At 72.0% G+C, this 56742-nt stretch carries 49 protein-coding genes and 1 pseudogene (2 of these 50 running past the window's edge); 16 read left to right on the forward strand and 34 right to left on the reverse strand.

The window, feature by feature from the left end; all coding sequences use genetic code 11:
- Positions 1 to 270: the beginning of an NAD(P)H-dependent oxidoreductase gene (locus ACFYMO_RS29715; RefSeq protein ID WP_366771224.1), read on the reverse strand. The gene continues 501 nt to the left of window position 1, outside the view; the window shows 270 of its 771 coding nt (coding positions 1–270); its start codon is at positions 268 to 270; its stop codon lies beyond the left edge, outside the window.
- A 306-nt stretch (positions 271 to 576) separates the two neighbouring features.
- On the opposite strand from ACFYMO_RS29715, the gene ACFYMO_RS29720 reads away from it, so the two are divergent.
- Complete coding sequence (locus tag ACFYMO_RS29720) at positions 577 to 1605, forward strand: helix-turn-helix domain-containing protein (protein WP_366771226.1); 1029 nt, start codon at positions 577 to 579, stop codon at positions 1603 to 1605.
- Positions 1606 to 1988: 383 nt separating this feature from the next.
- Here the strand turns inward: ACFYMO_RS29720 and ACFYMO_RS29725 are convergent, their stop codons facing one another.
- Positions 1989 to 2552 carry an ATP-binding protein gene (locus ACFYMO_RS29725; RefSeq protein ID WP_388550267.1) on the reverse strand — a complete coding sequence of 188 codons (564 nt, stop codon included), beginning with the start codon at positions 2550 to 2552 and terminating at the stop codon, positions 1989 to 1991.
- 688 nt (positions 2553 to 3240) lie between these two features.
- The gene (locus ACFYMO_RS29730) at positions 3241 to 3621 is read right to left on the reverse strand and encodes an STAS domain-containing protein (RefSeq protein WP_019359510.1); all 381 of its coding nucleotides are present in this window, start codon (positions 3619 to 3621) and stop codon (positions 3241 to 3243) included.
- Between the two features lie 402 nt (positions 3622 to 4023).
- Between ACFYMO_RS29730 and ACFYMO_RS29735 the strand changes: the two genes are divergently transcribed.
- Both ACFYMO_RS29735 and ACFYMO_RS29740 read left to right on the forward strand, forming a co-directional pair.
- Positions 4024 to 4593, forward strand: coding sequence for a sigma-70 family RNA polymerase sigma factor (locus ACFYMO_RS29735; RefSeq protein WP_366771125.1), 570 nt, complete (start codon positions 4024 to 4026; stop codon positions 4591 to 4593).
- Positions 4590 to 5834 carry a zf-HC2 domain-containing protein gene (locus ACFYMO_RS29740; RefSeq protein WP_366771126.1) on the forward strand — a complete coding sequence of 415 codons (1245 nt, stop codon included), beginning with the start codon at positions 4590 to 4592 and terminating at the stop codon, positions 5832 to 5834. Before ACFYMO_RS29735 ends, ACFYMO_RS29740 begins: the two co-directional genes overlap by 4 nt.
- Before the next feature lie 53 nt (positions 5835 to 5887).
- Here the strand turns inward: ACFYMO_RS29740 and purU are convergent, their stop codons facing one another.
- From purU to ACFYMO_RS29760, 4 genes are all read right to left on the reverse strand, one after another.
- Positions 5888 to 6805: a formyltetrahydrofolate deformylase gene (purU, locus tag ACFYMO_RS29745; RefSeq protein ID WP_366771127.1), complete on the reverse strand. Its 918-nt coding sequence runs from the start codon at positions 6803 to 6805 to the stop codon at positions 5888 to 5890.
- 110 nt (positions 6806 to 6915) lie between these two features.
- Complete coding sequence (locus ACFYMO_RS29750; protein ID WP_388550272.1) at positions 6916 to 7416, reverse strand: hypothetical protein; 501 nt, start codon at positions 7414 to 7416, stop codon at positions 6916 to 6918.
- A gap of 79 nt (positions 7417 to 7495) precedes the next feature.
- Positions 7496 to 9421, reverse strand: coding sequence for a hypothetical protein (locus tag ACFYMO_RS29755; protein WP_388550275.1), 1926 nt, complete (start codon positions 9419 to 9421; stop codon positions 7496 to 7498).
- A 251-nt stretch (positions 9422 to 9672) separates the two neighbouring features.
- On the reverse strand, positions 9673 to 11064 hold the full coding sequence (locus tag ACFYMO_RS29760; RefSeq protein ID WP_366771130.1) for a transcriptional regulator: 1392 nt from the start codon (positions 11062 to 11064) through the stop codon (positions 9673 to 9675).
- A gap of 296 nt (positions 11065 to 11360) precedes the next feature.
- Here ACFYMO_RS29760 and ACFYMO_RS29765 point away from each other — a divergent pair.
- Positions 11361 to 12068, forward strand: a pseudogene (locus ACFYMO_RS29765) (bifunctional DNA primase/polymerase); the annotation flags it as partial.
- A gap of 407 nt (positions 12069 to 12475) precedes the next feature.
- Here ACFYMO_RS29765 and ACFYMO_RS29770 read toward each other — a convergent pair.
- Both ACFYMO_RS29770 and ACFYMO_RS29775 read right to left on the reverse strand, forming a co-directional pair.
- Positions 12476 to 13417 carry an alpha/beta hydrolase gene (locus tag ACFYMO_RS29770; protein ID WP_366771131.1) on the reverse strand — a complete coding sequence of 314 codons (942 nt, stop codon included), beginning with the start codon at positions 13415 to 13417 and terminating at the stop codon, positions 12476 to 12478.
- Positions 13418 to 14099: 682 nt separating this feature from the next.
- The gene (locus ACFYMO_RS29775) at positions 14100 to 14795 is read right to left on the reverse strand and encodes a metal-dependent transcriptional regulator (protein ID WP_360291841.1); all 696 of its coding nucleotides are present in this window, start codon (positions 14793 to 14795) and stop codon (positions 14100 to 14102) included.
- 258 nt (positions 14796 to 15053) lie between these two features.
- Here ACFYMO_RS29775 and ACFYMO_RS29780 point away from each other — a divergent pair, with 258 nt between their 5' ends.
- Entirely contained in the window at positions 15054 to 15833 is a 780-nt protein-coding gene (locus ACFYMO_RS29780) for an SIS domain-containing protein (protein WP_366771132.1), read from the forward strand.
- A gap of 16 nt (positions 15834 to 15849) precedes the next feature.
- Here ACFYMO_RS29780 and ACFYMO_RS29785 read toward each other — a convergent pair whose 3' ends face one another.
- Together ACFYMO_RS29785 and pdxH are read right to left on the reverse strand one after the other, a co-directional pair.
- Positions 15850 to 17433, reverse strand: a complete 1584-nt coding sequence (locus ACFYMO_RS29785) for a PAS domain-containing protein (RefSeq protein ID WP_366771133.1) — start codon at positions 17431 to 17433, stop codon at positions 15850 to 15852.
- A gap of 556 nt (positions 17434 to 17989) precedes the next feature.
- Entirely contained in the window at positions 17990 to 18616 is a 627-nt protein-coding gene (gene pdxH / locus ACFYMO_RS29790; RefSeq protein ID WP_388550375.1) for a pyridoxamine 5'-phosphate oxidase, read from the reverse strand.
- A gap of 550 nt (positions 18617 to 19166) precedes the next feature.
- Here pdxH and ACFYMO_RS29795 point away from each other — a divergent pair.
- Positions 19167 to 20258: a citrate synthase 2 gene (locus ACFYMO_RS29795; protein WP_366771134.1), complete on the forward strand. Its 1092-nt coding sequence runs from the start codon at positions 19167 to 19169 to the stop codon at positions 20256 to 20258.
- A 221-nt stretch (positions 20259 to 20479) separates the two neighbouring features.
- Here ACFYMO_RS29795 and ACFYMO_RS29800 read toward each other — a convergent pair whose 3' ends face one another.
- From ACFYMO_RS29800 to ACFYMO_RS29845, 10 genes are all read right to left on the reverse strand, one after another.
- Positions 20480 to 20956 carry a hypothetical protein gene (locus tag ACFYMO_RS29800; RefSeq protein WP_366771135.1) on the reverse strand — a complete coding sequence of 159 codons (477 nt, stop codon included), beginning with the start codon at positions 20954 to 20956 and terminating at the stop codon, positions 20480 to 20482.
- 761 nt (positions 20957 to 21717) lie between these two features.
- Positions 21718 to 22128, reverse strand: a complete 411-nt coding sequence (locus ACFYMO_RS29805; RefSeq protein WP_366771136.1) for a hypothetical protein — start codon at positions 22126 to 22128, stop codon at positions 21718 to 21720.
- Entirely contained in the window at positions 22125 to 26336 is a 4212-nt protein-coding gene (locus ACFYMO_RS29810) for a DUF6531 domain-containing protein (protein ID WP_388550281.1), read from the reverse strand. The genes ACFYMO_RS29805 and ACFYMO_RS29810 overlap by 4 nt, the downstream gene beginning before the upstream one ends.
- Positions 26337 to 26360: 24 nt before the next feature.
- A complete protein-coding gene (locus tag ACFYMO_RS29815; protein ID WP_388550377.1) occupies positions 26361 to 26759 on the reverse strand; it encodes a hypothetical protein in 399 nt (132 codons plus the stop codon).
- 69 nt (positions 26760 to 26828) lie between these two features.
- Positions 26829 to 27833 carry a hypothetical protein gene (locus ACFYMO_RS29820; protein WP_388550284.1) on the reverse strand — a complete coding sequence of 335 codons (1005 nt, stop codon included), beginning with the start codon at positions 27831 to 27833 and terminating at the stop codon, positions 26829 to 26831.
- Positions 27821 to 28486 (reverse strand): hypothetical protein, encoded by a 666-nt coding sequence (locus tag ACFYMO_RS29825; protein WP_366771140.1) that lies wholly within the window; start codon positions 28484 to 28486, stop codon positions 27821 to 27823. Before ACFYMO_RS29825 ends, ACFYMO_RS29820 begins: the two co-directional genes overlap by 13 nt.
- 575 nt (positions 28487 to 29061) lie before the next feature.
- Positions 29062 to 29307 (reverse strand): hypothetical protein, encoded by a 246-nt coding sequence (locus ACFYMO_RS29830; protein WP_019359492.1) that lies wholly within the window; start codon positions 29305 to 29307, stop codon positions 29062 to 29064.
- A gap of 117 nt (positions 29308 to 29424) precedes the next feature.
- Positions 29425 to 29619 carry a DUF397 domain-containing protein gene (locus ACFYMO_RS29835; RefSeq protein WP_388550287.1) on the reverse strand — a complete coding sequence of 65 codons (195 nt, stop codon included), beginning with the start codon at positions 29617 to 29619 and terminating at the stop codon, positions 29425 to 29427.
- Positions 29616 to 30095 carry a DUF5753 domain-containing protein gene (locus ACFYMO_RS29840; protein ID WP_388550290.1) on the reverse strand — a complete coding sequence of 160 codons (480 nt, stop codon included), beginning with the start codon at positions 30093 to 30095 and terminating at the stop codon, positions 29616 to 29618. The genes ACFYMO_RS29835 and ACFYMO_RS29840 overlap by 4 nt, the downstream gene beginning before the upstream one ends.
- 67 nt (positions 30096 to 30162) lie before the next feature.
- Positions 30163 to 30402: a multiprotein-bridging factor 1 family protein gene (locus tag ACFYMO_RS29845; protein ID WP_388550380.1), complete on the reverse strand. Its 240-nt coding sequence runs from the start codon at positions 30400 to 30402 to the stop codon at positions 30163 to 30165.
- Positions 30403 to 30700: 298 nt separating this feature from the next.
- On the opposite strand from ACFYMO_RS29845, the gene ACFYMO_RS29850 reads away from it, so the two are divergent.
- Positions 30701 to 31237, forward strand: a complete 537-nt coding sequence (locus ACFYMO_RS29850; RefSeq protein ID WP_388550293.1) for an ATP-binding protein — start codon at positions 30701 to 30703, stop codon at positions 31235 to 31237.
- A 309-nt stretch (positions 31238 to 31546) separates the two neighbouring features.
- On the opposite strand, the gene ACFYMO_RS29855 is transcribed toward ACFYMO_RS29850, so the two are convergent.
- Complete coding sequence (locus ACFYMO_RS29855; protein WP_366771144.1) at positions 31547 to 32164, reverse strand: TetR/AcrR family transcriptional regulator; 618 nt, start codon at positions 32162 to 32164, stop codon at positions 31547 to 31549.
- Positions 32165 to 32224: 60 nt separating this feature from the next.
- Here ACFYMO_RS29855 and ACFYMO_RS29860 point away from each other — a divergent pair, with 60 nt between their 5' ends.
- Positions 32225 to 33130, forward strand: a complete 906-nt coding sequence (locus ACFYMO_RS29860; RefSeq protein ID WP_388550296.1) for an oxidoreductase — start codon at positions 32225 to 32227, stop codon at positions 33128 to 33130.
- A 14-nt stretch (positions 33131 to 33144) separates the two neighbouring features.
- The gene (locus tag ACFYMO_RS29865; RefSeq protein ID WP_388550299.1) at positions 33145 to 34110 is read left to right on the forward strand and encodes an SDR family NAD(P)-dependent oxidoreductase; all 966 of its coding nucleotides are present in this window, start codon (positions 33145 to 33147) and stop codon (positions 34108 to 34110) included.
- 215 nt (positions 34111 to 34325) lie between these two features.
- On the opposite strand, the gene ACFYMO_RS29870 is transcribed toward ACFYMO_RS29865, so the two are convergent.
- Entirely contained in the window at positions 34326 to 35612 is a 1287-nt protein-coding gene (locus ACFYMO_RS29870; protein WP_388550302.1) for a hypothetical protein, read from the reverse strand.
- Positions 35613 to 35915: 303 nt separating this feature from the next.
- Here ACFYMO_RS29870 and cspE point away from each other — a divergent pair, with 303 nt between their 5' ends.
- Positions 35916 to 36125 carry a transcription antiterminator/RNA stability regulator CspE gene (gene cspE, locus ACFYMO_RS29875; RefSeq protein WP_366771148.1) on the forward strand — a complete coding sequence of 70 codons (210 nt, stop codon included), beginning with the start codon at positions 35916 to 35918 and terminating at the stop codon, positions 36123 to 36125.
- 162 nt (positions 36126 to 36287) lie between these two features.
- Here the strand turns inward: cspE and ACFYMO_RS29880 are convergent, their stop codons facing one another.
- The 7 genes from ACFYMO_RS29880 to ACFYMO_RS29910 form a co-directional block, all read right to left on the reverse strand.
- Positions 36288 to 36818, reverse strand: coding sequence for a TetR/AcrR family transcriptional regulator (locus ACFYMO_RS29880; RefSeq protein WP_070032733.1), 531 nt, complete (start codon positions 36816 to 36818; stop codon positions 36288 to 36290).
- Positions 36819 to 37036: 218 nt separating this feature from the next.
- Positions 37037 to 37822, reverse strand: coding sequence for an enoyl-CoA hydratase family protein (locus ACFYMO_RS29885; RefSeq protein WP_388550305.1), 786 nt, complete (start codon positions 37820 to 37822; stop codon positions 37037 to 37039).
- Complete coding sequence (locus tag ACFYMO_RS29890) at positions 37822 to 38988, reverse strand: acyl-CoA dehydrogenase family protein (RefSeq protein ID WP_366771150.1); 1167 nt, start codon at positions 38986 to 38988, stop codon at positions 37822 to 37824. Before ACFYMO_RS29890 ends, ACFYMO_RS29885 begins: the two co-directional genes overlap by 1 nt.
- A gap of 129 nt (positions 38989 to 39117) precedes the next feature.
- Entirely contained in the window at positions 39118 to 41085 is a 1968-nt protein-coding gene (locus ACFYMO_RS29895) for an acetyl/propionyl/methylcrotonyl-CoA carboxylase subunit alpha (protein ID WP_388550308.1), read from the reverse strand.
- Between the two features lie 29 nt (positions 41086 to 41114).
- The gene (locus ACFYMO_RS29900; RefSeq protein WP_366771152.1) at positions 41115 to 42794 is read right to left on the reverse strand and encodes a carboxyl transferase domain-containing protein; all 1680 of its coding nucleotides are present in this window, start codon (positions 42792 to 42794) and stop codon (positions 41115 to 41117) included.
- On the reverse strand, positions 42791 to 44626 hold the full coding sequence (locus ACFYMO_RS29905; protein ID WP_388550311.1) for an acyclic terpene utilization AtuA family protein: 1836 nt from the start codon (positions 44624 to 44626) through the stop codon (positions 42791 to 42793). The genes ACFYMO_RS29900 and ACFYMO_RS29905 overlap by 4 nt, the downstream gene beginning before the upstream one ends.
- Positions 44623 to 45474 (reverse strand): TIGR03084 family metal-binding protein, encoded by an 852-nt coding sequence (locus tag ACFYMO_RS29910; protein WP_366771154.1) that lies wholly within the window; start codon positions 45472 to 45474, stop codon positions 44623 to 44625. The genes ACFYMO_RS29905 and ACFYMO_RS29910 overlap by 4 nt, the downstream gene beginning before the upstream one ends.
- Positions 45475 to 45721: 247 nt before the next feature.
- On the opposite strand from ACFYMO_RS29910, the gene ACFYMO_RS29915 reads away from it, so the two are divergent.
- Entirely contained in the window at positions 45722 to 46648 is a 927-nt protein-coding gene (locus ACFYMO_RS29915; RefSeq protein ID WP_388550314.1) for a helix-turn-helix domain-containing protein, read from the forward strand.
- A gap of 116 nt (positions 46649 to 46764) precedes the next feature.
- Positions 46765 to 47427, forward strand: coding sequence for a dioxygenase (locus tag ACFYMO_RS29920; RefSeq protein ID WP_388550317.1), 663 nt, complete (start codon positions 46765 to 46767; stop codon positions 47425 to 47427).
- A gap of 430 nt (positions 47428 to 47857) precedes the next feature.
- On the opposite strand, the gene ACFYMO_RS29925 is transcribed toward ACFYMO_RS29920, so the two are convergent.
- The 3 genes from ACFYMO_RS29925 to ACFYMO_RS29935 form a co-directional block, all read right to left on the reverse strand.
- Positions 47858 to 48550 carry a hypothetical protein gene (locus ACFYMO_RS29925; protein ID WP_388550320.1) on the reverse strand — a complete coding sequence of 231 codons (693 nt, stop codon included), beginning with the start codon at positions 48548 to 48550 and terminating at the stop codon, positions 47858 to 47860.
- Between the two features lie 322 nt (positions 48551 to 48872).
- Positions 48873 to 51815, reverse strand: a complete 2943-nt coding sequence (locus ACFYMO_RS29930) for an FAD-binding and (Fe-S)-binding domain-containing protein (RefSeq protein ID WP_366771157.1) — start codon at positions 51813 to 51815, stop codon at positions 48873 to 48875.
- Between the two features lie 240 nt (positions 51816 to 52055).
- Positions 52056 to 52427, reverse strand: a complete 372-nt coding sequence (locus tag ACFYMO_RS29935) for an MmcQ/YjbR family DNA-binding protein (protein ID WP_366771158.1) — start codon at positions 52425 to 52427, stop codon at positions 52056 to 52058.
- Between the two features lie 116 nt (positions 52428 to 52543).
- Between ACFYMO_RS29935 and serC the strand changes: the two genes are divergently transcribed.
- Positions 52544 to 53662 (forward strand): phosphoserine transaminase, encoded by a 1119-nt coding sequence (gene serC, locus ACFYMO_RS29940; protein WP_366771159.1) that lies wholly within the window; start codon positions 52544 to 52546, stop codon positions 53660 to 53662.
- Positions 53663 to 53768: 106 nt separating this feature from the next.
- Positions 53769 to 54161 (forward strand): hypothetical protein, encoded by a 393-nt coding sequence (locus ACFYMO_RS29945; protein ID WP_019357453.1) that lies wholly within the window; start codon positions 53769 to 53771, stop codon positions 54159 to 54161.
- Between the two features lie 274 nt (positions 54162 to 54435).
- Here ACFYMO_RS29945 and ACFYMO_RS29950 read toward each other — a convergent pair whose 3' ends face one another.
- A complete protein-coding gene (locus ACFYMO_RS29950) occupies positions 54436 to 55398 on the reverse strand; it encodes a hypothetical protein (protein WP_388550383.1) in 963 nt (320 codons plus the stop codon).
- A gap of 118 nt (positions 55399 to 55516) precedes the next feature.
- Here ACFYMO_RS29950 and ACFYMO_RS29955 point away from each other — a divergent pair, with 118 nt between their 5' ends.
- Together ACFYMO_RS29955 and ACFYMO_RS29960 are read left to right on the forward strand one after the other, a co-directional pair.
- Positions 55517 to 56191 (forward strand): GDSL-type esterase/lipase family protein, encoded by a 675-nt coding sequence (locus ACFYMO_RS29955; RefSeq protein WP_366771160.1) that lies wholly within the window; start codon positions 55517 to 55519, stop codon positions 56189 to 56191.
- A 402-nt stretch (positions 56192 to 56593) separates the two neighbouring features.
- On the forward strand, positions 56594 to 56742 hold the 5' portion of the coding sequence (locus tag ACFYMO_RS29960) for a TetR-like C-terminal domain-containing protein (RefSeq protein ID WP_366771161.1). It continues 526 nt past the right edge of the window; 149 of the gene's 675 nt are visible here — the first part of the coding sequence; it begins with the start codon at positions 56594 to 56596; its stop codon lies off the right edge, out of view.

A 56742-nucleotide genomic window follows, 5' to 3' on the forward strand; every position in this document is an offset into this window, starting at 1 on the left:
CTCGATCTTCTCCTGCTCGGCCCGGATGTCCGCGCTGAGCCCGCCCGTGACGTAGCCGTGCTCCTGCGCGTCCCCGACCAGCAGCCGTTCCCCGGCCGGCGCCCCGCCGGGGAAGTCCGTGCCGTCGACGACCGGCTTCCAGCCCATCGCGTACAGATCGGACTCCCGCACCTGGTGTCCCTGTTCCCGCAGTGCGGCGACGCCGGTGTCCCGCAGCGCGGCGTTCAAGGAGCGCGCCTCGGGGTGGGCGAAGATCCACAGGGTCTTCATCGGCGTCTCCGGCGTCTCTGTCGCCTCTGTCGTCTTCGTCGTCGTCTGCATGCCACCGATCCTGCGTCCGGCCGGGGGCCGGAACGAGTGACCGGACGGACGACGAGTGAAAGGATCTGGCCACACCTCAGCGGATACCCGTGAACCGGCCCGCGGCACGGGAACGGGCAGGTCACGGCCTCCGGCGACCGCGCGGAACGGGTGCACGGGGAACCGGGGGGCGCACGGGGAGCCGGGGCGGGCCGGGCGCACGGGGAGCCGGGCGGATCAGGTGGCCCGAGGAGCACCGTGTGCGAGGATCAGGCCATGGCCGCCTTCACCCGCCCCGGACTGCACCGGGTAGCCGTCCTGGTCAGGCACGGCGTGCTGCCGATGGAACTCGGGCTGGTGCACCAGGTGTTCGGCCGCGCCGCCACCGCGCAGGGCGACCCGCTGTACGAGGTCCTCACCTGCGCCGTCACCCCGGGAGCCGTCCGCACCGACGCCGATTTCCCCATCCACGTCGCGCACGGCCCCGAAGCGCTGGCGGAGGCCGACACGGTCGTCGTCCCCGCCACCCACGAGCCGGACGAGACGGAGACCGAGGGCACCCTGCCCGCACCGCTCCGCGAGGCGTTCGCACGGGTCCGCCCCGGCACCCGCGTGGCATCAATCTGCACGGGTGCCTTCGTCCTGGCCGCCGCCGGACTGCTGGACGGCAGGCGGGCGACGACCCACTGGATGTCCACCGACAGCTTCCGCACCCTGTATCCGGCCGTGCGGCTGGACCCGGACGTGCTCTACGTGGACGAGGGCTCCGTGCTGACCTCCGCCGGTGAGGCGGCCGGGATCGATCTGTGCCTGCACATCGTGCGGGAGGACCACGGCGCGGCCGTCGCCAACACGGTGGCGCGGCGCACCGTCGTGCCGCCGCACCGGGACGGCGGGCAGGCCCAGTTCATCCGCCGCCCCGTCCCCGAACCCCGCCGCTCCTCCACCGGAACGGCCCGCTCCTGGGCCCTGGACCACCTGGACCACCCGCTGACCCTCCGCGAACTCGCCGCACGCGAGTCCATGAGCGTCCGCACCTTCACCCGCCGCTTCCGCGAGGAGGTCGGCGCCACGCCGCTGCGCTGGCTGACCCAGCAGCGCATCGAACGCGCCCGCCAACTGCTGGAGGAGACGGACCTGCCCGTCGAACGGGTCGCCGCACGCGCCGGCTTCGGCACGGCCGCCTCCCTCCGCCAGCACTTCCACGCGGCGCTGGGCGTCTCCCCCCGCGCCTACCGCCGGACGTTCCGGGCGGAGGCCGCGGCGGGAGCGGACACGGAGGATGCCGCGGACGCCGCGGCGTAGCGGATCGCGCGGCGGCGCAGTGGTCCGCCGCCTCCGACGGGCGCCCGCCGCGAGCAGCCCCGGCCCATCGGCGCACCCGACTCGGGCACCGGCGGCGGTTGCCGGGCCGGGCCGGGCCGGGCCAGGCCGGGCACAGTCGGGTGGCGGCGCTCCGGTGCGCGCCCCGAGCACGGCACGGCGTACCGCCACCCGACTCCGGCGCTCGGGGACCCGCCCTCGGACGGAGGTCGGCGCCGGAACGCGACCCGCACTCGCCGAGGAACCTCAGGTACCTCGTCGTCCCCTCACGACGAATCGCTCCACCCAAGGGTGATCAAACCGGTACGAGACGTCAACACCTGGTCTGGACTTTGGGAGTTATGCCCGTATTGCCCGGCGCGCGCTCAGCCGAACGCGCCAGCGCCCGCCCCGGCCACATTGACGCGCGCACCCACGTTCCCCCCGGCACGCGGCTCACCGTTCGCCCGGGCCTCCCGACGGGTGCCCGGCTCCCGGCCGTTGGCCGGCACGGGATCCACCGTCCCCAGCGGCGCGGTGTCCAGCTCGCACCAGACCCGCTTGCCGCCCGGTTCGTGCTCCCAGCCCCAGCGGTCGGCGAGACCCGAGACGAGTTCGAGGCCGCGGCCTCCGGTGTCCTCTCCCTCGGCCAGGCGGCGGCGCGGCGCGCGGCTGCTCGCGTCGGCCACCTCGACCCGGACCGACCCGGCCACCTCGTGCGCGGCCCCGGCCGAGCAGCGCCGCGGCAGCAGCATGCACAGGACGGCCGGACAGCCGGTGTGCACCACCGCGTTGGTGACGAGTTCCGAGATCAGCAGAATCAGCGTCTCGGCCAGCGGCTCATCGGCGTCCACCCCCGATCCCGCCAGCCGGGCCCGGGCCCACCTCCGGGCACGGGCCACCTCCGTCGGATCGGATCCGATCTCCAACTGCTCCAGAAGCACCTGCACCGCTCACACCATCCGAACTGGCGGACACATCGCCTCGCGTCTCCAAGTAGTCACGGATTGTGACTCCAGCGAGAACAGCATGGTTGACTCATAGTGAAGCCAACAAGCGCTTCAGGCATATTCCGGCGCAAAGGAGTAGACGCACGGCATACTGTGCGACGCCGAGCCCGGGGACTCGAACGACCGCGCCCGTATCTCGTGGACACCCTTGCCCCCCTTGGCTGTCGGGGCCGACACCGCTCGGCGGCGCGGCCCGCGCCTTCCGCCGGCGGCCCGCGGCCGCCGTACTCGCACTCAGGGAGCGTATCCGAGTGGAATACGATCTTCCGCTCACGGTGGCCAAGAGTCACACACAAGACAGTCATAACCCTGCGTAATCACCCCCACCCCCATCGGATGTCCCCGGGGTGCGGTAGCGCTGCACGGCGAGGTGGTGCGCCGCGACCGTCCGGACCCGAACCGGGGAGCGGGCGTGCGCGGCGGCCGAGCAGGTGACGGCGGTGGAGGCGTTGCCGCGCGACGGGACGCTGCGCAAGGTGCTCAAGTGCGAGCAGCGGGAGCGGTTCCCTGGAGCCGCCGAGGCGGCCGGGAGGGAGAGACGGGAGGGAGAGAGAGGATGAGGCGTGGGGCGCTGCGCGGGGGAACGGCTTCCCGCGTACGCGGTGCCGTCACACCGCGCGACGGGAGGTCACGCCGTGAGCGGGCCGGTGGTCGTGTGCGCGTCGGTGGCCGCGGCCAGGTCCGGGTAGCAGTCGAAGAGCCGCCGTACACCCAGTGCGGAGAGCACCCGGTTGACGTGGGAGCCGTCCTCGGCGCCGCGCGCGGGCAGAATCAGCCGGAGCCGCCCCGCGCAGGAGCGCATCAGCCGACGGGAGGCGATCAGGACGCCCACTCCGCTGGAATCGCAGAAGAGGACGTCGGACAGGTCGAGCACGAGGCTCCTGCGCCCTTCCGCGACGGCATCGTGCACATGCTGCCGCACCGCGGGTGAGGTGACCAGGTCCAGCTCACCGGAGACCCGGAGCACGGCCCACCCGTCCCGCTCCTCCTCCAGCACCTTCAACGACACGCCCCGCAACCCCTTCGTCGATCGCCTACAGCAGTCGGCTGCCCTGGCCCACCCCTCCAAAACTGGTCCCGGGGAACCGACCCTATGCGTTCCCCTGCCCTTACCCGCGGGAACCTGCGGGAACTTGTGGTCACGCCCCCATAACGCCGGACCGCAGCCACCCCTCCAATCTCTCACTTCCCACCCGAACCACGCACAGCGTGACGCGATATGCACCCTCGGCGACAGCACCGGGGCGCGCGTTGCGTCAAAAGGGGCGTGCGTTGTCGGCGGCTCGCACTACATTCGAGGGGTTGACGGGCATCACAGGAGCGGAAGGGAAACCGCCGGACGTGCCACCGCCGCACGCGGAACGGACGCTGAGCGGAAGCGGACGGCGGAACCGGAGGACTGGGGGCCACCTTGGCGAACGACACATCACCGCGCTGGGACCGGAAGATGCAGCAACGGCTCGCGCGCGGTGAGGCCGCGGCACTCGGCGAGCTCTACGACCGCTTCGCCTCCCTGGTGCACGGCCTCGCCCACCGGGTGCTGGCCGACGAGGCGGCGGCCGACAGCGCGACGCGGGAGGTCTTCGCCTACATCTGGGAGCACCCGCGCGCCTTCGATCCACGCGAAGGACCCATGCGGGCCTGGGTGGCCGCGCTGACCCAGCGGACGGCGACCGCGGCACTCCGCCGGCAGCAGCGGCGGGACGCGGACCCGGAATCCCCGGAGCAGGCCGAGCGGTTCGAGGAGCAGGTCCGTGCGGCCGCAGCCGCGGCCCGGGCCGACTACATCGTCACCTCCATGCCCTCCTCGCTGCGTGCCGCGCTCGAACTGGCCTACTTCGAGCGGCACGACTACCGGCAGGCCGCGCGCACCCTCGGCGTGACCGAGGACGAGGCGCGGCGCCGGCTGCGGCTGGGGCTCCAGCTCCTCTCCTCCGCGATGCCGCGGCCCGCCGTGGCGCCACCCGGGCACCGGCCGTGAGCCGGCCACCGGCCCGACCGGGTCCGGAACAGCCCGCCGGGCCGGAGCCGAGCGGGCGGGCGCCCGCGACCGGCACCGCGGACACCCCGCCCGGCCCGCACGAGCACCGGGTGCTCACCTCGCTGCTCGGGGCCTGGGCGCTGGCGGCCTGCTCCCCGGCGGAGACGGCCGCCGTCGAAGCGCATCTGACCGACTGCGCGCCCTGCGCCGAGGAGGCGCTGCGGCTGCGGGACGCGGTCGGCCTGCTGCACTCCGAGGACAGCCTCGATCTGGATCCGATGCTGCGCTCCCGGGTCCTGGAGGGCTGCCTCGACCGCCGTCCGGCCCGTATACCGACGCCCGCCTGGGCGGCTCCGTACGACGCCGAGACGGCCCGGCTGGACGCGCTGCTGCGCGACATGACCGAGGCGGAATGGCGCGCTCCGGTGCGGCTGCGCTGGTTCGACGGCGAGCGGCAGGCCGCGCGGGAGACGACCGTGGCCGGTGTCCTGGGCCATCTGCTCGCGGTGGACGGGCTGGTCGCGACCGGCATCGGGCTGCCCGACCCGCTGCCCTCCGGCACCCTGCCCGCCGGCCCCGGCGCCGGACCGCAGACCCGGACGGAGGTCTACTGGGCGCTGGACGACGCCGGACAACGCGCCCAGGCCGCCCGCGAGCGCTGGCGCGCGCAGAGCCACGCACTGATCCGCGACGTGTCGTTCCTCGCCGCCGAGGACGCCGGTCCAGGCGGCGTGCATCCCGCCGCGCCGGACCGGCGCGTGGACTACGGCGGCTTCACACTCCCGCTCCGGGACGCCTTCCTGGACCGGGCCTTCGAGTGCTGGCTGCACGCCGGGGACGTCGCCCAGGCCGTCGACTACCCGTACGAACCGCCCGGCCCCGCGCATCTGAACCAGCTCGTCGACCTCGCGGCGCGGCAGCTGCCCGGCGCCATCGCGGCCCGCCGGCGCAGCGGCCTCGCGCCGCCGGTGCGCGGTCTGGCCGCCGCCGGAGCACCGGGGCGCACGCTGCATCTGGAGGTCGAGGGCAGCGGGGGCGGCGACTGGTACATCCCGCTGGACTCCCCCGGCGCCCGCGCCTCACCCGAGCGCACCGTCGCCCACATCGCACTGGACGACCTGGAGTTCTGCCAGCTCGCCGCGGGCCACGTCCCGCCGCTGGACGCCGCCGCGGGCCAGGACGGCGACCCGCAGGCCATCCAGGACGTCCTCTACGCCACGGCCTCGCTCTCCCGCCTCTGACGGTCCCGGAACCGGAACCGGGCAGCCGCCGGAAGCGGCGCCGGGTCAGGGCGTCAGGTGAAGACGACGGTGCGGTGTCCGTTCAGCAGCACGCGGTGCTCGCTGTGCCACTTCACCGCGCGGGCCAGCGCCTGGCACTCCACGTCCCGCCCCACGGCCACCAGCTGCTCGGGGGTGACGTCGTGGCTGACCCGCTCGACCTCCTGCTCGATGATCGGGCCCTCGTCGAGGTCCGCGGTCACGTAGTGCGCGGTGGCGCCGATGAGTTTGACGCCGCGGGCGTGCGCCTGGTGGTAGGGCTTGGCGCCCTTGAAGCTCGGCAGGAACGAATGGTGGATGTTGATGATCCGCCCGGACAGCCGCTTGCACAGGTTGTCGGAGAGGACCTGCATGTAGCGCGCGAGGACGACGAGCTCGACCCGCTCCTCCTCGACGAGTTCCAGCAGCCGCTCCTCGGCCGCCTCCTTGGTGTCCTTCGTCACAGGGATGTGGTGGAAGGGGATGTCGTAGGAGGCGACGAGCTCGGCGAAGTCGGTGTGGTTGGAGACCACCGCGGCGATCTCGACAGGGAGCGCGCCGATCCGCGAGCGGAAGAGCAGGTCGTTGAGGCAGTGCCCGAACCTGCTCACCATCAGGACGACCCGCATCCGCTCCTCGGCCCGGTGGATCTGCCAGTCCATCCGGAAGGAGTCGCCGACGGCGGAGAAACTGGCACGCAGCTTCTCCACGGTGGTGTTCCCGGTGAAGTGGACGCGCATGAAGAAGAGCCCGGTGTCGCGGTCCCCGAACTGCTGGCTGTCCTCGATGTTGCAGCCGGTCATGAACAGGTAGCTGGAGACGGCATGGACGATGCCCTGGTTGTCCGGGCACGAGAGGGTCAGGAGGAACTGACCCGGCTGCCCGCTCTCGGCGGCTGCGGTGCCCCCGGCGGCTTCGGCGGAACGGTCGGGAGCGGGGTGCGACTGGCTCATGGCCCCAAGATTGGCACATCGCGGACGTGCTCCCGCATCCGGTGCACGCAGCCGGTGCGTCCGGTCACACCCGGCCCGTGGATCCGGTCACGCCCTCCCGGTACCTCCCGTCACACCGCCCTGAGCATGATCGCCAGAACCTCCAGCGAGCGGGGCGGCTCGTCGGGGTCGTCGCCGTCGTTGCCGGCCAGCAGCAGGTGCGCCTCCCGCGCGGCCCGGACGGCTTCCGGCCATTCCGGATGCTCCAGATACGAGGCGACCGGTGCGTCCGCGCCGACCTGGTGCATGATGCGCAGCACCCGCAGCACCGCCGCGTCCACCGACTGCGCCTCCTGCGCGTCGCGGAAGATCGTCCCGACGTATTTCTCCGCGGACCAGTTGTCCAGCCAGGTGTCCTCGACCAGGCGGTAGACGGCGTCCGTGACATCGCCGTATCCGGGACGTCCGGCCAGCCAGCACTCGTGCTGGAAGGTCTGGTCGGAGAGCATGTGCAGCGCGGAGCGCACGTTGCTGCGCCAGCGCCACCAGGGCACGTCGTTGACAGGCATGCCGTCCATGGTGGTGGAACGACGCCCACGTCGGGAAGGCTTCACCGAACCTGCTTGCTGCATGGTCACCGACCCTACGTTCCGCCTGCGCGGCGCCCGGGCGCGGGCCCTCTCTCCCCACCGGCACCCGTGCGCGGGGCGCTCACAGCGAACCGAAGGGGCGCTCCTTGAGGCCGTACTTCTTCGCCGTCGGATTCCACAGCCCCGCGGCCTTCTTCTTGGCGGTGGTCGCGGAGCCGCTGGCGCGGTTGGCCGCCGCGAGCTGCCGGGTCGTCTTGGCATTGCCCTTGTGGCAGCCCTTCTTGCCCGCCGCCTGGTCCGCCCAGGCCGCGTAGTGGTTGTCGGCGGAGGCAGAGGAGCGCCAGGCGCTCTTGAGCGCGGAGTTCAGCTCCGCGCTGTCGGGGAGCTTGTCCGTCTTCAGCTCGCCGAGCCGCCGCACCAGACCGGTCCGCTGCTTGGCGGCCGACCGCAGATCGGTGGCCGCTTTGCCCAGTTGCGTGCAGTTCTTGATGTTCTGCACGGAACGGATGACCTGGGAGCGGCTGTTGTTGCTGTCGGCCAGCAGCGCGTCCAGCTTCTTGGCCTGCGCCTCGGCCGGGTCGGCCGGAGCGCTCGACTCCTCCCCCGCGGGAGCCGTGGACGCCTTCGGCTTGTCGCCGCCCGAGCTGTCGCCGCCGTCCGCGAGGAGGAGGCCGACGACCAGCCCCACCACGGCGACCCCCGCCAGCCCGCCGCCGATCAGCAGCCACGGAGGCGTGCGGCGGCGGCCGCGGCCGGCGTCCCGCCGCGCCGCCCGGCCACCCGGCTGCGGCTCGTGCTGCTGCGAACCGGGCTGCGGATAGCCGTAGCCGCCACCCTGCGAACCCGGCTGCGGATAGCCGTAGCCGCCGCTCCGGGAGCCGGACTGCGGGTAGCCGTAGCCGCCGCCGGGTCCCTGCGGCCCCGCCGCCGGGTCGAACACCGGCAGGTTCTGCGTGGAGCCCGGCTCGTCCCGGCCTGTGGGGGCCCGCCCCGGCCCGCCGGACCGCGGGGAGTCGGAGCGGAAGAGGTTCTCGAACTCGGGGAGGGGTTTGCGCGCCTCGGGCTCTCCCTGGCCCTGGCCCCCGCCGCCGGGCGGGCCCGCGTCGGCGGACATCGGCGGCAGCATCTGGGTGGCCTCGGAGTCGCCGCCCGCAACGGGCGCCATGTACTGGGTGGCTTCGCTGTCCGGACCGCCGCTCACCGGCCCGGCGGGCTGCGGCGGCAGCAGTTGCGTGCCGTCGTCGGGGCCGACAGCACCGCCGTGGACGGTGGGTCCGCCGGGAGCGGCACCGGCCGAGGAGGGCAGGTCCGCCGGGAAGGGCGGAAGCATCTGGGTGGCGTCGCCGTCCACTCCCCCGGCCTGCGGCGGGCCGGGCGGCGCCGCGGGCGCCGCGTGCCACCCGGAGCCGTCCGTCGGGCCGGTCGACGGCGGGTACGCCGGCGGCTGCTGGGGCAGCGCGTGGGCGCCGCCCTGGGCGGGCGCCCCGTACGGGTCGGCCGCGCCCGGTTGCGGATATCCCGCGCCGCCGTCCGGCGACGGGGGCCGGCCGTAGGCGTCCGGGCCGGGCCGGTCGTAGCCCTGGGCTCCCTCGGGCGGCAGCGCGCCGGGGCCCGCCCCCTGCGGTCCTCCCGGGCCGAAGTCCCCGGGCCCGGGCAGCGACCCGGCGCCCCCGGGCGGCATCGAAGGGGGGTGCGGCGGGCGGGCGGGGGTGCCCTCCGGCGGCAGGGGCAATGCGCCGGGCCGGTCGCCGTCCTGCGGCGCGCCCCAGTAGCCGGGGCTGTGCTGCGCGCCGGCCCCGGCCTCCGGGGCCGGGCCCCCGGCGGCTTCGGAGCCGGGCCCCCAGGGCCGGCCCCACGGCTGCCCGGCCGGCGGCTGCACGCGGTCGCGCTCGGACTGGACCTGGCGCTGCTGTTGAGGAGTCCACGGGTCGCCGTTGGACGGCAGCACGACTCCCTCGTAGGGGGTCGTGGAGGCGGGCAGGGCGTCACCGGGAGAGCCGGGAGAGCCGGAAGTCCCGTCCTGTCCGCGTCCGTTGTGCGTTGTCACCAAGACTCCTCGTTCGCATGGCTAGCGGAAGCGTCGGGTCACGCTACCGGGTCACCCCAACGGGCGACCACGCACCCAGATGTGCGGACACCCTTCCTTCACCCGATGTCGGCATGAAGCACTCAGAAGGGGATGTATGCGGCATTTCTTCGAGGGGTCTCGCGCCCCGGTACGCACGTCGGCTCACACGTCGGCACCCACGCCGGGGCAGGTGTCGCGCCATGTTCGGCTCACGTGTCGGCACCCGCTGGTCACGCTGCCGGGGTGGGCTCCAGACTCTCGTTGAACTCCCGCACCACGGGCTCCGCCCCGTACGGTTCCAGTCGCAGCCGGAAGTCCTCCAGATACTCCGCTCCCCGGTCCGACCGCAGCCCGGCCAGCAGCCGCGCGGCCTCGCCGGCCGTGTGGCAGCCGCGCTCCACCTCGCGCTGCTGGACCTGCGCGTCCGCCAGCAGGAACAGCCCGATCGCGCGCCGCCGCGCCCGCCCCTCCGGGTGGCCGGTGACGGCCTCCTCCGCACGGGCCGCCGCGCGCTCGGCCTGCCCCAGGTCGCGGTGGCAGTGGGCGAGTTCGTCCGCGAGGTAGGCGCGGTCGAAGTGCGCGATCCAGGACGGGTCGTCGCCGGACCCGGCGGCCGACTCGGCACCGTCCATCGCCGTCAGCGCACGGGACGCGGAACCCTGGCAGGCCCGCTCGTCCCCCATCAGCGCATGCCCCCGGGCCTCCGCCGCGTGGAACATCGCCTCGGCCCGCGGCGTCACCCGCCCCCGCGCACCCTCCTGCGCCGCGCGCGCCAACTGCGCGATCTCCCGCGGGTTGCCGAGCGACGCGGCGAGGTGGCTCATTCCCGCGGCGAGCACATAACCGCCGTAGGCCCGGTCCCCGGCAGCCTGGGCCAGCCGCAGGGACTGGATGTAGTAGCGCTGCGCCAGCCCGTGCTGCCCGGTGTCCACGGCCATGTAGCCGGCCAGTTCGGTCAGCCGGGCGACGGCGGCGAACAGCGACCTGCCGACCGCCTCCTTGTAGGAGCCGGCCAGCAGCCCCGAGACCACGCTGTTGAGGTAATGCACCACCACGGGGCGGATGTGACCGGCGCCGTAGCGGTGGTCGAGGTCGGAGAGCGCCTCGGTCATCGCCTGCACCGCCGCCACGTCCGGCTCGCCCACCCGGGCCCCGGACGAGCGCGAGACCTGGTGGTCGGGCTGTGTGATCAGCCAGTCCCGGCTCGGCTCGACCAGCGCGGACGCCGCCACGGTCGAGCCCGTCAGGAAGTCCCGGCGGCCCACGTCGCTGCGCCACAGTTCGCAGACCTGCTCGACGGCGCCGACGACCGTGGGAGCGAACCGCAGCCCCACTCCGGAGGCGAGGTTCTTGCCGTTGGCCATCCCGATCTCGTCGATCGTCACGGTGCGGCCCAGCTTGCGGCCGAGCGCCTCGGCGATGATGCCGGGCGCCCGGCCGCGCGGCTGCTGCCCGCGCAGCCAGCGGGCCACGGAGGTCTTGTCGTAGCGCAGATCCAGTCCGTGCTCGGATCCGCACATGTTGACGCGGCGGGCCAGGCCCGCGTTCGAGCACCCGGCTTCCTGGATGAGCGCCTGCAGGCGTTCGTTGGGCTGCCTCGCGACGAGCGGCCTGGCGGCCATGAGATCCCCCTCCGTGGTTTCCGTGCTGACCGGGCGCGATCACTACTGCGGGCGCGGCGCATATGCCCGTGATTCCCTCGAACCCCGCCCTTCACAGCGCAATGCACCGCAGGGGGACTACCCACCCAGGGCCGCCCTTCTGTGTACGCGCCCCTACACATGCCCCTTTGCGCCGTTCCGAGCGCGGCCTGCCCCCTGGGCTGCGGAAACAGCGACGGCTCGACCGGCGTATGCGCCGTCGTGCCCCGATCCGCTCCGCTCCGCGCCCGTAACCCTTGCGGGGGACGAAAGTTGGGATGGTCGTGGAAGAGACCATCACACTTACCTCGGATATCTCGCATACCTCCGACGCCTCTGGAGTGACCACGCGCACGCGCATTCCGGGGCAGCGCACGACAGCACCGCAAACCGCTCCGCTGGAACACGCAGTGCGCTACGCGCAGGAGCGGGCCTGGGACGTCTTCCCCGGAACCTGGCTGGAGACGGTGGACGGCGTGCCGCGCTGCTCCTGCGGGGAGCGCGCCTGCCCCGCGCCCGGCGCACATCCCGCGCGCGCCGGCTGGGCGGACGAGACGACGGGGAGCGCGACGACCGTGCGCCGGTTGTGGGCGACCGAACCGCGCGCCGCCGTGCTGCTGCCGACCGGACGCGCCTTCGACGCGCTGGAGGTGTCCGAGACGGCCGGCTGTCTCGCGCTCACCCGGCTGGAGCGGATGGCGCAGCCGCTGGGGCCGGTCACCTGCGCCCCGGACGGCAGGATGCTCTTCTTCGTACTGCCCGGCGTCGCGGCGAAGGTGCCCGCCACGCTGCGCCGCCTGGGCTGGTCCCCCTCCGCGCTGGACCTGCGCACCAAGGGAGCCGGGGACTGGGTGGCGGCGCCGCCCACCCGGCTGGGCACCCGCGGGGCCGTCCAGTGGGCCCGCGAGCCCAACGCCGCCAACCGCTGGCTGCCGGACGTCGACGAACTGCTCCCCACGCTCGCCTACGCCTGCGGCCGGGAGGCGGCGGGACGCGCGGTCCGCGCCGCGCCGGACAGCGCGGCCCACTCGGCGGCGGGGCCGGCCGGGACGGCGGACCGCACCGCGACCGGCTCACCCACCGCCGCCAGCCCCGCCCCGGCGGCACCCGGCGGCCCGCCACCCGGCCCGCTGCCGGGAGCGGATCCTCGCGCACACCCGGCCCGGAACAGCCCGGCCGCGGCCCCGTACCGGGTGGCCGGAACCGCCGCGGCGGCGCGTTGAGGGACCCGAGGGTCCGGGTCCCCGGGCGACACGTCGCCGCCCACAGACGGCAGACGGCAGACGGCAGACGGCAGAACGACCGCAGCCGGGGCGGGAGCCGGGAGGCAGGTCCCGGCCCCCGGGGCTCGGCTGCCCCGTGCGGGACGCGGGGCAGCCGGTGGGCGGGTCGGTCAGGTGCCTGCGGGGAGGGCCGCCTGGAGGAAGGGTTCCACGACGCGGCGCCAGTCGTCGGGCTGGTCGTAGTGGATGAGGTGCCCGGCCTCCGTGACCTCCGCGTAGATGCCGCGCGGCAGCACCCGCACCATCTCCTGCGCCTCGGCACGGCCCAGTTCGCCGTCGAGACCGCGGACGACGAGGGTGGGGCAGCGGACCTGGGCGAGTTCGTCCCAGTGCGCGTCGTGCACCCACGCCTCGCGGACCCGCATCATCACCTCGGGGGAGAACACGGGCCGCCAGCCGTCCTCGCGTTCGGCCATCACCTCGGCGAAGAACTCACCGCGTGAGGCGCGGGAGCGCTCCAGCGAGGGATCGTCCTCACCGAACCATCTGCGGACGTCGGCGAGGGTCGCGAAGGGCACCGGCCACGAGGTGAACCACTCCTCCCACTCGCGCTGGGACTGCTCGCCGAGCGCCGAGGCCCGCATGTCGCTGATCACCAGGGCCTGGACGAGGTCGGGCCGCTTGGCGGCGAGCTGCCAGGCGGTCAGCGCGCCCATGGCGTGACCGACGAGGGCGACGGGGGCGAGGCCGAGCTGTTCGAGCGCGGCCTCCGCGTCCGCGACATACGCCTCCCGGTCGTAGCGGGCCTCGTCCGGCTTGTCGCTCCGGCCGTGGCCGCGCTGGTCGAGGGCGACCGCGCGGTAGCGGTCGGTGAGCCAGCGGGCGGTGCTGGCCCAGTGCGACGCACGGCCCATGAGTCCGTGCAGTAGCAGCACTCCGGGCGGCTTGCGGCGCTGTGTCCCGCCCCGGCCGCTGCCCGGCGTGCGGGACGCCGCACCGGGCTCGGGGTCGCTCCCGGCCACGGCCTCGGGACCGGCCTTGGGCGGGTCGGCGAACTCCCAGGCCGCCAGGTGGATTCCGTCCACACCCGTCACATCGATCCGTCGCACCATGCGTCGTGACACCCCCACTCCCGTGACCGCCGCGTCAGACTATCGAACCCTTATTCGAACAGTCGGGGCTCACGGCGAATACCCCACCTTCGAGTGACGTCGTCGCGGGGTTGCCCGTCCTCCCCCGGGGGAGACAGGAACCGGGAGGGCGGCAGACCCTGAGAGCTCGGGGCTCCGGGTCGCCGCGGGGGGACATGGGGAGGCGGGGCTCCGGAAGCCGAAGGCACCGGAGTCCCGCCTGCTCGGCCCGCCCGAGCGGGGCGCCGCAGAGCCCGCGGAACACTGCATCCATGGCTCCCCTCCCGGCAGCGACAGCGTCGCACGGTACCCACGCGACCGCTCATGTCCGGGCAACTCTGGTACGGCGGGGAGATTTTGGGAAGACGCCCATCCCCGCGGGCGGCGCCCGGCGCTCAGTGGGCGGCAGGGCGCACTGGTCAGCGCCGGGGCGCGACGAACCGGAACCGGAGCATTCGCGGCCGGACGCGCCCCCGCGGCGGCCCGGCACAGCGGGCCGCCGTCCCGGCAGGCGCATGCCCAGTCCCGCGCGCCGGGCGACCGGCACGACCAGCAAGACCAGCACGGGCAGACCTGGTCAGCGGCCAACCGCCGCACGGCGCCACGGCGCCGAGAAGCCGGCCCCGGCGCCCCGCCCGAACGCGGTGACGGCGACGGCCAACGCTCAGCGCTTGGCCACGAACACGTGCGCGGCGATGTCCGTGCCGAGCTCCGCCGCCTCGCCGCTGCTGCCCACCTGGACGCCGCCCGCGGAGCCCGCGTTCACACTGACGACCGCGCCGGGCTGCACACCGGCCCGCCGCAGCGTGTACATCAACTGCGCGTCCATCTGGATCGGCTCGCCGATCCGGCGGACCACGACGGTCTTGCCGTCGCCGTCCGTCTCCACGTCGTTGAGGCTGACCAGGCCCTCGTTGAGGAACGGGTCGGCCTCGGCCGTCTCGCCCAGCTCCTCCAGGCCCGGGATCGGGTTGCCGTACGGCGACTCGGTGGGGTGCCGCAGCAGGTCCAGCACCCGGCGCTCGACCGCCTCGCTCATCACGTGCTCCCAGCGGCACGCCTCGGCGTGCACCTGCTCCCACTCCAGGCCGATGACGTCGACCAGCAGGCACTCCGCCAGCCGGTGCTTGCGCATCACGCGCTTGGCGAGCTGCCTGCCCTCGTCCGTCAGCTCCAGGTGGCGGTCCCCGGCGACCGTGACGAGTCCGTCCCGCTCCATCCGCGCGACGGTCTGGCTGACCGTGGGACCGCTCTGGTCCAGGCGCTCGGCGATGCGGGCACGCATCGGGACCACACCTTCCTCCTCAAGCTCCAGGATGGTGCGGAGATACATCTCCGTGGTGTCGATGAGTCCTGACATTGCGTAGCCCCTAGTCAGCTCGTGCGGTGGCCCTCAGGCAATTCTGACGCATCGCACCGACAACCGCGCCGTCCCGCCCGCGAGCCGGACCGGCGGGCGGGCACCCGGCGGTTGACAGAAGCGGTTGACAGAAGAAAGGTCCAGACCTCAACGTGAGCGCCGTACGGACCGCAACGTGAGCGGCGTACTACACAACGGAACCGGGCCGCGGGCAGCACGGACGAGGGCTGCGGGGACCACGGACGCGAAGGGCGCGCGATGGGCGAGAAGGCCGAGCTGCCGGAGCAGGCGCACAACACGCTGGCCGAGGACTTCTTCGACGCGGCCGTCGCGCTGCTCCAGGAGGTCAGGGACGGGGAGGCGGCCGGGATCGAGGCCGCGGGCGAGCTGCTCGCGCAGACGGTCGCCGAGGGCGGCCGGATCTTCGCCTTCGGCGCGGGCCACTCCTCGCTGCCCGCGCAGGACACCGTCTACCGGGCGGGCGGCCTCGCGGTGATGAACCTGCTCAACGTCCCCGGCGCGGTCGGCGTGGACGTGCGTCCCGCCACCCTCGGCAGCGCCCTGGAGCGGGTCTCCGGGCTGGCGGCCGCAGCGCTGGACTCCAGCCCGGCCCGCGCGGGCGACGTACTGATCATCATCTCCCTCTCCGGCCGCAACCCGCTCCCCGTGGAGCTGGCCCTCAACGCCCGGGCACTCGGCCTCAAGGTCATCGGCGTCACCTCGGTCGCGTACGCGGAGCAGACCCGGTCCCGGCACACCACCGGCACCTTCCTCAAGGACCACTGCGACCTCGTCGTCGACAGCCGGATCCCGCTCGGCGACGCCGAACTGACCGCCGAGGGCGTCGACGCGCCGTTCGCGCCCGCCTCCACGGTGGTGACCAGCGCGGTGATGCAGGCCATCGTCGCCACCGCCACCGGGGCGCTGGCCCGCAGCGGCGTGGAGCCGCCCATGCTGCGCTCCGGGAACGTGGACGGCGGACACGACTGGAACGCCCGCGTGATGGCCGAGTACGCGGACCGGATCTTCTACTGCTGACTTCCACCGCCGGCTTCTACCGCCGACCGTGCTCCAGCACGCCCGCCAGATCGGCCGCGGCCGCCACGTGCGCGGCGATCTGCTCCGCGTAGTCCGCGTCCTCCCGGTCGAAGGGGCGGCGGCCCGCGTCCCGCAGGAAGGTGACCACGCCGAGCGACCGGCCGCGGCAGCGCAGCACCGTGCACAGCCCGTGCACGCTGCCCCGCGGCCACTTGCGCGACCGGGCCCACTCCACCGCATCCGGCCCGCGGTGTTCGCCGCTGCTGGCCCGCACCGAGGTGCAGCGCTGGTACGCCTGGAGCGCCGGATGCCCTTCCGGGTAGGCGACGGGGATGCCGCTGGCGGTGCCCGGTTCGATGAACGGCGGACGCCCGCGTTCGACCGCGGGGGTCAGCGCGGCCCGCACCAGCCGCGGGTCGCTCGGCGGCAGCGCGTCCAGCGAGGCGTCCCGGGTGCGCGAGGGTTCGGGTCCGGGGTCGGCGGCCAGGTCGAGCAGCGCGTGGTCGGCGAAACCGGCCAGCGCGAACTCCAGATGCAGGCAGGCGGCCTCGGCGGGGTCGGCGCACTCGGCCGCCGCACGCGCCGCGCGGTGCAGCTGGCTGGCCCGGAAGCGGAGCTGGGCGGCCTCCCGTTCGGCCCGCTTCTGCGCGGTGACGTCCTGGAAGAGCCAGGCGACCCCCAGCGGCACGGGCTCCTCGGCCAGCGGCGACGCCAGCCGCAGGAAGCCGCTGCGCCAGCAGCGGCGGCGGGCCGACTCCGTGGGAACGGCGCCCGCGTCGTCCCCATCGGTCCCCGCGCCCGTGCGTCCGGAGCCGCCGCTGCGGCCTGGGCCGCCGGAGCCGTCCTGCGCTGTGGCGCCGTCCCCCCGACCGGTGTCCGCCGCGTCGGCACCGCCGCCCGCGCGGTCGGCGGGCGGGCGCAGCGTCACCCAGATCTCGGCGGGACCGGGCGGCGCGCCTTCGCCCAGCACATGCTGGAGCGCGCCCTCCAGTTCCTCCATGCCCTGCTCCAGCAGCTCGCCGAGCGGGCGGCCGAGCATGGCGGCGCGGGCGGGCACCCGGAAGGCGCGGGCCGCGGACGCGTTGGCGACGGTGGGTCGCAGGTCGGCGTCGACCAGGACGACGCCCCACGAGGCGTCCTCCAGCAGCGCCTCGCTCAGCGCGATGCAGCGCTCCAGGTCGATCTGTGCGTGCACCTCGCTGAACGCGCAGTAGACCCCCTTGGGCCGCCCGTCAGCGCCGGTGACGCCGGAGGACTGGATGCGCACCAGCACCCGTCCGCCGTCCTTGGTCAGCAGCGCGAACTCGTGGACCTGGCGGCCGGGCGAGCTCATCGCGCCGAGCAGCCGGCCCTCGACCTCCGGCGCGTCGGCCGGGCGCACCGCCCAGCCGGCCAGTCCCTCGCGGCCGACGGCCTCCTCCTGCGTCCAGCCCAGCATCCGCTCGGCTTCGCGGTTCCAGTGGGTGACCACGCCGTCGGCGTCGAAGGCGCACAGTGCCGCGTCCATGCCGTCGAGCAGCGCGGCGAGCAGGAGTTCGTCGTCGGGCCCGCCCTCGTCGTCCGAGGACGACGCGGAGTGAGTCTCGGGTCGAGCGGCCACCTCGGCACCCCCTTGTCGCTGTGGCTGTCCGTCGGTTGTGCGTCCGCCCGCAGGTCGCGGCGCGGCGCCCGTCGCGGAGCGCCACGACACGTGTACGGATCATTCAACTCGAACGTGACGGACCGCACAGCGGGTTCCCGGAAATCGTTGCCGCCCCGAAATTCGATTGCCGCCCCCGGGGGGCGGTGCCTACGGTGGGGAGTACACAGGAAAGGAGGTGATCCGGCTGATGATCAATCACCGGACGTGTGAGGTGGCTGCGGCCTGAAGCCGACGCCACTAGCGTGACGCCGGTTCGCCGGCCAATCCACAGCAGTCACCCGGCCCGTGGGCTCGTCGGACTCGTCCGACCGACGCCGTCCGCCTCGCGCACCTCGCGCAGGCGGAGGGAGTCGCCCACGGGCCGTCTGCTGTTCTCCTGCCGTCGTGCTGCCGCCCTCCCGAACCTGTCCGGCCGCCGCGCGGAAGTCCGGCGGAGGCCCGGCAGCGGCCCGGGCCCGTCCGGGCCCGGGAGCCGCCACGAAGCGCGCGGGACCGGCACGAGCGGGACCGCCCGCTACGGGCAGAGCCGCTCGATCTCCCAGCCGCCGCCCTCCGAGCGGCTGTAGCGCAGCCGGTCGTGCAGCCGGTTCTCCCGGCCCTGCCAGAACTCGACCGACTCCGGCCGCACCCGGTAGCCGCCCCATTGCGCCGGGGCCGGAACGTCCTCCCCCTCCGGGTAGCGCGCGGCCAGCTCCGCGTACATCCGGTCCAGCTCCTGGCGGGAGGCCACCCGCGAGGACTGTTCACTCGCCCAGGCGCCGAGCTGGGAGCCGTGCGGGCGGGTGCGGAAGTAGGCGGCCGTCTCGTCGCGCCCGGTGCGCTCCGCCGTACCGGAGACGATCACCTGCCGGGCGATGCCGTGCCAGGGGAAGAGCAGCGAGACGTACGGGTTCGCCTCGATCTCGCGGCCTTTGCGGGACCCGTAGTTGGTGAAGAAGACGAAGCCCCGCTCGTCCTGGCGCTTGAGCAGGACGGTGCGGGTGCTGGGGCGGCCGTGTTCGTCGGCGGTGGCGCAGATCATGGCGTTGGGCTCGTGCAGCCCGCTGGCGGTGGCCTGGGCGAACCAGAGCGTGAACTGCGCGAAGGGATCGGGCGCCAGCTCACTCTCGCTGAGCCCTTCGTCCCGGTAGTGGGCCCGCATCGCGGCGGGATCGAGCGTGGTCGGATCCGTCGGATCCGTGGTGGCGGTTGCGTCGGCGGGGTCGGCGGCAGCGTCGTCAACGTCATCGGCGTGAGGCACGCCGCTATCTTGCAGCATCCACCCCGGCCGCGGTCGGACAGTCTGCCCGGTGGACGCGGGTCGCACACCTGAACGCCCGGAATCGGCCCCTGTGCCTCATCTCACCCTCCCGCGCAGCTGCCGGAACCACCAGAATCCTGCCCCGAGAGCTGTGGCAGCCGTACACCAAGAGCTATCGTTGCCGCTCCGCCCAGCGTGCTCCAGGCCACAGGCAAGGGAGCGTGACCATCCGTCGGGGCGGGCATGACCGAGGTGACGGCCCGGTCCGTGAGCCGCGAGGTCGGCAGCGGAACCGTTCAGCCGCGCCCGCACCGCAGACCACGCTGCCCCGTGCAGCCCACGCCGAATCGCTGCCTCAGCGCAGCCACGCCAGACCGCTGCCCCGAGCAGCCACGCCAGAGGTCGTCCGCCGTCAGCCCGCACTGACGGCGCTTCACGAGGGAGCCGCCAGATGTCCGACTTCGTACCCGGGCTCGAGGGAGTCGTCGCGTTCGAGACGGAGATCGCCGAACCCGACAAGGAAGGCGGCTCGCTCCGCTACCGCGGGGTCGACATCGAGGACTTGGTCGGCCACGTGTCGTTCGGCAGCGTGTGGGGCCTGCTCGTGGACGGCGGCTTCACCCCCGGCCTGCCGCCCGCCGAGCCGTTCCCCATCCCGGTGCACTCGGGCGACATCCGGGTGGACGTCCAGTCGGCGCTCGCCATGCTCGCGCCGGTCTGGGGCCTCGAACCGCTGCTCGACATCGACGAGCGCACCGCCCGCGACAACCTGGCGCGCGCCGCCGTCATGGCCCTCTCCTACGTCGCGCAGTCCGCGCGCGGCCAGGGCCTGCCGATGGTGCCGCAGAAGGAGATCGACAAGGCCGACACGGTCGTCGAGCGCTTCATGCGCCGCTGGCGCGGCGAGCCCGACCCCAAGCACGTGGCCGCCGTCGACGCCTACTGGACCTCCGCCGCCGAGCACGGCATGAACGCCTCCACCTTCACCGCCCGCGTCATCGCCTCCACCGGCGCCGACGTGGCCGCCGCGCTCTCCGGCGCGGTCGGCGCCATGTCCGGCCCGCTGCACGGCGGAGCCCCCTCCCGGGTGCTCGGCATGATCGAGGAGATCGAGCGCACCGGCGACGCGGACGCCTTCGTCAAGCGACAGCTCGACCAGGGCGAGCGGCTGATGGGCTTCGGCCACCGCGTCTACCGCGCCGAGGACCCCCGCGCCCGCGTGCTGCGGCGCACCGCCAAGGAACTGGGAGCCCCCCGCTTCGAGGTCGCCGAAGCCCTGGAGAAGGCCGCCCTCGCCGAGCTGCGCGCCCGCCGCCCCGACCGGGTGCTGGAGACCAACGTCGAGTTCTGGGCCGCCATCGTCCTCGACTTCGCCGAGGTCCCGGCCCACATGTTCACCTCGATGTTCACCTGCGCCCGCACCGCCGGCTGGTCGGCGCACATCCTGGAGCAGAAGCGCACCGGCCGCCTCGTCCGCCCCTCCGCCCGCTATGTCGGCCCCGGCCCCCGGGACCCCCGCGCGGTGGACGGCTTCTCCGCCTGACCCCCGGCCCGGTCGCCGGCACCCCGAGGGCTTGCTCAAGTTACCTCGGGTCCGGGTTGCTGCGTGGGAGGGATCGTTCGGGCTGGTCGTGGACTGCGCGGGCGGCTTTGGCGGTGTTGGTGGCTCCGAGGGTTTCGAGCAGACCGGTGGCAAGGTTGCGGAGTGTGGCATGGCGCGGGGTCCGCTGCTGGCGTGGAGGGTCGAGGCGGCCTCGGCGTCGGTCACGCCTCTGACGTGGTGCAGGGCTTCGATGTTCCAGTGGCCGCAGAGGGCGCCGCGAGTTCGGCCGGGGTGGCCTGATGAGCGTGGGCTGGTGACGGCGTGGAGAGTCTCGCGGGTTTCGCGTCGACCGGCCTGCCGGCGCCGGTGGAGGCGGAGCCGAGCGTGAAGCAAGGCGGCCCGCCGGATTCGTCGGCCATGCTGCAGGTCTTGATGGAGCGCAATTCGTGGCGGCCGTGTCCGATGGAGGAGGCAGCGTGCTGGTCAGCGATGTCGGACCAGGGCATTGCGGCGAATTGCTGGTAGGCAGTCGGCTGGATACGCCTGATCACGGCGATGTAGTGGGCATACTCCGTCTCAACCAGCCATGTCGCCTTCAACGCTTTGCCCTGCACTCGGGGCAGGGCGTTGAAGGTGACGAGGAAGCCGTCCCGGTTCGCCGGTTCGAGCAGGGGCCGGAAGTATGCCACGTTCGTCATCGTTCCGGCCTCCGCCTGGGCGAGGGCCTCGGTCCGGTGGTGGGTGACGGCCGGCCAGCAGGTGCCTGCGGCCGACCGACAGGTGGGCCGATCCTCTCAGCGACTTGCCGTCGACGGCGATCACCTGCCGCTCCCGTGGAGCTCCGACCGTCGAGGTAGGCGCCGATGGCCCGGCCCGGGGCTCACCGTCGGCCGGCCGCCAGTACACGACCGATCATGGTCTGCGAGGGAGAACGACGCCATCGCAGCGGATGACGTTGGACTCCGGTGGCCACCAGCCCGGTGCCCGGGACCCCCGCCGCCCACTTCGCAATCTCATCGACGCTCCTTGCTCCCGACATGGCCGCGCAGGCACAGATGACGAGGGTCGCGGTCTGCGAGTACCAGCCGCCCCGCCTCGCATGCGGGTCAGACACCAGGTCCAGGAAAGTCCGCAGGTCAGCAACTTGATCGAGGTCCAGCGGCCCCGGCATCACGAACGCCCGGCGGGATGAGAGAAGATCCAGCGGCAGGCACGGGTCGCCTCATGTTCGTTGAGCCTCGACACCCCCGTGATCACGGAGCGAGCGCCACGGTTGTCGACCTGGACGATGCACCTCTCGACGACGTGAAAGGTGATCGACAGCTTCGGCGACCCCGCCGCCGAAAGCACCCACCTGCCCCAACAGGCCGCCGGGGGCTGTTGGACAGATCCACTCGCGGCTGGAACGAGTCCATGACCCGCAACGCAGCACTCGCGCCATGGCAACACGAGCTCGCCTTCAGATGGAGGACTGACGCTCAACTTCGACATTGAATGCGGCTAGCGCCGCAGAATCTCCGTCGAAGAGCTTCTCATAGAAGAACGCATCCGCAGCCCATTCGGGAAATGAAATAATCGATGTCCCGGAGCGCTCATTCAGATAGTGAGGAAAATAGTTGGCAATCCACCATGAAGGAATAGCCCCATCCTTCACATCGAATAGCGCACACGGATGCCACACCGGGTATCCCAACTCTCGATCATCGAGGATGTAATACCAGAAAAGATTATTCACGCACGTAATGCCAAAAACTGTATACTCGCACCCAGGAGTGACGGCAAACTCAGTTGATTCCGTGATATTCCATCGCTCATTCAGCGCATCGGACGGAAGTGCGGCCCCAGTGCGGGCAACGGCTTGTACCTTCATCTTACGTTTGGCTCCCGTTGATGGAAATCTCGCTTGAATTTGTATTCTACATTTGCCCCGGTATCCAGGTTACGGAACCAGTGTACCGTTCTCAATCGATGCCCATCTCCACCTTTGAGGACGCTTTGCATTTTGACCCACTCTCCCTCACCGTACAGAGCCCGGAGTCGACCTTCGTCACCCAATCCTCTCATGACAACCTCGCCAGACGCAGGTTGCTTTGCCGCATCCATTGCGATTTGATCGTAATAATCCTGCGGCTCCTGATCAGGAATTCTACCCTTGTTCGGATGTTGCTCCTTCGGAGAAGGCGACAACCCGAGCGGGTCAGTGCGGGCGTGGGGATTGTGAACGTATGTGTGGTGGTTGGGGGCCGGAGCCAGTCCGAGGGGGTCGGGGGTGAGGTAGTGAGCCGTTTCGGGATCGTAGTAGCGGAAGTGGTTGTAGTGGAGACCAGTTTCGAGATCGGCGTACTGGCCAGGGAAGCGGAGGGGGCAGGCGGTCTCTGCCGGTTGAGCGGATGGGCCTGGGAGTTGAGTGCCCCAAAGAGTGGTGCGATGCTGCCAGGCTATTTGGCCGTCCGGGGTGATCAGTTCCGTGGGGGTGCCAGTGAGGTCTGTGAGGATGGCGTGGAAGCGAGAGCGACCGGCGGTGGGACCGGAGAGTTGGGCGAGGAGAGATACGCCCGGTTTCCGGGAGAGTGGCGTGTGGTCAATCTGAGTAAGGGGACGATGGGTTCCTGGAGCATAGTCCCAGGTCGTTGCCAGTCCATCTTCCCTAGTCTGTTCGGCCAGACGAGTGCCTTCCCAGACAAAATCAGTCCTTTGGCCGTCCGGTGCCACCTTGTTGAGGCGACGACCTAGCGGGTCATAGGCATATGTCCAGGTCTCGGAGTTCGGGGTGGTCACCTGCGTGAGGCGATCTTCGGCGTTCCAAGTGTAGGTCCAGGTCTTTTTCTCGCCATTGAGCAGGCGATTGATCTTTGTGGTTCGACGTCCCGCCTCATCGTATGTGTAGGCAGTATTTCGGCCCGCTCGGCGAAGCAGGGTGCCCTCGATGTGGCGTTCCCCGGTGGCAGGGTGGCAGGGGGCTTCGGCAGCGGTTTGATTTCCTGCCGGATCGTAAGCGTATTCCTCGCGCCAGCCATGGGCGTGGACTCCGGTGACTCTGCCAACCGAGTCGAGGTCGAACCGGCGGGTGCCGGTCGTCAGTTCGCGGATCTCGGTGAGATACCCATCGGGGCGGTAGCTGTACCTGCGGTGCTGGAGAAGCGTGGAATCTGTCCTCACCGCTTGAGTAGTGAGACGGTTGGCCCGATCCCAGTCCTGGTGTAGTACAACATTTCCAGTACGCCATTCGGTCTCGCGGCCGGCCGCATCGTGGGTGAACGCAAGAGTGCCGTAGTCGGTGGCCAATTCTAGAGGCCGACCTTCGGCATCGTAAGTCCAGGTTGAGGTGAGGTTAGAAGGAGTGACGCGTTCGGTGCAGCGGCCCAGGGCGTCATAGGTGTACGAGACGGAGCGACCGTTGACTGTCTCACTCAGCACACGTCCGAGCGTGTCGCGCTCAATTGCTACGTCCGCGTCCGGACCACTCGCCCGGATCAACTCGCCGACTTCGTCATAGGCGAACGTTGTTACCGTGCCCGACTCCTCATCGTGCTTCTCGAGCACGCGGCCGAGCACATCACGGATATAGCGGACGGTCTGGCCCGCAGCGTTGGTACGCGCCGTCAACTGACCTGCCAGATCGTGTGCGTAGATCAGGCTGGCGCCGTTGAAGTCCGTTTCGCACGCCAGGCGCCCGGCTGCATCATAGGTGTAATCCCAGTGCAGACCCTGTGGGTTGGTCACGCGTGTGAGACGGAGCGTGGTGTCATAGGTGAAGGCGTAGGTGGCACCGTCCGCGTCAGTGCGGGCAGCCGCCCTGACCCAAGGTCCCGGGGTGTGGGATGTGGTGTGATCGGCGAGATCGGTGTGCTCAAGAAGGTTTCCCTCGCTGTCCCAGGCCCACGATTCCTGGCCACCCAGGGGATCCTTGCGCCAGCGGGGTTTGCCTTCGACTGTCCATGCGATGCGGGTGACGTGTCCGAGGGGGTCGGTGATCGAGGTGATGCGGCCGAAGGTGTCGCGCTCGATGTGGGTGGTGTGCCCCAGCGCGTTCGTCACGGCGGTGGGAAGTCCTGCCGCGTCGGGAGTGATCTCGCGTGTGTGGTCGAGGGCGTCGGTGATGGCGGTGAGGTGGCCGCGCTCGTCGTATGCGTAGCGGGTGGCCGCTCCGGTCGGGTCCACCGAGCGCGTGAGGTTGCCCTGTTCGTCGTAGGTGTGCTGCCAGCATGCGCCACCTGGTTCCGTCACTTCGGTCGGCTGGTGCAGTGAGTTGTATGTGGCGGTCGTGCGGGACCGATCGGCCAGCACCACCTCAGTCAGGTTGCCGTCCTGGTCGTAGTGGTAACGGGTGGTGTGGCCGAGTGCGTCGGTGTGGGAGAGGCGGTCGTGGCCGCGGGTGTCCCATTCGGTGTGGGTGGTGTTGCCCAGTGGGTCGGTTTCGGTGGTGACTTGGCCGTCGTCGTTGTAGTGGTAGACGGTGCTGTGGCCGAGTGCGTTGGTGTAGGTGGTGGTGCGGGTGGCGTCGTCGTAGGTGAAGGTGTCGTTGTAGATGCCGTCGGTGCCCTCGGTGCAGACCGTGCGGCCTGCTTCGTCGTAGGTGAAGCGGCACCACACCCCGTTGCGGTCGGTCCAGGAGAGCATGCGTCCTTCACCGTCGTAGGTGAAGCGCATCGCCTTGCCGCTGGAGTTGATCACCTCGGCCAGATTGCCGGCCTCGTCGTATCCGTAGCGCATCACCAGCGTGGCCGGTGCCGGCGCCTGCTCCCGCTCATACGGCGAGGGGGCCTCCTCCAGCAGCCGCAGGGCGGTGATCCGCTGTCCCTCGGTCTCGAGGGCGAGGTGGTAGCCGCCGGAGTGGCGCACCGCGCTGGGTATCCCGTTCGCGTCGCGGTCCACCTCGATGCGGGCGCCGTTGCGGTCCTGCCAGGATTCCACCGGCAGGCGCAGTGTTGTCTCCTCCTGGGTGGGGCCGGGGTGGGCGAAGGTGCGGGTGACGCCGCTGTCGGGGTCGGTGACGGTCAGCACGCCGTCGGGTTTGCCGTCCCATTCCAGGGGCCAGCGCGGGCCTTTCTGCGGCAGGACGGGCACGCCCGGCTCCGGGACGGGGTAGACCAGCCGCATGCCGTCGGCGGCCGCGAAAACGACGCCCTGCGGATCGAGTTGGACCTGTTCGTCCAGGGTGGAGGACCAACTCGGGCCGAAACACACCCCGGCCCGGTAGGAGGAGACGTGGGTACGGGTGAAGTCCAGCGGCAGCGACGCCGGCAGGGACAGGTCGGTCAGCTGCATGAACATCGCGCCGGTGGCGACATCGACCGGCTCACCGGCGCCCGGCACCTTCTCCGTCGGCCGCGCGGATTTGCCCGGGATGAGCTTCTCGCGCAGCGAGGCGGGCGGGCGCATCATCGGTGGTCTCGCCCCCGGTCCGGGGGCGAAGGGTCCCAGGACCGCGCCGGTCAGGGTGCCGTACTTCGCGGCGTTGCTGACCTCCTCCAGGCTGATCCCGTCCTGCTGTCCGGCCAGGATGCGCGCGGGCTGGGCCACGGCCAGGTCCATGGCGACACTGCTCACCCCGGCGAAGACCGCACCCCGCGCGATACGTGCGACCAGCGCCGCGGCGCGTGTGGCCAGGGACGTGGACTTCTCGATGCTGAGGGTGACGATCCCGGTCGCCGCTGCTGCCGCCGCCGCGTCCGAGGCCCCGAGGGTGGGGCCGGTCAGCACGATCCCGGCCGCGATCACCGCCGCGCTGCCCACGATCTCGCTGCGGATCTGCTTCTTCGTGCCGTCGATGTCATCGGCGAGTTCGTCGAGCATCTTGGCCATGTCCCGGGCCGCTTCGGGCAGGCTGCGCAGCCAGCCCTTCTCCCCCCGGCCTACATAGCGGGACCAGAACGTCTCGAACGCGTCGACGCCTTCGCCGCTGTTGACCTCCAGGATCCGCTGCGCCGAGTGGTTGGTGTCCCCTTGCACCTCCTCGGCGTCCTTCGCGAACGCGCGCCATGCCTTGGCCGCGTCCCGCAGCTTGCCCTCGTCCCCGTCGGGCCAGATCAGGCCCATCCGCTCGAGGATCTCCCACGCCTTTTCCAGAGCGCCCACGCCCCGCCGCCCCCCTGTGTGGTGCTACTTGCCGTCCGCGTCCCGGTCACCGCGGTCACGGGCAGCTTTGGTGAACATCCCCTTGATCAAGTCCTCGTTGTCGACATGCCCGTCCTTCATGTCATCAAGCGCCTCATGAATACTCACCAACCCGAGCACCAACACCCCCACCGCCTCTTCGAGGGACCGCTGGTACGGCTTGTAATCCTCACCGAAGTTCTCACCCACAGGGTCGTCGCCCCACGGCTCGCCCAGGCCGTCCAGCGTGGTGATCAGCGTCGTCAGTGCCCGGCTCAGCTTCTTGCTCTGCTTGCCGAAGACCGGAGCCGCCAGCTTCAACTCCGGCACTTCGATCCCCAGCACCTTCCCGCCCTTGGTGGCCCCCGCCCCGTAGTCCGAACTGGTGGCGTGATTCAACTGCAGGCGCGCAGGTTCTTCACCGTGCGACAAGGCAACCTCCTGCATAGCTGTTTGAGACAGCCGACCACGTGATCAATCGCGGACGACGGACTGGATTTCCTTGACGGTCACGTCCTGCTCGTAGGTGGACTGTCCGTCCGGGAGGGCCGGGTCGCCAACTGGCGGGCCATCGGGGCTGGCGGAGTCGGTCCAGGTCACGTCCCACACCAGGGAGGCTGTGAACGGGTATGTGCCGTGCTGGCCGCCATCCCCGGAGGCCCGCTCGTAGCTGATGTTGCAGTCGGCGCCCTTCGAATCGACCTGATAGCCGCCCTTGACCTTTTCCAGGTCGTACGTGCAGGTGCGCGGGGCCGCTTCGTGTGTGCCGGCATCGACATTGAGGGACTTGGGGGTGGCGATGGTCGTTGCGGCGATATCCAGGCCGAGGTAGTCGATGCTGGCGGTGACCCATACGCGGTCCTGCGGAGCGTCGAATCTCACGTGCGTGTCGAGATTGACGATCTGGCGTTTGGTGGCAGGGCTGAGCTTGACCGGGGGCGCGGGCAGTCGGGTCTGCTCATAGGCAAGGCCCGCGAGGATCTTCGGGCTGAGCGCCGGGATGTCGGCCGGGGCCTTCTTCTTGGGATCGAGGAAGACGTACGCCTGGGAGGGACAGACGGTGTAGTCGGCGTTGGGCGAGTCGCTGGTCTTCTTCTTCCACCACGAGCCTGCCTCGCCGCTACGGAAGTCGTCTTTGCCGTACTGGGCGATCAGAAACCGCCCGTACCCATCAGGCCCCATGCTCTGCTTTTTCGCGAACCTCTGAAACTCTTTCGCCGTGAACTGCGGCTCGTACCAGCACCCCGGCGGGGCCCAGTCGGCTCCACCGACAGGCGCCATCGGAGTACCAGACTTCGGCGAATTGTGCGCCGTGAACTTTGCCCTGCTCTGAATGCGGTCCGACGGCCCCACATCCGCCGGCGGATCGACCTGCTTGCCGTCGCCTATGCCGGCCTCCGCGGGGGCAACTAAGAACGTGAGGATTCCGGTCACTGTGCTCGTGACGATACCGACTCGTACCCCTGTCAACGCGCGCATGCGGCGACTCCCATCTGCGATGTCGCCTTGTGAACCCTCCAGATGCCGTCCTTCTTTTCGAGCCGGTCCGTGTACTGGGAGAAGTCGTCCTTGCTCGGCCGGGTGCGCAGGATCTTGCCCGAGGAGATCTTCTTGGCGTAGGCGTCCCGGTCGCTCATGCAGTAGGTGACGGTGGCCATGGTCTTGGTCTGCATCCGCACGGAACGGTCGTAGACGCGAATCGTCCCCGTGATGCTCTTGCCGTCCTTCTTGTATTCGGCGATGTTGCCGCGCCACACCTCCCCCGCACGGTCCCATACATACCGTTGCATGAGCGCAAGCTCAGGATCCGCCTTGGCGAACGCCAGGTAGATCGCCTTGACCGAGTAGCCGTGCTCGCGCAGTACCTCGTCCTTCTGTTTGTCACCGGTCTCATCCGGATCGATGAGAACTTTGACACCCTCGGGGAAATCAAAGCGTGGATCCCGAGACTCTGAGGCCGTCGAAGGTGATGGACTGGAGGAGGACTTCGCCCCTCCCTTGTCCGCGCCCGCGATCTCGTCGGACTTCCGCGCGTCAGAGTTGTCATCGCTTCCGCAGGCTGACAGGCCGAGCGAAACAGCGACAACCATCGCGACGAACGTGGCTTGACGAAACGTTCGCTTGCTCACCATGCTCAACTCCAGAGTGACGGATCGGAGGCGCCCTGCGGTCGGCCTGGATCGAGCTCGGCCCCCACGGCCCAAAGGCAATTGAGTGTAGTCAGGCGGTCACTCTGACAACAGTGCGGGGGCCACCTCCCAGGTCACGTAACGGACCATAACGGTTGCTATCAAGGTTCCTTGGCTCATCGAGCGTGTGTGCGTTGTGGTGACCAGACCGAACGCCGGCGAGACCGGTTCCCCGGGACTTGCCGGACGCCATGGCAGCTCAAGGCCACACGGCATGCGCATAGGGCGGGCGTTCGAGGGCCGACCAGCCCTGCGTCCACGTTTGCTGACGCCCTTCACCATCAGCGCTTCTCGCTGAACGGGTGACGGGGGAACGACCTGACGTGCACGATGTGACCACGCTGCACGTCGTGACCGGGGACGCGCCCGGGAGATCGGGTCGGTGCCCGTGGAGTGACCACTGCCCGGAGGGCGTGGCCAACGGTGATCAGCTGGTCGCCGGAGAATGTCCGGCCAGGTGCCGCCGTCCCCGCCGCCTGTTGCGGCAGCCGGGACGGCGGCGTCAGTCCCGGTGGTGCTCAGTCCCGGTAGTACGGGGTGACCGAGACGGTGCCGTCCGAGTTCACCATGCAGGCGTAGCCCTCGATCCAGCCCGCGTTCTGCAGTTCGTCGCCGACCTCCTGGCAGTCCTGGATGCTGGTGCCGGGAACGACGATGTCCTCGCCCTGGTGGACCGCCGGAGCAGCCTGGGCAGCGCCGACGGCGATTCCCGAGAAAGCCAGGAGACCGGCACCGACAACTGCTGCACGCTTGAACTTGCGCATGCTCTCCCTCTCTGCCTGCACGCCCGGCAGGACCCGACGTGCAAATGATCATCTTGCAGGGAGTTCGATGCCGGCCCAGGCGGGAAAGTTCACGCCGTCTCGCGCCTCTTCGGGCCGCTACCTGGCCAACCGCAGGACGAAGGCCGCCCACTGGGCGGGCGGGACGGAGAGCACGGGGCCGCGCCGGTCCTTGGAGTCACGGACGTACACGGCAGCGGGAGCCTGCGCGACCTCGACACAGTTGCCGCCGTCAGAGCCGCTGTAGCTGCTCTTGAACCATGGCAACAGGGACTGTCGCTGCTCGTTGGTCATCGTTTTCCTGCCAAGTTCCGGATGAAAGCGCCCGATTCCTCAACCTTCAGCGCCTGTGACCGCAGCTTGCCATACCGTAGGGCGAATGTACTGACGTGCTTCGAGTCACTCACCACGTGGCCGATGCCCTGCGACTCGAAATACCCGAACTGCTGCCGCTCCTCCGTCTCCACCATCACCATGCCCCCATTGAGCCCGGGATGGAAAGCACGCCCGATCGGCACAACCTGGATGGCCACGTTGCGCAGCGCCCCCAGGTCGAGCAGATGCCGGTACTGCTCCCTCATCACCTCCGGACCGCCCAGCTCCTGCCGCAGCGCCGCCTCTCCGATGACGAAGGAGAAGTCCACCATCGGCCGCTTGGTGAGGATCTTCTGCCTGCTCAGCCGGGCGTCGATGCTGTCCTCGATCGCATCCTCGTCCAGCATGGGCACGTGCCCCTCGAACAGGGCACGCGCGTACCCCTCGGTCTGCAACAGGCCCGGGATCAGCAGCGGGTCCTAGTCGAACCGGCTGACCGCCTCGAGTTCCAGCAGCACGAAGTCACGGAAGAAGGACGGCAGTTTGGCGAAGTCCACATCCTCCTGGAGGGTCGAGAGGACGTCGCCCGCGTCCAGCACCCGCTCGGCCGCCAGGGTGAGCGGCGCCTTCGCGGGGCGGCGGCCCTGCTTCGACGGAGGCGAGCTGTTCCGCCGAGTAACCCAGGAGCGGAGCCAGGGCTTCTTGCGAGTACCCGGCGGCCAGCCGGAACTTGCGCAGCAGTTTGCCGTAGCCGACCCAGATGCCGGGGCGGTCGTCCTCGCGTTTGCGCTGCTGCGGGGTGCCGGCCGTGCGGGGACGGCGCGGCCGTCCTTCTTCCGGTCCGGCTCCGGGGAGGGGGTGCGCTGGTTCGGGTCGGTCATCGCTCTCACGTCCTCGTGCGCCCTCTTACGGGTCTCCGCGTCAACGCCGTCATGCCGTGGGCGGTCACGGCGGACGGCCCGTAAATCCCCGCGCAAGAGCGCGCGTGTGGCCGTACCAACGGCCGGGGGACGCGCTCCTGACCTGGGCCACGCCAGTCGGGTGACGAGACCGTCACGCTATGAATCCGCGAACACAGGAAATTCGCCGGCCCGGGCCACCCCAGGTGGGGGCCGGATCGGAGGTGCCGTCGGCCACGTTCTGCGTGCAGCTCAGTTCGACTCGGCGCGGCGCGCGGCTCGCGCGGCTGCTCGCGACGCAGTGGCTGGACGAGCACGCGGTCCCCTACCGCAGCACGTCCTCGCACCATGCGGCGCTGGTCGTGGCGGAGCTGGCGGCGAACGCCGTACGGCACTGCGGCGGCGTCGGCCGGGACTTCCGGCTGCGCCTGACGTTGACCGGGACGGCGTCCGCCGGGCGGCGGCTGCGGGTGGAGTCACGGACGCACGCGCGGACAAACCGCTGCCGCCCCGGAGGGGGGGCCGAACCGCCGGGCCCGGAGGAGGAGTCCGGCCGCGGGCTGCTGCTGGTGGACGCCCTGGCGGACCGCTGGGGCGACAGGACGGACGACCGGATCACCAAGACCCTCTGGGCGGAGTTGGCGCTGCCGGGTGAGCGGCAGAGTGCTCTGCCTGATTCCCACAAGACAGCTCCATAAGAGCACCCAACTCAATGGGTTGGCTTGGTCTTGGTGGCCGTCTTCGGTTACCGAGCCGGCGCTGTCCGAGCTGCGAGGGCTTCGCTATGGATCGTGTCGAATGGCCTTCGGAGCGGATTCAGCCGCTCCAGCCGAAGCCGGAGAGGCGGCCGGGCGAAGCCCGTACTCAAAGCCCGTACTCAAAGGGACGTAGCAGGCCTGAACGACGTCACCCGGCTCACGCCCTGCTGGATACCATCCCGCCCATCCGTGACAGCGAGCGCCGTCGGACGAGGGGCAGATAGTGCGGGGTGCGATCTCGCCGTTCGGTCAGCGCGGCTCCGTCGGACGGGAGCCTCGCAGGAACTGTGTCACCGCGGTGCCCACGAGTCCTTCGAGCCGTGCGGGCTCGATCATGCCGCTGTTGACCATGGAGGTGATCCCCAGAACGGTTGCGTAGATGATGAGTCCGATGTCTTCCGGGTCATCCCCCTCCAACTCGCCGCGCTTCTGGCCGTCTTCGATCAAGTCACTGATCTGGCCGAACGCAGCTGCGGCCGCCTCGGCGACCGCCGTAGCCCCGGGGCGGTGCTTGCTGGAGTTCATCAGCCCCGTCAACGCGGCATTCTCGGTCGCGAATCGGACGTAGGCCGACGCGAATGCGTGCAGGCGGGCGGGTAGATCGTCCTCGTCGCCGATCTCGTTCACCGCGGCCCGCAGCCTCTCACCCAGGCGCATGAAGCCCGACTCGGCGAGGGCATCGAGCAGCGCGCGGCGGTCCGCGAAGTGGCGTCGGGGCGCCGCGTGACTCACGCCGACGTCCCGCGCCAGATCCCGCAGGGAGAGCTGCTCGGCCCCGTGCGCCCTCAGGCTGCGCTCCGCCGCGTCGAGCAGGTCCGTGCGGAGGTTCCCGTGATGGTAGGGCCGCCGCTCGGTGGTGTCAGGCATGGGAGCAGCCTACCGAATGTTTCCATTGACAACAATGTTGTCAATGACTACTCTCGCGGCATGTCCAGATTTCGCCCCGCCGTCCTGCCCAACCTGACCGGCCGCACCGCCGTCGTCACCGGCGCGAACAGCGGAATCGGGCTCGTCACGGCCCGTGCCCTCGCCGAGCACGGAGCGCGGGTGGTCCTGGCCGTACGCGATCCGGAGAAGGGGAAAGCAGCCGCGGCGACCATGACGGGACCGGTCCAGGTTCGCGCCCTCGATCTCGCCGATCTCTCCTCCGTACGGTCTTTCGCCGGCGACACTCCGGGCCCCGTCGATCTGCTGGTCAACAATGCAGGTCTCTCCCTGGGGCCGCTCTCCCGGACCGCGGACGGATTCGAGTTGCAGTTCGGGACCAACCACCTGGGCCACTTCGCCCTGACGAACCTGCTCCTTCCGCGCATCAGGGAGCGGGTCGTCACGGTGGCCTCCCTCGGGCACCGGATCGGTTCCCTGGACTTCACGGACCTCCAGTGGGAGCGCAGGCCCTACCGTCCCCACGCCGCCTATGCGCAGTCCAAGCTGGCCAACCTCCTGTTCGCCGCCGAACTCCAGCGCAGACTCACCCGCGCGGGATCACCCGTCATCTCGACGGCCGCGCACCCCGGCATCTCCTCGACAAACCTGCTGCGAACGGAGAGGAAACCCTCCCTCGGTCTGCGCGTGGAGAAGTTCCTCGTCGGACTCGTGGCCCAAAGCGCAGAGGAGGGCGCCCTGCCCACCCTCTACGCCGCCACCGCGGACCTTCCCGGCGACAGTTATGTCGGCCCCGACCGGCTCTGCGGCATGCGCGGCGCGCCGACGCCGGTCGGACGGTCCACCCGAGCACGTGACGGCTCGGTGGCACGGCGACTGTGGGAGGTGTCGGAGGACCTGACCGGCACGCGCTTTCCCCTGGACCCGTCCGCAATCCCCGCCTCGTGAAAGGGCCCGCCCTCGTGATCCGTCCCCCCGAAGACTCGCGGAAAGACCAGCGGAAGAACCCTCGGAAGGCCGACGAACTCGTCGTCGTCTCCGGCGCCTCGTCGGGCATCGGAGCCGCGACAGCCCGTGCCCTCGCCGCGAGGGGCTACCACGTCCTCGCCGGGGTACGCACCGACAGCGAGGCTGACGCCGTCCGAGCCGACGGCATCGAACCGGTCACCTTGGACATCACCGTCCCGGAACACATCGAGGCCCTCGCCCGGCGGATCGCCGACGACCCTGAGCGACGCGCCCTGCGCGTCCTGGTCAACAACGCGGGGATCGAGATCAACGCCCCCGTCGAGGTGCTCCCCCTTGCTCTGTGGCGCGAGCAGTTCGAGGTGAACCTCTTCGGACACATCGCCGTCATCCAGAAACTCCTGCCCTTCCTGCGGCGGAGCCGGGGCAGAATCGTCAACATCAGCTCCGTGGGCGGGGTGACCGCACTGCCGGTCTTCGGGGCGTACGCGGGAACCAAGTTCGCCCTCGAAGCGGCCAGCGACTCCCTGCGCCGCGAGGTCTCGGCGCACGGCGTGCAGGTCGTCGTCGTCCAGCCCGGCGGCGTCCGGACCGAGATGGCCGCCCGCAGCGGTGACCTCTCTCTCGAACTCGCCGCCGCGATGAGCACCGAGCACCAGCATCTCTACAGTCACCTCATCGAGGCGACGGTGGCGTCCAACACAGCCTTCCTCGAACGCGCCCTACCGGCGGCGAAGGCCGGGATGAAGATCGCGAGGGTGGCGACCACACCCCGCCCGCGCGCCCGTTACACCCTCGGCACGGACGCCGCCTTCATCATCCCCCTCACACGATTCCTGCCGGCCCGTCTGGTGGACACCATCCTCACCATGAGCCACCGGACCCGGAACCCGAACTCCGCGCCCCCGCCGGCACCGAGTCGGCAGGGAGTCCTTCATGACCACGCTCGCCAACCGCATTGAACTGATCGAACTCGATCTCACTGGAACCGCACGCGGGCGTGGTCTTGTCCGGTGTCTTCGGCGTGCGACAGTTCCGCAGGTGATGCGGGACGTGGGCGTGTCGGGCGCGTCGCGGAGTGCGGTCGTCCGTGGAGCAGCGGAGATCAACCAGCGAAATCCGCGTCGCCGCTCAGAACCCCGCGCTCGCGGGGGATCCGTCCGCAGAGGCAGACGGCTCAGGTCGACGTCGGGCTCGTGCGGACCGGGCGGCGGTCGCGGGGGCGTTGCAGTGCCGCGAAGTCGTCGTACCAGGCCGTGGTGTGTCCGGTTGCGCCGTCCTCGTGGGCGCGGACAGTGCGGGTGGCGTACACGCTGTTGAGGAGCCAGGGCTGCTTGTCGGGGCCGATGTCGCGGACCATGGCGTCGGCCTGGGCGACTCCGTAGGTGGCCACGGCGAGCTTTCCGGTGTCGCGGAACCGCTGGACCTGGTCCCGCAGGTAGTGCCGGTTCTTGTGGAACCAGGGGCTCGCGGACAGGAAGGCGTCCCATTTCTCCTGGGGGAACGGGGTGTCCACCGCGGTCTTCAGGAGCTGCCAGACCCGGGTGTCCGGGGCGACGTCGTAGCGGCGGGCGAAGCGGGGCGGGATGCGGTCCCGCAGGTGGGCCCGCCAGTGGCGGACGAGGGAGAACTCGGTCGCGAGGAACTTCTGGTCGGAGCGCAGACGGGGGACGACGTAGTCCAGGTAGTGCTGGGCGGCGTCGAGCGAGGTCACGTGCGGGTGGATGTCGACGCCTTCGATCTCCGGAGCGCCGTGGACGAAGCCGAGCCAGCGGCGGGTGGCAGCGGTCCGCTCGGCGGGGTCGTCGAGGTGGTTGAGAGCGCCCATGTACAGGCGGGTGCGGCAGCCTTCGGGGAAGTGTTTCCTGCGGTGGGTGACGACGTGCTCGGCCACGTGCTCGTAGAAGGTGTTGAGGGCCGGGCCTTCGCGGTCGGCGCGCCGGCTCTCCAGGAACGGCTCGTTGCCGATCACCAGGATGTCGACCTTTCCCAGCACCGCGCGGGCCGCCTTCTCCACCCGGGCCAGCTCGGCCTCCATCGCCCGGCTCCCCGGAGCGGGAAGCGCCCGCTGCCGGTAGGGGAACTTCAGCGACAGCACGGTGCCGTAGTGCTGCTCGTGCGCCGCCAGCAGGGCGGCCACCGCGCGCTGTTCGCGGACCGGGCCCCGGTCGGCCTGCGGCATCGGCAGGAAGCCCCGCACCCAGCTCGCGGAGACGCCCCGCAGCCGGGCGAAGCTGACCTCGCCGGGGTCCTCGTTGAAGTTGGCGCCCAGGACGCCGCTGGGCGCCGCTGCCGGGCGCTGCGCGGGACCGCCGTCCTCGTGTCCGCCGTCCCCGTCGCCCTCAGTGCTGCACCCGGCCGCAAGCAGCGCGGCGGCGGACGCACAGAGCAGCAGGCGTCGGCGCGGGATTCCGGGGCTCCCCGGATGCGACGTACGCGGGTCCGGCGGCGGCAGGCGGTGCATCGGGCCCTCCTTCGCGGGTGCCGGGTTCTCCTGCCCTACGACAACGCGAGCACACGGCCTGACGTTCACGGCCGGGGTTGCGGAGATTGCAGGCTGGGGCTGCGCACCGCTGTGGCGGCGGCCTCCTCGAACATGTCGGGCCTGCGAGACTGGTGTTCACTCCATCGTGTGGTGTGTGGGGGCGCAGCCCCCACAGCTGGGGCCGGAGTCGCGTGAAGATCCATCTGGCCTGGCAGCCTTCCGGGAGGATGCTCAACAGGCTCCGCAGGCTGCCGGTCTGCTGGCACAACCGAAGGAACGTGCATGGCAAAGCTCAAGGGCCAGGTGAAGTGGTTCAACGAGTCGAAGGGGCTCGGATTCATCACACCCGCAGACGGCAGCAGGGACGTCTTCGTGCACTTCAGTGCAATCCAGGGCAACGGCTTCAAGACCCTCGCTGAGGGCCAACACGTTGAGTTCGAGATCCAGGACGGTCAGAAGGGCCCGTCCGCAGTCAACGTCCTCGCTCTCTAGGGACGACGAGCGGCCGGTTCCCGTGGCGCTGGCCGCCCGACGCATCAGGTTCTCCAGACATTCTGGCGTGTCTCATGGAAGCGGAGTGAGGCACGTCGGGCCGCAACGGTGATGACGAGCACGAGGCCGCGGACAGGGGCACCGGACAAGGTGCCCCGAGGCTCAGTCCCGCAGGCTGTCCTCCAGGAGGCGGGCCCACTGGGCCACGACGCGCTCGCGGCGGGCGCTGTCGTCGGTGAGCAGGTTGGCGAGACCGAGGCCGCGGGCCATGTCGAGGAGGCCCTGGACGGTCTCGCGGACGCCGGGGCGGCGCTCGTCCACGCCGAGCAGGTCGACGGCCATCCGGTGGGTCTCGCGTCCCATCCGGGCTTCCAGGTCCGTCACACGGGGGCCGAGCTGGGGCTCGTTGGAGGCGGCGACCCACAGGTGCAGCGCGGCGCGGAAGAGCGGCCCGGTGTAGAGGGCGACCAGCGCCTCGACGACGGCACGCGCGCCGGCCGGGGCGGGCAGCTCGCGCAGGGCGCGGGAGCGTTCCTCGGCGACGTATTCGACGGCGGCGGTGAAGAGGTCCTCGCGGGTGGGGAAGTGGTGCTGGGCCGCGCCGCGGGAGACGCCCGCGTGCTCGGCGACGACGCTGACCGTGCTGCCCGACCAGCCGTGTTCGGCCAGGCAGGTCACGGCGGACTCCAGCAGGCGCTGCCGGGTGGCGCGGCTGCGGTCCTGCTTGGGCGCCGCGCCCCGGGCGGTACGGTCCTGCCGCGGCGCCGCAGCACCCCCGGTCCGGCCCTGCTCAGCTCCGGCCCGGCCCTGCTCAGCCGGCGCCGCGCTCCCGTCGGCGCCCGCGCTCCCCGCGGCGCCGCGCGCACCGCCCGCGCCGCCGGTCGTCGTCCGTTCGCGCCCGGCCCGCGTGTTCACCGCACGGGCGCCTGCCGCACTGCCCATCCGGGCTCCCGTCGTTCGAGAAAGGCCGTCATGCCCTCGCGGGCCTCGTCCGACGCGAACAGCCGCGCCGACAGTTCAGCGAGCGTACCGGTGTCCCGGTCGAAGGCGTCCAGCACCTCCCGGGTGACCAGCCGCTTCGACTCCGCGAGGCCCTGCGGGGAGCCCTGCCGCAGCCCGTCCAGGACGGGTGCCAGCGCCTCGTCCGGGTCGTCGGCGGCCAGCGTGATCAGGCCGATCCGGGCGGCCTCGGCGGGGCCGAACCGTTCGCCGGTGAGGTAGTAACGGGACATCGCGCGGGGGTCGGTGCGCGGCAGCACCGGCATGGAGATCACCGCGGGGGCCACCCCGATCCGGGCCTCCGTGAAGGCGAACGTCGCCCCCGGACCGGCGACGGAGATGTCGCAGGCCGCCAGCAGCCCGGTGCCGCCCGCGCGGACGTGGCCGCTGACCCGGGCGACGACGGGCTTGGGGAAGGCCACCACGGTGCGCAGCAGGCGGGCCAGCTCCAGCGGCGCGTCCGTCGGGCCGTCGTGTGCGGTGGCCTCACTCAGGTCGGCACCGGCGCAGAAGGTGTTGCCGGTGTGGGTGAGCAGCACGGCGCGGACGCCGGGGTCGGCCTCGGCGCGCTCCAGTTCCGCGTACAGCTGGGCCACCAGGCGGGTGGAGAGCGCGTTGCGGTTGTGCGGGGAGTCGAGGGTGAGGGTGCGGACGCCGTCGGCGGTGCCGGTCCCCAGCGTTCTCTCGGGCGCGGCCATCAGTAGGACTTCGGCAGGCCGAGGGTCTGGTGGGAGACGTAGTTGAGGATCATCTCCCTGCTGACCGGGGCGATCCGCGCCACCCGGGACGCGGCGATCATCGCGGCGAGCCCGTACTCGCGGGTGAGCCCGTTGCCGCCGAGGGTGTGCACCGCCTGGTCCACGGCCCGCACACACGCTTCTCCGGCGGCGTATTTGGCCATGTTCGCGGCTTCGCCGGCGCCGGTGTCGTCGCCCGCGTCGTAGAGCCGGGCGGCCTTCTGCATCATCAGCCGTGCGCACTCCACTTCGATGTGCGCCTGGGCCAGCGGGTGGGCGATGGCCTGGTGGGCGCCGATCGGCTCCTTCCACACCTGGCGGGTGCGGGCGTACTCCAGTGCCCGCTCGATCGACCAGCGGGCCATGCCCAGCGCGAAGGCGGCCGTCATGATGCGTTCGGGGTTGAGTCCGGCGAAGAGCTGGAGCAGCCCGGCGTCCTCGTCGCCGACCAGCGCGTCGGCCGGGAGGCGCACGTCGTCCAGCACCAGCTCGAACTGCTTCTCCGGCGCGTCGACCGCCATGTCGATCATGTTGTAGGTGAAGCCGGGGGTGTCGCGGGGGACGACGAACAGGCAGGGTTTGAGCTTCCCCGTCCTGGCGTCCTCGGTGCGGCCGACGATCAGAGTGGCGTCGGCGATGTCGACGCCGGAGATGAAGACCTTCCGGCCGGTCAGCAGCCAGCCGCCGGTGGCCGGGTCGCGGCGGGCCGTGGTCGTGATGCGGTGCGAGTTGGAGCCGGCGTCCGGCTCGGTGATGCCGAAGGCCATCTTCCGGGTGCCGTCGGCCAAACCGGACAGCCAGGTGCGCTGCTGCTCCGGGGTGCCGAAGCGGGCTATCACCGTGCCGCAGATCGCCGGGGAGACGACCAGCATCAGCAGCGGGCAGCCCGCGGCGCCGAGTTCCTCCAGCACGATGGACAGCTCCTGGATGCCGCTGCCGCCGCCTCCGTACTCCTCGGGCAGGTTGACTCCCAGATAGCCGAGCTTCGCGGCTTCCGCCCACAGCTCGTCGGTGTGCTTGCCGTCCGCGACGACCTGCGCGAAGTAGTCGCGGCCGTAGCGCTTGCCGAGCGCGGCGACCGATGCGCGCAGTGCGGTGTGCTCCTCGGTTTCGGTCAGGCCGGTCATGTGCGACTCCCTGAGGGTTGCTGGCGCGGTTGCGGTTCCGCCCCGGCCGCGCGGGCCGCGGGCCGGAGCCCTGTCATGGAGTGAGATCGGCTCGTCGGGATGGTGACGGCTCGTCGGGATGGCGGCGGCTCATGGCGTGGCCGCGGCTGGTGGGGTGACGACGGCGAGCACGGCACCCACCTCGACCTGCCGGCCGACCGCGACCCGCAGTTCGGTGACCGTCCCGTCGGCGGGGGCCACCACGCGGTGCTCCATCTTCATCGCCTCCAGCCACAGCAGCGGCTGGCCGGCGGCGACCTCGGCGCCCTCGGCGATCCCCTCGGCCACCCGGACGACGGTGCCGGGCAGTTGGGCGAGCAGCGAGCCGGGCGCGGTGTCGGCGGCGGGCTCGGCGAGCCGCGGCAGGGCGGTGAAGGCGTGGCGTCCGGCGAAGACGCGGTCGCCGTGCACCGCGACGTCGAATCCGCGCCGCACCCCGTCCGCCTCCAGGACGACATGGTCAGCGCGGACGGCGACGGCCCGCACCCCGGGGTGCGCGGCGGGCTCCGGTGCGACGCCGCCGCGGCCCCACACGTACCGCACCTCGTGCTCGGTGCCGTCGCCGTCGAGGTAGCGGCGGCTCGCCGGGGCGGAGGGCAGGTTGCGCCAGCCGCCGACCCGGGCGGCGAGCCGCGGCCTGCCGGGCGCGTCCCGTACGGCCTCGGCCAGCGCGGCGGCCAGCACCGCGTGCCCGGCGCCGCCCGGCGTGTCCGCGGGTTCGGGGGCGGTGAGTCCGGCGAGGTGGCGGTCGTAGAAGCCGGTGTCGAGGCGGCCCGCGGCGACGTCGGCGAAGTCGGGGTGGCGCAGCGACCGCACCAGCAGATCCCGGTTGGTGACCGGTCCGTGCACGGCCGCCTGCTCCAGGGCGCGGGCGAGTTTCCGTACGGCGGCCTCGCGGGTCGGCGCCCAGGCGACGACCTTGGCGAGCATCGGGTCGTAGTGGATGCCGATCAGGCTGCCGTCCTCGACGCCGGAGTCGACACGCACGTGTCCGGCCGCGCTGCCCGGGATCGCCAGCCGCCACAGCCGTCCGGTCTGCGGTGCCCAGTCGCGGGCCGGGTCCTCCGCGTACAGCCGGGCCTCGACCGCGTGGCCGTGCGCGGTGGGCGGACCCTCGGCGGGGAGGGCCGCGCCCTCGGCGATCCGGATCTGCTGGGCGACCAGGTCGAGGCCGAAGACGGCCTCGGTGACCGGGTGCTCGACCTGGAGGCGGGTGTTCATCTCCAGGAAGGAGGGCTCGCCCCGGTCGGAGACGAGGAACTCGACGGTGCCCGCGCCCGTGTAGTCGACGGTGCGGGCGACGGCGACGGCCGCCTCCTCCAGGGTGGTGCGCAGCGCGTCGTCCAGTCCGGGTGCGGGCGCCTCCTCGACGACCTTCTGGTGGCGCCGCTGGAGCGAGCAGTCGCGGGTGCCCAGCGCCCAGACGGTGCCGTGGCCGTCGGCGAGCACCTGCACCTCGACGTGCCGGCCACGCTCCAGATAGGGCTCGACGAAGACGTCGCCGTCCCCGAAGGCGGCGGCCGCCTCGGCGCGGGCGGCGGCGAGTTCGCCGTCCAGTGCGGCACGGTCGCGCACCACGCGCATGCCGCGGCCGCCGCCGCCCGCCGCGGCCTTGACGAGCACCGGCAGGTCGGCCTCCCGCACCCGGTCCGGCTCCAGCGAGGGCGGCAGCGGCACCCCGGTGCCGGCCAGCAGTTTCTTGGCGGCGGTCTTGGAGGCCATGGCCTCGATCGCGGCGGGCGGCGGCCCGATCCACACCAGTCCGGCGGCCTGGACGGCGCGGGCGAAGCCGGCGTTCTCGGAGAGGAAGCCGTAGCCGGGGTGGACGGCGTCGGCGCCCGCGGCGAGGGCGGCCCGCACCACGAGGTCGCCGCGCAGGTAGGTGTCGCCGGGGGCGCTGCCGGGCAGCGGCACGGCGGCGTCGGCCTCGCGGACGTGCGGGGCCTCGGCGTCCGCGTCGGAGTGCACGGCGACGGTGGCGATGCCCAGTTCGCGGCAGGTGCGGAAGAGGCGCCGGGCGATCTCGCCGCGGTTGGCGACGAGGACGGACTGGATCATTCGCTGCTCCCTCTGCGACGGTGCGCGGCTCACATCCGGAAGATGCCGAAGCCGCCGCGGGCCCCGGCCACCGGCGCGGTGTGGATGGCGGACAGGCAGACGCCGAGGACGGTGCGGGTGTCGCGCGGGTCGATGACGCCGTCGTCGTAGAGGCGGCCCGAGAGGAACATCGGCAGCGACTCGCTCTCGATCTGCTGCTCGACCATGGCCCGCAGTCCGGCGTCCGCCTCCTCGTCGAACTCCTTGCCCTTGGCCGCGGCCGACTCGCGCATCACGATCGAGAGCACGCCCGCGAGCTGCTGCGGGCCCATGACCGCGGACTTGGCGCTGGGCCAGGCGAACAGGAAGCGGGGGTCGTAGGCGCGGCCGCACATCCCGTAGTGGCCGGCGCCGTAGCTGGCGCCCAGCAGCACCGACAGGTGCGGCACCTTCGAGTTGGAGACGGCGTTGATCATCATCGAGCCGTGTTTGACGATGCCGCCCTGCTCGTACTCCGTGCCGACCATGTAGCCGGTGGTGTTGTGCAGGAACAGCAGCGGGATGTCGCGCTGATTGGCCAACTGGATGAACTGGGTGGCCTTCTGCGACTCCTCGCTGAAGAGCACCCCCTGCGCGTTGGCGAGGACGCCGACCGGGTAGCCGTGCAGCCGGGCCCAGCCGGTCACCAGGCTCGTCCCGTACAGCGGTTTGAACGCGTCGAACTCCGAGCCGTCCACGATCCGGGCGATCACCTCGCGCGGATCGAACGGCACCTTCAGCTCACCGGGCACCACCCCCAGCAGCTCCTCGGGGTCGTACAGCGGCTCGCGCACAGTGGCCGGGTCCGGATCGGGGTGCGCCTTGCGCCAGTTGAGCCGGGCGACGACCCGCCGGGCGCGACGCAGCGCGTCGGGTTCGTCGAGCGCGTAGTGGTCGGCCAGCCCGGAGGTGCGGGCGTGCATGTCGGCGCCGCCCAGCTCCTCGTCGTCGGCCTCCTCGCCGGTGGCCATCTTCACCAGCGGCGGCCCGCCGAGGAACACCTTGGCACGGTCCTTGACCATGATGACGTGGTCCGACATGCCGGGGATGTAGGCGCCGCCCGCCGTCGAGTTGCCGAACACCACGGCGATGGTGGGGATGCCCGCCTCCGAGAGCCGGGTGAGGTCCCGGAAGAGCGCGCCCCCGGGGATGAAGATCTCCTTCTGGCTGGGCAGATCGGCGCCGCCGCTCTCCACCAGGCTGATGCAGGGCAGCCGGTTGGCGTAGGCGATCTCGTTGGCCCGCAGCGCCTTCTTCATCGTCCACGGGTTGCTGGCGCCGCCCCGGACGGTGGGGTCGTTCGCGGTGATCAGGCACTCGACGCCCTCGACGACGCCGATCCCGGCCACCAGCGAGGCGCCGGTGGTGTAGTCGCTGCCCCACGCGGCCAGCGGCGACAGCTCCAGGAACGGGGTGTCCGGGTCGAGGAGCAGTTCGATCCGCTCGCGGGCCGGGAGCTTGCCGCGTTCGCGGTGCCGTGTCAGATACTTCTCGCCGCCGCCGGCGAGCGCCGCGGCCTGCTCGGTGTCGAGCTCGGCCAGCTTGGCGAGCATCGCGGTGCGGTTGTCGGCGTACTCCGGCGCCGCGGTGTCCAGGGCGCTGCGGAGGGCGGCCGGGCCGGGCGGTCCCGCGGGGCCTGTGCCGGTGCCGGGTGCGGTGCCGACCGGGCCGGGGCTCGTCGCTGGGCTCATGGGAGGAACACCTCCGGTATGTCGAGGTGGCGGGCGCGCAGCCATTCGCCGAGCGCCTTGGCCTGCGGGTCGAACCGGTGCTGGGAGGCCACGCCCTCGCCGAGGATGCCGTCGATCACGAAGTTGAGCGCCGCGAGGTTGCGGAACTCATGCCGGGTGACGGACAGCTCCCGCACCTCGGGCAGGAGCACGCGCAGCCGGTCGGTGGTCAGGGTCTCCCGCAGCCACGCGTAGAGGTCCGGGTCCGCGCCGTACGCCCACACGCCGATGTTGGCGCTCCCGCCCTTGTCGCCGCTGCGGGCCCCGGCGACCAGGCCCAGCGGGGCCCGGCGGGTGGCCGGGGCGCCGGGCGGGGGCGCTTCGGACGGGGGCTCTTGGGTCGAGGGCGAGGGCGAGGGCGCGGGCGCGGGCGCGGGCGCGGGCGCGGGCTGCGACGCATCGTCCGGCGGCCCGGACTGCCCCCCGTCGTCCGGCGATGCGGGCGGCTGCCGCCGGGGGGCGGCGGGGAAGGAGACGTCCAGCCGCGTGCCGTCCGGCAGCACCGCCACGTGCGGCACCGACTCCGCGTCCGTGTACGCCGCCTCGAACACGCCGTACGGCGCCCCGCGCGCGGGCGGGGCCGTCACATGGAAGCCGGGGTAGCTCGCGAGCGCCAGCTCGATCGCCGGGCCGGAGACGGCGCGGCCGACCGCGCTCTCCTCCGGGTCCCGCACCACCAGCCGCAGCAGTGCGCTGGCCTCCTCCTCGACCGCGGCGTCGGCCCGGTCGGTGCGGGCGAGGCTCCAGTCCACCTGGGCCGGGCGCCGTGTCCCGGGGCGGGAGAGGGCGGTCTCCATCTGCTCGCGCACCAGGTCCGCCTTGGCGGGCACGTCGAGCCCGGTCAGTACGAAGGTGACCTCGTTGCGGTAGCCGCCCAGCCGGGTGAGGCCGACCTTCAGGCTCTCCGGGCGGGGCTCGCCGCGGACACCCTCGATCCGCACCCGGTCGGTGCCCGCCTGGACGAGCCGCACGGAGTCCAGGCGGGCGGTCACGTCGGGGCCCGGATAGCGCGGCCCCGCGGTCTCGTAGAGGAGTTGCGCCGTGACGGTGCCGACGGTGACCGCGCCGCCGGTCCCGGGGTGCTTGGTGAGCACCGCGGAGCCGTCCTCCGCGAGTTCCGCGAGCGGGAAACCGGGGTGGCGCACGTCGATCCCGTCCCGTACGAAGAAGGCGTAGTTGCCGCCGGTCGCCTGCGTCCCGCACTCCAGCACGTGCCCGGCGACGACGGCCCCGGCGAGCCGGTCCCAGTCGTCGTCGGCCCAGCCGAAGTGCGCCGCGGCGCAGCCGCTGACCAGCGAGGCGTCGGCCACCCGTCCGGTGACGACGACATCGGCACCGGCCCGCAGGCAGGCGCTGATCCCGGCGCCGCCCAGGTAGGCGTTGGCCGTCAGCACGCCCTCGCCCCAGTCGCGTGCGGCGAGCAGGTCATCGCCCTCCACGTGGGCGACCCGCGCGGGCACGCCGACGCGTTCGCTCAACTCCCGTACCGCGTCGGCGAGGGCCGCCGGGTTGAGGCCGCCCGCGTTGGTGACGAGGGTGACGCCGCGGTCCCGGGCCAGGCCCAGTCCCGTCTCCAGCTGCCGCAGGAACGTCCTGGCGTAGCCGCGCGCGGGGTCCTTGAGCCGGTCACGGCCCAGGATCAGCATGGTCAGCTCGGCGAGGTAGTCGCCGGTGAGGACATCCAGCGGGCCGCCGGTCAGCATCTCGGTGAGCGCGTCGGCGCGGTCGCCGTAGAAGCCGGAGGCGTTCCCGATCCGCAGCGGCTCGCGCGGGGCGGGCTCCGGTGCCGTCATGCCTCTCCCTCCCGTCCCTTCCGTACCGCGAAGCCGCCTGGCGCCCGGCCGGCGCCGGGCGGCCCCGCGAACGCCTGCGCGATGCCCAGCCAGCGTTCCGCCTCGGCGCCCTCGGCCCGCAGAGCGGTGTCGTCGCGGTGCACCCGCTGGGTGGCCAGCAGGCAGAACTCCAGGGCGCTGCCGGTCACCCGCTGCGCCGCGTCCTCGGGGCCGTGGGCCCACACCTGGCCGCCGGGTCCGGTCACCTCCACGCGGAACGGCTCGGCGGGCGGCCGGAGTCCGTGCGCGGCGTAGCCGAAGTCGCGGGCGCGCACCCCGATACGGACGATGTGCCGCAGCCGGGCGGTCGGCTCACGTGCGGCGCCGAGCGCGTCGGCGACGTCGGTGCCGTGCGCCCAGGTCTCCATGAGTCGCGCGGTCGCCATGCTCGCCGCACTCATCGACGTCCCGAACCAGGGCAGCCGTTCCCGGGGCGGCTGCGCGGTCGGCACCGCGGCCAGCGCTTCGGCCAGCGCGGTGCGTCCGGTCCGCCAGCGGGCCAGGATCTCGGCGGGCGGCCGCCGGGCGCCCTCGGCCGCGGTGTCGTCGATGAAGGTGGCCGCCGCGTCGGGGCGGGCCGCCATCTCCTCCACCCGGCGGCGGAAGGCCGCCGGGTCGGTGGCGGCGAGCAGCGCCTGCTCGTCAGTCCAGGCCAGGTGGGCGATCTGGTGGGCGACCGTCCAGCCGGTGGCCGGTGTCGCCGCCGTCCAGCGTTCCGGGGGCAGGTCCGCGACCAGCCGGTCCGCCTCCGCGCTCTCGGCGCGCAGGTCCGCCAGTACTTCGCCGAGCACGTCCGCCGCTGAGGCCACAGCCCCGCCCTCCCCTCCACGGTGCGGCCCGCCGGGGGTGGCACCGCCCCGCGGACGCGCCCGATCGCCGTCCGTGGCACCGAGACTGGCAGCCGGTGCAAAAACAAGCAAGCGTGCTTGCATGACTTTTTCCGGGTGCCCCGCCGATCCCCTCGGGTAGCCCTCGGGCGGACATCCGCGGCAGACGACCGCACGGCGCGACGCCGCGCCGAGACATCCGGCAGGCCGGAAGAGAGGGCGGACCGTGGTGGCCACCGACAGCTCCCGACGCGCGCACCGCACCATGCCGCTGCACCGCCTGGACGTCCCCGCGCCGCGCCGACTCCCCTTCGCCATCGGCACCTTCGACTCGATCGGCCCGCTCTCCCGCGCCGCCTACCCGCACCGGCACACCTTCCACGAGATCGCCTACGTCACCGGCGGCAGCGGCACCCACGTCATCGACCTGCGGCGGTGGACACTGCGTCCACCGCACCTGTGCTTCATCACGCCCGGCCAGTCGCACCACTGGCAGCAGCACGAGCAGGTGCAGGGCTGCGTGGTCCTGTTCGACGAGGCGTTCCTGCTCGCCCACCCCGGCGACCGCACCCTGTTACGCCGGCTCAGCGCGCACCCCTCCCTGCCGCTGTCCCCGCCGGCGGCGGCCCGCGTGGAGGAACTGCTGGCCGGGATGCGCACCGAGTACGGCCAGGCGCAGCCCGGCATGCGCACCGTCCTCCAGGCGTACCTGCACATCCTGCTGGTCCAGGCCGACCGCCTACCGGCCCAGGAGCACCCCGGAGGCGCACCGGACGGCGAGGCCGCCTGCTCCCGGCCCGCAGCCGTTGCCGGGCAGTTCGTCCGACTGCTGGAGCGCCCGGAGGCCGCCGCGGCCCGCACGGTCACAGCCTGCGCCGCGGAACTGGGCGTCTCCGTGGGCTATCTGAACACCGCCGTCCGCGCGGGCACCGGCCGGACGCCGGGGGAGCTCATCCGGCACGCCCACGTACTGGAGGCCAAGCGGCTGCTGGCCGGGACGGCCATGACGGTGCGCCAGGTGGCGCACGAGGTGGGCTTCGCCGACCCCGCCTACTTCTGCCGCTTCTTCCGCCGCGAGACCGGCGCCAGTCCGGGCGAGTTCCGGCGCGAGAACCACGGGACGCCCGGCGGCGACGAAATCACCACGCTCCGGTAGCTCCGTCCATCGACCCCCGCGCCCGCCGCCCGTAGCGTCGTCTCCACTCGGCCGAACCCGGCCGGACGCGTCCGTCCCCCGCACTTCCCCCCATCCAGGAGAGCGAGGAACCGACCATGTCCCACACGGACGACGACCAGCCGGCGCCCGGCCGCCGCCGCGGAGTGAGCCGCAAGAGCGTGCTGCGGGCCGCGATGGCGGCCGGGCCCGCGGCGGTACTCGTGGGCGGCGCCGCAGGCGGCACCCCGGCGCTCGCCCGCGACCAGCGCGGATCCGGGGAGCGGCTGGCCCCGACCCCCTCCTGCGACGACGGCGACGACCCGACGCCCCCGCAGACCGAAGGCCCGTACTTCAAGCCCTACTCGCCCGAGCGGGACTCGATCGTGCCGCCGGGTACCCCGGGGACGCCGCTGGTGGTCAGCGGCTATGTCTTCGGACGGAACTGCGCCCCGCTGGCGCACGTGCTGCTCGACTGGTGGCAGGCGGACCCGAACGGCGCCTACGACAACAGGGGGTACCGGTTCCGGGGCCACCAGTACACCGATGGGCAGGGCGCCTTCCGGCTGACCACCCTGCGGCCCGGCCTGTACCCGGGGCGCACCCGGCATCTGCACGTCAAGGTGCAGGCGCCCTACCGGCCGGTGCTCACCACCCAGCTCTACTTCCCCGGTGAGCCGCGCAACGGTACGGACGCGATCTTCGATTCCCGGCTGCTGATGGACGTCCGGACCGAAGGCGGCGGACTGGCGGGCTCGTTCGACTTCGTGGTGAACGCCTGAGCCGCCATTGGTCACGGGTCTGCCCCGCAGAGGCCTGCCCAGTGGGCTGAACCGCGGCAACCGGCCCTCCCCCGCACGGGGAACCCCGATTCATCCCGGTGACAAGTGCGTGCACAGGCTGCGGACGGAGACCGTGGCATGCCGGATCACGGCCACCGGAAAGACTGCCGGAGACCATGACCGGAACCGTCCAACCGGGCACGAAAGAACGCAAGCACTCGACAGTGGGGCCCGGCTCCGGATTCGCCGGATCCGGGACCGGGCCCCTTCCGGGCTCTGTCACGAGGCGGGGCCGGTCGTGAGGAAACGTGCCACACCTGCGCGGTCGGCCCCGCGGATCGCCGGGCACGTCCGCTGCGCGCTGCATTCGCTGCGCGCGCTCGCAACACGCGCGCTCGCAACAATCGTGTCCCGATCCGTCCTCCATCGTTCACTGCGGAGGAATCGTCGCCCTCCCGTCCTGCCGGCCGCGAACCCGGGCCAGCAGATGATCGACAGCGGGGCGGAGCGAGGTGGAGTCCGCGGTCGACGCCCAGGTCTCGATGCCCACAGGCTGACCGCCGTCTCGTTGGATTCCGTCGACCAGACGCGCAAGGTCCTCTTGGTGGAGCGTGCCGTTGACGAAGAGGTACGCAGCGCAGTCCACCTCCCGCGCCCGCCGGACGAAGCTGTCCAAGGAAGCCGCTTCGACGTGACCCGACTCGTCCAAGGCGTAGGCGGCGAAGACACCGATCCGCACGCCATCGGGCTGCGCCACCAGGACCGCGAGCGGCCGGCCCAAACCCGCGTCGAGGTTGCGTTCCACCTCCTCGCCCTCACGGCGTGCGACCTCGACGGCGTCGACGACCCGGTTTTCGAAGAGTGAGATCTCCACGGCATGAACCTCTGGGTCCCGGTCGGTCACCGGGTTGAGTTTCTTGAGGATGTTCAACGTCGCTTGAGCCTGCTCGGTCAGCCCGGAGCGGGCTTGTTCGGCAGCTTGTCTGCGCAATTCCGACATCGTGAACTCCCAGTCGCCGAATCGAACACTTTCGAGGGTCCGGCCGCTCAGAGCCATCAGCAGGAACAGTCCACCGATCACAACCAAGGTGGCGCAGCCCGCCTGGTTCTCCGAGAGGAACACCGCCGCCGTCCCAGCCCCTGCAAGTACGCTCCCGGCCACCCCGGCCGCAGGCCGCTCCCACCTGTGCAACTGCCCTAAACGAACGGGGCGCGCCCCGTCCTGCCCCGTCGAACTCTCCACCACTCTCGGCATGCCTGGAGCTTAGGTCGTATTCGCTGGGCAGGCGGGTGCTTACCGAACTCCTGAGCGCACAGAGCATGTGGAAGGCTCGGCGGGAGCTCGTCGTGCTCACCCGTGCCGGGAGCACCGATCGATGCGTCTTCGAGGAGCGGCAGTTGAAGCGGCGGGTCCGGGGGACGGCACCCCCGGGCCCGCCGGTAGGTCACTCCCCGGCGGCCGGGTCCCCGGCGGGGCCGGCGGCCGGATCGGCGGACGAGTCCGAGGACGCGTCCGCCGCGGCGGCAGCCGGGCCCGCGGTCAGGCCCTCGGCCAGCACCTCCGCCAGGTGCCGGCTGCGGAAGCCGCCCAGCTGGTCCATCTGGGTGCGGCAGGAGTAGCCGTCGGCGAGGATCTCGGTGCCCGGCTCGGCGGCGCGCAGGGCCGGGAGGAGCTGGTCCTCGGCGCAGGCCGCGGAGACCTCGTAGTGGCCCTTCTCGAAGCCGAAGTTGCCGGCCAGCCCGCAGCAGCCGCCGCTGAGGTCGCCGACCAGGCCCGCCCGGTCCCGCAGCCGCCGCTCGGCGGCGTCGCCGATGACGGCGTGCTGGTGGCAGTGGGTCTGCCCGGCGACCGGCCGGTCGATCCGGGGCGGTTCCCAGTCGGGTGCCTGCTCCTCCAGGGTCTGCGCGAACGTGCGGACGGCTTCCGCCAGCCGCTTCGCACGGGGGTCGTCGCCCAGCAGCTCGGGGACGTCCGTCTGCAGTGCCGCCGCGCACGGCGGCTCCAGGACGGCCACCGGCAGGCCCGCGTCCAGGGCCGGTTCCATGACGTCCAGGGTGCGCCGCATCACCGCGCGGGCCCGGTCGAGCTGGCCCGTGGAGACGTAGGTGAGGCCGCAGCACACCTGCTTCGGCGGCACCACCGGGCGCAGCCCGGCGTCCCGGAAGACCTGCACGGCGGCCGAGCCGGCCTCGGGGGAGAGGTAGTTGGTGAAGGTGTCCGGCCACAGCACGACCGGCTTGCCGCCGTCGGCGGCACGGTCGGGCTGCTTGCGCCACCAGTGGGTGAAGGGCGTGCGGGGCAGCGCCGGGATGTCCCGCTCCGGCGCCAGCCCGCCCAGCCGCTTGGCGAGGGCGGCCAGCGGCGGCACCTTGGCGCCCGCGTTCAGCAGCGGCACGGTGCGGGTGGCGGCGGCCAGCCGCAGCCAGCGCGGCAGCCAGCCCATCGAGTAGTGCGCCATCGGCCGGCGCTTGCCCGGAGTGCCGGACGCGGCGTCGCCCTCGTAGTAGTGGTGCATGAACTCGGCCTTGTAGGTGGCCATGTCGACGCCCACCGGGCAGTCGCTGCGGCAGCCCTTGCACGACAGGCACAGGTCGAGCGCGTCGTGCACCTCCTCGGACTGCCAGCCGTCGGTGACGACCTCCCCGGCGAGCATCTCGTGCAGCAGCCGGGCCCGTCCGCGGGTGGAGTGCTTCTCCTCGCCGGTGGCGCGGAAGGACGGGCACATCACGCTCGCCCCGGCCGACTCGTTCCGGCACTTGGCGACGCCCACGCAGCGGCGGACGGCGGCGGAGAAGTCACCGCCGTCGTGCGGATAGCCGAACTCGACGTCGACGGGCTTGCGCGGCAGCGGCGCGAACCGCAGGTTGGCGTCCAGCGGATCCGGCCGGACGAGCACACCCGGGTTGAGGCCGGCCGCCGGGTCCCACAGGTCCTTGAACCGGCCGAAGAGCCCGACCATCTCCTCGCCGTACATCCGGGTCAGCAGCTCGGCGCGGGCCAGACCGTCGCCGTGCTCGCCGGAGAGCGAGCCGCCGTGCGCCACCACGACGTCGGCGAGCGCGGTGGAGAAGTCCCGGAACTTCGCGATGCCCGCCTCGCCCAGCAGGTCGAAGTCGATCCGCACATGGATGCAGCCGTCCCCGAAGTGCCCGTAGGGCAGCCCGCGCAGCCCGTACTCGCCCAGCAGCTTGCGGAAGTCCCGCAGATACGCGCCGAGCCGGGCCGGGGGGACGGCGCAGTCCTCCCAGCCGGGCCACGCCTCCGCGCCGTCCGGCATCCGGGTCGCGGTGCCCGAGGCGTCCTCGCGTACCCGCCACAGCGCGCGCTGCCCGGCCGGTTCGGTGACCAGCGTGTGGTCGGTGGTGCCCTCGCGCGCCGCACGGCACAGCTGTTCGGCGTTGGCCCTGGCCTGCGCCGCGTCGTCGCCGCCGACCTCCACGAACAGCCAGGCGCCGCCCCTGGGCAGGGAGGCCCGCGCCGCGTCGCCCACCAGGTCGTTGGCCATCCCCTCGACGGTCAGCGGACCGTAGGGCAGCAGCCCGGCGGCGGCCTCGGCCGCCGCGGACTCGTCCGCGTAGCCGAGCACCGCCAGCACCCGTGCGCCGGGGGTCGGCACCAGCTTGACGGTGGCCCGGGTGAGCACGCCCAGGGTGCCCTCGCTGCCGGTGAAGGCGCGCGCCCAGTCCTCGCCCTTCTCGGGCAGCAGCTCGTCGAGCGCATAGCCGGAGATCCGGCGCGGGAGTTCGGGGAACCCGGTGCGCAGCCGGGCCAGTTCGCCCTGGACCAGCGAGGAGGCTCCGGCGCGCAGCCGCTTCGGAACACCGGAGCCGCCCCGCGCGAGCCGGGCCCGCTCGCCGCCGTAGGTGAGGACCTCCAGCTCGTGCACGTTGTCGGCGGTGGTGCCCCAGGCGACCGAGTGGGAGCCGCACGAGTTGTTGCCGATCATCCCGCCGAGCGTGCAGCGCGCGTGTGTCGAGGGGTCGGGCCCGAAGGTGAGCCCGTGGGCTCCGGCGGCCCCGCGCAGATCGTCCAGGATGACGCCGGGACGCACGACGGCGGTACGGGCCTCCGGATCGAGGTGCTCGATGGTGCGTTGGTGCCGGGTGAAGTCCAGCACGACGCCGAGTCCGGTCGCCTGCCCGGCGATGGAGGTGCCCGCGCCGCGCGCCACCACGGGCACGCCCTGCTCTCGGCAGACGGCCAGCACGGCCGCCACGTCGTCGTCGTCCTTCGGCGCCACCACGCCCAGCGGCACCCGCCGGTAGTTGGAGGCGTCCATCGTCATGAGTGCTCTGTCCTGGGCGCCGAACTCCACCTCACCGCCGCGCACCGCGGCGCGCAGTGCCCGCTCCAGCTCCTGTGCGTCTGCCCTACGTGCGTCTCCCATGGGCACAGCGTGCACGTTGGAGCCCGCCCCGCGCTGCCCTTGCGGGATCTTTCGTGTCTGTGGTCCGCGTCACGCTGCCGCCTCCCCGCCGAAACGGGTCCCACCTGCGGAAAGACCGGTCTTTGTCAGCCCGCCGATCTGGCCGAGAGGCGGCTGCGAAGCTGTCCACCCCGGCCATTGAAGAGCGGCCGGAGAGGGGCGGCCGACGCGACGTGGGCCCTCCCCCGTACGGGTCGGGACTCATCCCTCGTACGGGTCGGGTGCGGTGAACGTCTCCAGCAGCCGGGGCGGCGCCGCCTGCTTCCAGGAGTCGACGACGATGTCCCGCAGCTCCGCCATGTCCTCCAGGGCCGCCAGCCGGGCCCGCACCCAGTTCGAGCCCGCCTCGTGCGGCGGCACCCAGAACTTCTCCGGCTCGGCCGCGATCAGCTCGCCGCGCTCCAGCTTCGGGCAGCGCGCCGCGAAGGAGGACTCGTCGTCGGGCATGGTCAGGAACATCTTCCCCGCCACCCGGAAGGTCGGCATGGACCACGCCTCGACCTCCTTGCTCTCGGGCAGCGCGAGCGCGAGGCGGCGCACATCGTCGGGACCGGGTCTGTGACCTGCTGTCATGCGCCCAGCTTATGGTCCGGAGCCCGGTCCGCACCGGCCCCCGGCGGATCCGCCGCCTGTCTCAGGCGCTGGACGGCTGCCGATGCGGTCTGGACGGCGGCACTAGGCTGACCCTCGTGGCTGATCTCCAGATTCCCGCTGACCTCAAGCCCGCCGACGGCCGTTTCGGCTCGGGCCCCAGCAAGGTGCGTCCGGAGGCGCTCAGCGCCCTGGCTGCGACCGGTACCTCGCTCATGGGCACCTCACACCGGCAGGCGCCCGTCAAAAACCTGGTCGGACAGGTACGTGACGGCGTACGGAACCTCTTCTCGCTGCCGGACGGGTACGAGGTCGTACTCGGCAACGGCGGCTCCACCGCCTTCTGGGACGTGGCGACCCACGGTCTGATCGAGAGCCGGTCCCAGCACCTGTCGTTCGGCGAGTTCTCCTCCAAGTTCGCGAAGGCCGCCAAGCAGGCGCCCTGGCTGGGCGAGCCCAGCGTCATCCAGAGCGACCCGGGCACCCATCCGGAGGCCCGCGGCGAGCAGGGCGTGGACTCCTACGCGCTGACCCACAACGAGACCTCCACGGGCGTGGCCATGCCGCTGCGCCGGGCGCCGGGCGCCGACGACGGCGCGCTGGTGCTGGTGGACGCCACCTCCGGGGCCGGCGGGCTGCCGGTCGACATCACCGAGACGGACGTCTACTACTTCGCGCCGCAGAAGTCTTTCGCGGCCGACGGAGGACTGTGGATCGCGGTCTTCTCACCCGCCGCCATCGCGCGCGCGGAGCGGATCGCGGCCTCGGACCGGCACATCCCGGCCTTCTTCGACCTGCAGACGGCGATCGACAACTCGCGCAAGAACCAGACGTACAACACCCCGGCGCTGGCCACGCTCTTCCTGCTCGGCGAGCAGCTGGACTGGCTCAACGGGCAGGGCGGCCTGGAGTGGGCCGTCTCCCGCACCGCCGACTCCTCGGCGCGGCTCTACAACTGGGCGGAGAAGGCGTCCTACGCGACGCCCTTCGTCACCGACCCGGACCAGCGCTCCCAGGTCGTGGGCACCATCGACTTCGCGGAGAGCGTGGACGCCGCCGAGGTGGCCAAGGTGCTGCGGGCCAACGGCATCGTGGACACCGAGCCCTACCGGAAGCTGGGGCGCAACCAGCTGCGGGTCGCCATGTTCCCGGCGGTGGAGCCGGCGGACGTGGAGGCGCTGACCGCATGCGTCGACTGGGTGATCGAGCGCCTCTGACGGCCTCGGAGCACCGGAGCGCCGGACGGGCTACGCGGTAGCCCGTCCGGCGCTCGCGTGCGGCCGCGGCGCATCCCCGCGCCCGCGATCGGGTACGGGATGCCGCATGAGCACTCCCAGCACCGGTTTTCAGCTCTTCGCCCGGGAACGGCGGGTACGGCTGACGACCTACGAGAGGGAAGGCACGCCTTTCGGGCACGGCGCGCAGATCGCCGTCGAGGGGGACCGCGCGTATGTGCGCACGCACGCCCGGGCCCGGCAGCGGGAGCACATCGAGCGCTACCCGGAGGTCGAGCTGGCCGCCGCCACCCTGACCGGCACGCCCGCCGGGGCGCCGATGAAGGCCCGGGTGCGGGAGCTGCGGGACAGCGAGGCCCGGCACGCCGCGGCCCAGCTCGCCCGCAGACATCCGCTCACCCAGGGTTTCCTGGTGCCGCTCGGCTACCGGCTGATGTTCGACCGGCCGGTCCACTACGAGCTGCGGCTGGTCGGCGAGTAGCCGCGCGGCTGCCAGGCGTCGGCCCCCCACCGGGGCGGACCGTTCGCCTGCCGGGGTTCGTCCGTCGGGGTCCGCCTTACCGGAGGTTGTCCGCCGGGGCCCGTCCGTCAGCCGGCGGGGTCCGCCGTTCACCTGCCGAGGTGCTGGAACCTGCGGACGGCCAGCGGCAGGAAGACGGCCGTCAGCGCCGCCGGCCCCCGGACCGGGGCGGACAGGGCCGGGATGCCGGCCGCCTGCCGTGCATCGGCCCGGCGGCGGGCCGCGCCGGAGGCGGTCAGTCGCGGCGGCGGGTGAAGAGGCGGCGCAGCCCGAACCAGATGATCAGCGCTGCGACGAAGGTCCCGGCGCCCAGCGCCAGGTTGCGGTCGTCGTCCGCCGAGGAGCCCTCGCCGCCGTCCTTCCCGTGCGACGCGGAGTCCGCGGAGCCGTCCTCGCGGGCGGCGGGCGGCACCGCCTCACCCTCCAGGCGTGCGGGCTCGACACCGCTGTTCGTGCCCTCGGAGCCGTACATCAGCGTCCGTCCGTCGTTCGCGAAGGTCACCGACTCGCCCTGGCGTTGCAGCGGCACCGGAACGGAACCGATCTTCTCCGGCTTGCCGTTCCGCCAGGTGTAGCCGTAGGCGCTGAAGTAGCCGCGCAGCACCAGCCGGGTGCCGTCCGGGGAGAAGGCGCCGTCCGTCGCCTCGAAGTCGATTTTCGCCACCCGCGAGAAGGTGTTCACGCCGTTCGGGTCGAGCTTCTCGGGTCCGGCGTAGACGCCGCCCTTGCCCTTCGCGCTCTTGCTCGCGATGTAGACGCGCCCCGTCTTGGGATGGACCATCAGCGACTCCGCGTTCCGCGGGCCGCCGTCGTAGCGGACGGTGTAGCGGGTGGGGGTCACCGTCACCTCCCCGCGCAGTTCCTTCGGTTCGGGGAAGCGGTAGATCCACACCTCGGGCCAGGTGCCGTCCAGGTTGTCGCCGATGTCGCCGACGTAGAGGTCGCCGTCCGGGCCGAGGGAGATCGCCTCGACGTCGCGGGGCTCGATACCGCTGAGCGTCACGCGGCAGACGGTCTTGCCGGTGGAGCTGTCGACCGCGTACACGTACGGGCCGTCGTCGGAGTCGTTGTGCGTCCAGTAGACGCCCTTGTGGGCGCGGCTGGCCGCGAGGCCGCTGGACTCGGTGATGCGGGAGTCGCGGATGGTGAAGCCCTCCGGGCCGTCCGCGGCGGCGGCGACGCCCGGGGACGCCGTCATCGCGCCCAGCACCACGGCGACCGCCGCCCCGACCCCGACCCCACGCATACGCACAGACATGGCACCCAGTGTCCAGCATCACGGTGCGGGGCGTGTCGGCATCCCGGAGGATATGCGGATGCGCGTTCTCTTCGTCGGCGACTCCATGACGATCGGCGCGCCCGGCGCCCACACCTGGCGCTACCGGATGTGGCAGCACCTCACCCGCACCGCGCCCAAGGGCGGCTGGTCGATCGTCGGCCCCCGCACGGCACTGCACGGTGGCGGCGACGGCTACGCCGATCCGCGCTTCCCGCCGCACGCGCGGGCCCATCTCGCGGACTGGGGTGCGGGGTGGGTGCACATGGCGCCGGTCGTGGAGGAGGTGGTCGCGGCCCACGGCGCGGACACGCTGCTGGTCTCGCTCGGGCTGATAGACCTCGGGTTCTACACGGATCCGGCGCAGACGCTGGAGAACGTCGAACTGTTCCTGACCCGGGCGCGGGCCGCCGACCCCGCGCTGCGCGCGGTGTTGCTGCCGGTCCTGCCCAACATCCGCGCGGTGACCGACGCCGGATTCGCCGCCTCCTGTGCGCACTTCAACACGCTGCTGGCCAAAGTGGTGGCGGAGCGGTCGGAGCCGCGGTCGCCGCTGCTGCTGGCCTCGGCCCCGGAGGACTGGTCCCCGCGGCGGGACACCTACGACGGCACCCATCCCTCGGCCGCGGGCGAGCACCGGATGGCCGCCGCCTTCGCCGAGGCGCTGCACCAGGCGTGGGGTGTGGGAGGCCGCTACCGCGCCGGAGCGGCATGAAGCACGGCCGGGCCGGACGGAGCAGTCGGAGCGGCCGGGCGACCGGGGGGCGGGGGGCGAAGGGAGCGCACGACCGCGAACCGCGCGGTGCGAGCGCACCGCGCGTGAGAGTACGGCGACACCCGTACACATACGCCAAGATCCGTCAAGTACGGTCAAGTGCGGCAATATCCAGCCAAGAGCCGCATCTTTCACGTCGGAACCTGCCACGGGTCGACGCACAGGGCACCATCAGGGGGACCACTGGGCCAGACTGGCTCCTTGTGTGCCGCGAACACCCCGAGTGCGATGGTTTGGGCCATTACACGGGGTGCTCGCGGCATCCCCCGACTAATGCACGCGAGCGCGCACTAAGTGTTCGGAACAGTAATCGGAATCCCAGCCTCGACGCAACGCGGAGCCATGACTCCTCCAGAACCGCAGGAATCCGACCGGCCGCCGGAGCAGCCGCGGCCGCACGGCGCCACCCGCCCCGGCGGACGCACAGCGCGCACCCGGGCAGCCGTACTCGCCGCGGCCTGGGACGAGCTGGGTACCCAGGACCTCGCCTC

The organism is Streptomyces sp. NPDC007025, assembly GCF_042869455.1.
In the GTDB taxonomy this organism is placed as follows: domain Bacteria; phylum Actinomycetota; class Actinomycetes; order Streptomycetales; family Streptomycetaceae; genus Streptomyces.

Coding starts and splice junctions, on each gene's coding strand:
- ACFYMO_RS29750 (WP_388550272.1), bottom strand. CDS start 7,416: ATGCAGCAAGCAGGTTCGGTGAAGCCTTCCCGACGTGGGCGTCGTTCC.
- ACFYMO_RS29835 (WP_388550287.1), bottom strand. CDS start 29,619: ATGACCAACGAGCAGCGACAGTCCCTGTTGCCATGGTTCAAGAGCAGC.
- ACFYMO_RS29820 (WP_388550284.1), bottom strand. CDS start 27,833: ATGCGCGCGTTGACAGGGGTACGAGTCGGTATCGTCACGAGCACAGTG.
- ACFYMO_RS29780 (WP_366771132.1), top strand. CDS start 15,054: ATGGGCGAGAAGGCCGAGCTGCCGGAGCAGGCGCACAACACGCTGGCC.
- ACFYMO_RS29890 (WP_366771150.1), bottom strand. CDS start 38,988: ATGACCGGCCTGACCGAAACCGAGGAGCACACCGCACTGCGCGCATCG.
- ACFYMO_RS29775 (WP_360291841.1), bottom strand. CDS start 14,795: ATGTCAGGACTCATCGACACCACGGAGATGTATCTCCGCACCATCCTG.
- ACFYMO_RS29885 (WP_388550305.1), bottom strand. CDS start 37,822: ATGGCCGCGCCCGAGAGAACGCTGGGGACCGGCACCGCCGACGGCGTC.
- cspE (WP_366771148.1), top strand. CDS start 35,916: ATGGCAAAGCTCAAGGGCCAGGTGAAGTGGTTCAACGAGTCGAAGGGG.
- ACFYMO_RS29770 (WP_366771131.1), bottom strand. CDS start 13,417: ATGGTGCGACGGATCGATGTGACGGGTGTGGACGGAATCCACCTGGCG.
- purU (WP_366771127.1), bottom strand. CDS start 6,805: ATGAGCCAGTCGCACCCCGCTCCCGACCGTTCCGCCGAAGCCGCCGGG.
- ACFYMO_RS29860 (WP_388550296.1), top strand. CDS start 32,225: ATGTCCAGATTTCGCCCCGCCGTCCTGCCCAACCTGACCGGCCGCACC.
- ACFYMO_RS29905 (WP_388550311.1), bottom strand. CDS start 44,626: ATGACGGCACCGGAGCCCGCCCCGCGCGAGCCGCTGCGGATCGGGAAC.
- ACFYMO_RS29945 (WP_019357453.1), top strand. CDS start 53,769: ATGAGCACTCCCAGCACCGGTTTTCAGCTCTTCGCCCGGGAACGGCGG.
- ACFYMO_RS29930 (WP_366771157.1), bottom strand. CDS start 51,815: ATGGGAGACGCACGTAGGGCAGACGCACAGGAGCTGGAGCGGGCACTG.
- ACFYMO_RS29895 (WP_388550308.1), bottom strand. CDS start 41,085: ATGATCCAGTCCGTCCTCGTCGCCAACCGCGGCGAGATCGCCCGGCGC.
- ACFYMO_RS29920 (WP_388550317.1), top strand. CDS start 46,765: ATGTCCCACACGGACGACGACCAGCCGGCGCCCGGCCGCCGCCGCGGA.
- ACFYMO_RS29955 (WP_366771160.1), top strand. CDS start 55,517: ATGCGCGTTCTCTTCGTCGGCGACTCCATGACGATCGGCGCGCCCGGC.
- ACFYMO_RS29850 (WP_388550293.1), top strand. CDS start 30,701: ATGAATCCGCGAACACAGGAAATTCGCCGGCCCGGGCCACCCCAGGTG.
- ACFYMO_RS29800 (WP_366771135.1), bottom strand. CDS start 20,956: ATGACGAACGTGGCATACTTCCGGCCCCTGCTCGAACCGGCGAACCGG.
- ACFYMO_RS29795 (WP_366771134.1), top strand. CDS start 19,167: ATGTCCGACTTCGTACCCGGGCTCGAGGGAGTCGTCGCGTTCGAGACG.
- ACFYMO_RS29805 (WP_366771136.1), bottom strand. CDS start 22,128: ATGAAGGTACAAGCCGTTGCCCGCACTGGGGCCGCACTTCCGTCCGAT.
- ACFYMO_RS29830 (WP_019359492.1), bottom strand. CDS start 29,307: ATGCGCAAGTTCAAGCGTGCAGCAGTTGTCGGTGCCGGTCTCCTGGCT.
- ACFYMO_RS29825 (WP_366771140.1), bottom strand. CDS start 28,486: ATGGTGAGCAAGCGAACGTTTCGTCAAGCCACGTTCGTCGCGATGGTT.
- ACFYMO_RS29720 (WP_366771226.1), top strand. CDS start 577: ATGGCCGCCTTCACCCGCCCCGGACTGCACCGGGTAGCCGTCCTGGTC.
- ACFYMO_RS29760 (WP_366771130.1), bottom strand. CDS start 11,064: ATGGCCGCCAGGCCGCTCGTCGCGAGGCAGCCCAACGAACGCCTGCAG.
- ACFYMO_RS29935 (WP_366771158.1), bottom strand. CDS start 52,427: ATGACAGCAGGTCACAGACCCGGTCCCGACGATGTGCGCCGCCTCGCG.
- ACFYMO_RS29870 (WP_388550302.1), bottom strand. CDS start 35,612: ATGCACCGCCTGCCGCCGCCGGACCCGCGTACGTCGCATCCGGGGAGC.
- pdxH (WP_388550375.1), bottom strand. CDS start 18,616: ATGCGGGCCCACTACCGGGACGAAGGGCTCAGCGAGAGTGAGCTGGCG.
- ACFYMO_RS29855 (WP_366771144.1), bottom strand. CDS start 32,164: ATGCCTGACACCACCGAGCGGCGGCCCTACCATCACGGGAACCTCCGC.
- ACFYMO_RS29900 (WP_366771152.1), bottom strand. CDS start 42,794: ATGAGCCCAGCGACGAGCCCCGGCCCGGTCGGCACCGCACCCGGCACC.
- ACFYMO_RS29950 (WP_388550383.1), bottom strand. CDS start 55,398: ATGACGGCGTCCCCGGGCGTCGCCGCCGCCGCGGACGGCCCGGAGGGC.